The following is a 55,811-nucleotide window of genomic DNA, read 5'->3' on the forward strand; positions in this document are numbered from 1 at the left end:
CCGCTGGCAGCGGGCACGCTCCCGACGGGACCCGCAGGACGCCCCGCGGACGACGCCCCGGAACCCGCAGAACACACCGGGGAATCCCGCATAGCCCCGGCAGGGCGGGCAGGAATTGAATGCTTGTTCGAAATTGATCGCACAGCGACCGTCTCAGGGCATTAAATTCGCGGCTTCGGCAGGCTGCTGATCGCATCGGTCACAAAAAAAGTTCGAAATATCAGCCAGATCGTGCGACACACCGGCCCAATTGGCAGATGGCCTCACGCAAACCCCTCTACCGTGTGAGGCGTGAGCAGCAGCGGCCTCATCTACGCAGTCATTGTCGGGGCCTGGGCCGCCTACTTGGTGCCGATGTGGCTCCGTAGGCAGGACGAGCTGAACGAGGCCCGTCCGACGGAACGCTTCAGCACCGCCATCCGGCTGCTGTCCGGACGGGCGGGCATGGAGCGCCGATACGCCAAGGACCTGCGCGCGCGCTCCACCGAAGAGGGGGAGCCCGCCGCCGACGCCCCGGGCGCGATCACCGACTCGGTGGACGTCCGGGCCTTCGCCATGCCTCCGGCCCGCCCGCAGGCACGCGCGGAGGTGCAGTCCCCGGGCCGGGCGCAAGCGGCGCGCGCATCCGCACCCGCCCGCAAGGGCGCGCCCGCAGCGCGACGCACCCCCTCGGAGGAAGCCGCCGCGGCACGCGCCCGGCGTACGAAGGTGCTCGCGCGCCGCCGGCGCACCACCGTGATGCTCTTCCTCGCCTTCACGCTCGGCGCGGTCGTCGCCGCCGTCGGAGGGCTCGCGCTCCTGTGGGCGCCGGGCGTGCCCGCCGTCCTGCTCAGCGCGTACATCGCCTACCTGCGCAGCCAGGAACGGCGCCGCTTCGCCTACCAGATGGACCGGCGCCGGGCCGAGGCCGCCGCGCAGCACCTGCGCGAGCGCGCCCGCCAGCCACGCCGCCGCCCCACCGCCGAGACCGAGGCCGACGAGCCCGACGAGGGTTCGGAGCCGGAGGCCGACCCCGGCCTGTCCGCACTGGCCGCCGACCGGCGCGCCCTCGTCGAGCAGACCGACCACGCCGAGTGGGTCGACCAGCAGCGCGAGCGGCAGCGGCGGCCGGGGCACGGCGACAGCTGGGACCCGGTCCCGGTGCCCTTGCCGACGTACGTCACCGCGCCGGTCGCTCCCCGGGCGACGGCGGACGTGGACCTCGGGGCGCCGGACGCGTGGAGCTCGGCCCGGTCGAGTTCCGTGGAGGCGCCGGCCGCCTCCGAGGCGGAGCAGAGCCCGCAGGACCCGGCGGAGGACCGGGCGGAGGACGACGGACGCAGCGACGCCCGTCGGGCGGCATCCGCGCGCCGCGCGCGGGAACGGGGACGTACGCCGCTGTTCGACCAGTACGAGGACGGCGACCGGCCCCGGGCCGCCAACGAGTAGGCGCTCCGACCGTCCCCCGTCCCACCTGTGCCGCTGCCCTCCACCCCCCCGGGAACGGATTTCCAAGCACGCGGATCGGGGTGCTAGAGTTCCACTCGTTGCAAGGGCCTGTGGCGCAGTCCGGTAGCGCACCTCGTTCGCATCGAGGGGGCCAGGGGTTCAAATCCCCTCAGGTCCACGCAGTTCAAAGCCCCTACTGGTGATCACCGGTAGGGGCTTTGGCATGCCGTACGGCAGCGAGTACGGCAACTACTTTGGATCTTGCTTCCCGAGGTGCTTGGCGAAGCACAGGCTTGCCTCGTGGAAGCGGTAGTAGCCGAACTTCGCGCAGGGCTCGTAGCCGCTGGACGTGTACAGGGCGATGGCCTCCGGCTGCTTCGTGCCGGTCTCCAGGACCATCCGGGCCCGGCCCGCCGCTCGTGCGTCCTCCTCCAGGGCCGCCAGGATGCGCCGGGCGAGACCGCGGCCGCGCGCCGACGTCACCACGAACATGCGCTTGAGCTCGGCGTCGCCGTCGAGGTTGCCCTCCTCGTTGGTGTCCCGGGCGCGCCAGCCGCCGGTGGCGACGGGGCTGTCGGACTCGTCGTACGCGATCAGGTAGACGCCGTTCGGGGGCTCGAAGTCGGCCGGGTCGAGCGATGTGGCGTCCCCGCCGTCGCCGTAGCGGACGTGGTACTCGGCCTGGACCTCGTCGTTGAGCTTGACGGCGTCCGGGTGGTCGAAGGAGACGCGGCGTATATTCATTCTGAGAACCGTACATCTATGCGGGATGGGTAGTTGGACCCGTCCAGTGTGCCGGTATCGTTCCGGCGTGCTCACCGTGACCTCCGTCAATGTCAATGGACTGCGTGCCGCCGCCAAGAAGGGCTTCTTGGAGTGGCTCGCCGGGACGTCCGCCGATGTGCTGTGTCTGCAGGAGGTGCGGGCCGAGCCGCAACAGCTGCCCGAGGATGTGCGGGCGCCTGACGGCTGGCACGTGGTGCACGCTCCTGCCGCCGCCAAGGGCCGGGCCGGCGTCTCCCTCTACACCCGCCGCGAGCCCGACCGCGTCCGGGTCGGCTTCGGCTCGGCCGAGTTCGACACCAGCGGACGTTACGCCGAGGCGGACCTGCCCGGCGTCACCGTCGCCTCCCTCTACCTCCCCTCCGGCGAGGTCGGCACCGAGCGGCAGGACGAGAAGGTCCGCTTCATGGCCGAGTTCCTCGCCCATCTGAAGGAGCTGCGCGAGCGGTCCGCCGCCGACGGGCGCGAGGTCGTCGTCTGCGGCGACTGGAACATCGCCCACCAGCCGGCCGACCTGAAGAGCTGGCGCGCCAACCAGAAGAACTCCGGGTTCCTGCCAGAGGAGCGCGCGTGGCTGGGGCGGGTCTTCGATCCGGCGGACGGGGGGTACGTCGACGTGGTGCGCGCCCTGCATCCGGATGCCGAGGGGCCGTACTCGTGGTGGTCGTACCGGGGGCGGGCCTTCGAGAACGACAGCGGCTGGCGCATCGACTACCACGTCTCCACGCCCGGGCTGGCCGCCAAGGCCGTCAAGGGCTACGTCGAGCGTGCGGCCAGCTATGACGAGCGGTGGTCGGACCACGCGCCGGTGACCGTCGTCTACGACCGGTAACCCCCGCGGCCGGACCCGCTCTTCCCCACGCTGCCTGCCCGAACTCTTGTCGCAGACCGTTTCCGGCCAATTACGCGAGTACGTCAAATGGCGTGGACCGGCTCTCTCCGGATGCCGTCTACTGGTGGAGCCGAGCAGTCGGCAGCACCTACGCGGCGAGCACGGGGGAGGTCCGCCATGGCGGAAGAGGCTGCGCATCACTGGATCGTGGTGCTGGACATCGAGAACTTCAGTTCACGCCGTGATCCTGTGCAGCGACGCATTCGGGCCGCGATGTACCACGTTCTGCGCGACGCGATGGAGCGGGTCGGCCTCGCGGCGGCGGACGTCGTGTCCGAGGACCGCGGTGACGGTGTGCTCATGCTGGTCAAGTCGACCGTCTCGCCCGTGCTGATCGCCGGGCCCTTCCTGCGCGAGCTGGACGCGGGACTGGGCGAGTACGCGGAGGGCGCGAAGGAGGACCACGCGGTGCGGTTGCGCCTGGCGCTGCACCAGGGCCTGGCGGAGCGGGATGACGATGGCTGGTCGGGCGACGCGGTCAACACGGCCTGCCGGATCGTGGACGCTCAGCCCCTGAGGGACGTCCTGGTGGCCGCCCCTTCGGCGCGGACGGTGTTCGCCGTGTCGGACGAGATCCACCGCGCCGTGATCAGACATGGTCACCGCGGTATCGACCCCGCGGCCTATCTGCCCTGTGACTTCGCCACCAAGCACGGCGAGACGATCAGCATCTGGATCACCGTCCCCGGATACCCGGCTCCGCCGGGACTGCCGGCCACGGCCTCCGGCGGCGTCCCGCCCGAGGAGCGGCCCGAACCGGCCACCGCCGAGCCGCGCCGCGACGGGCGGCCCCACGTCACGCAGCACGCCGACACCGTGCAGGGCGACATGGTCGCCGGTGACAAGAGCGTGACCGTCCACAACACCGGGAACGTGCGGCTGTGACGGCGGCCGCGGCGGGAGGAGCCCCGGCCGCCGGTGATCCAGGGGGGAGCCAGCCGGCGGCCGGGTCGGGGGGACCCGCGGCGGGCGGTGCGGGCGGTGCGCCCAAACCGTCCGCCCCGGGCCCCGGCCAGGAACAGGCCAAGGACAAGCAGGACGGTACGGCCCAGGTGGCATCGGCGACGGGAGGCGACGACGGCGCCGACCGGCAGGAGGCCCCGCAGTCCGGGCCGGGCGCCGAGTCGTACGAGGCGACCGGCCAGCTCGGGCAGGGTTCGCAGCGCCGCGGGCTGTTGCAGAACGCCGTCGCCAACGTCGAGGGCGACATGGTCGGCGGCGACAAGTACGTCGTCCTGCTGGGCGGGCGCAGACGCAGGCTGCGCGCGCTGTCCCCGCTCATCGCCGAACGGGTCCGGTTCGCCTACTGCCCGCCCGCCGACCTGCCCGACGCCCGTGACGCGCTCGCCCGGCAGCGACTGCTGATCCTGCGCTCGGCGGCCGGGTACGGCAAGTCCGCGATGGCGGCACGGCTGCTGCTCGGGGCCTGCCGGGGCGCGCTCTACCACCTGGACAGCGACGTCGACTTCGCCTCGCTTGCCGAACAGTTGGAGAACGACAGCGGGGTCATCGAGCGCGGCGCCGGGTTCCTGCTGGAGCGGCCCGAGGACATCGGCAACCTCGGCCGGGAGACGTACGAGAAGGTGCAGGGCGCGCTGTCCCAGGCGGATGCCTGGATGGTCGTCACCGTGGCGGCCGGCGAGCTCGCCGACGGCGAACTGCTCGCCGGTGTCAGGGATCTGACGGACGCCCCGCAGCCCCTGGAGGTCGTCCGCGCGCATCTGCGATGGCGGCTCGGGGAGCGCGACGCCGACCGGCTGCTGGCCCGCGAGGACGTGTGCGAGGTGATCACCGAGCTGGTGGGCGGCCTCCCCGCCTGCCGGCAGGCCGGGGACCTGGCCGCCGCGCTGAGCGAGCAGTACGACCTGCACGGCAGCGTCGACCTGGATCGGCTGCGCGAACACCGGGCCCGGCTGGAGGCGGAGGACTTCGAGATCTGGGCCGAGAGCCTGCCGGACGCCGGCGCCCGCAGCTTCGCGCTCGCCCTCGCCGTGCTCAACGGGCTGCCGCAGGAGGACGTCGCCGAGGCCGCCCGCTCCTTACGCGGCCGGCTCGAGGACGACGGCCCCTACCTACGGGCACCCGGAGCCGACGGACGCGTCGCCCCGGCCAAGGACCTGTTCGAGACGCCGCGGCGGCGGCAGTTGCTGCGGTTGCGCGCCCAGGAGCTGGACAAGCCGGGCGGCGAGCCCGGAAAGATCCTTGAGTACAAGGACCCCGGCTACGCCCGCCGGATCATCCTGCACGCCTGGACCCAGTACGAGATCCAGGGTGAACTCCTCGACTGGCTCGACGAGTTGGTGGTCCATCCGGCCGAGCAGGTGCGCGTCTACGCGGCCGCCTCCGGGCTTGGCGTGCTGGCCGCCGAGGCCTACCGGCACATCGAACGCCGTGTCCTGGCCCCCTGGGCGCGCAGCGAGAGCGCGCTGCGCCGCACCGCCGTCGCCTACGCGCTCTCCGTGGCCTGCCAGAACCCCTGGGTGAAGGAGCAGGCGACCACGCTCGTGAGCGGCTGGTACGCCGACGGACGACCCCAGGTGAGGGCGGCCGCGGCCCGGGTGCATGGCCTGAGTGCCGTCTCCGGCAGCCCCGTCGAGGAACTCGCCCGGCTGTTCGCGGTGGACAGTGTGACGGTGGCCGTGGCCGTCGGCCTGGGACTGGCCGACCTGGTCGCGGCCGACCCCGACGCGGCCGGTTCCGTACTGGCCATGCTGCGGAGCCGGGCCGTCGAGCACCGCTCCGGCCGGGCGGCGGTGCTCGCGTTTCTGATCGTCGCCGCGCAGGTGGTCGTGGAGACCAAGGACGTGGAGCCCGGGGCCGCCGTGCCCGAGTGGCCCACGCTGCTGTACCTGGCCCACCGGCGGCCCGAACTGCGGGACTCCTTCGTCCTGTTGTGGCGTGCCGCGCTGAACGAGCCCTTCTTCCATGACGAGGCGGAACAGGTCCTCGGCGACTGGGCGAAGCTCGCCGAAAGGGACTCCGAACTGCGCGAGATGGTACGGCTGCTGGTCGGCGCCATCGCACACGGCGACCAGCGCTCGGGCCGGATACTGCGCGGCTGCGCCGACGACTGGACCCACCGGGACCGCATCGTCGGGCTGCCCCTGACCGCGGCCATGGTGCGTACACAGCTCGACCTGGAAGGAGTGTGAGGATGCCCCTCTCCCTGATACTCAACGAACGGGTGATCGCCCGCAGCCGGGTGGGCGAACTGCCCAACCTGCCGCCCTCGGTGGCGATCGTCTACCCGGTGGAGGGCGGGCCCTTCGAGGTCGAGAAAGTCCGCACGTTCGGGCAGCGCTGGTTCGGCAAGAACCGGGCCTGCTACGTCGTCGACCTCAGCGACCACCGTCGCCAGGCATCGGTCACCAAAACCCCGCTGACCTGCAAGGACGGCGGACACCGATTCCAGGCGACGATCGACATCGGCTTCCGGGTGCACGACCCGGCGCTGGTCGTGGCCAGGAACGTACGCGATGCGCTGACGGTCGTCTACGGCTACCTGACCGACCGGATCCGGCTGCAGGCCGCGCAGTTCGCCATCACCGAGGCCATGAGGGCGCAACTGGCCGTCAACCAGGAGTTGGGCCGGGAGATCCGGCTCCCCGAGGGCGTCACCATCTACTACTGCAAGGTCCAGATGGAGCCCGACGCGGCCGCCGCCCGGCACATCCAGGAACTGGCGGAGGCGCGGCGGCGCGCCGCACTCGGGGTGCACGTCCACGAGGCGCGGCGCAGCGTGACGTACTCCGACGAGGACATCGAGGACATCAGGGCGGCCGGCCGCAGACGCCGGCAGGCGGAGGAGCGTGCCGTGCTGGCGGGCACACAGCTCGACTTCGAGAGCCTGATCCGGGAGCACCTGGTCCGGCACCCCGAAGAGACCGTGCCCGCCCTGGAGATCCTGGCGAAGGTCCGGGAGGCCGAGGCCACCCAGCACGAGATCCGGGACCAGCGGCACGCCGAGATGGTCAGGTACCTCATCGACCAGGGCGTCGTGCGCGAGGTCGACCTGCCCGGGCTGCGGCAGGGCGTGCTCGGGCCGAGTGCGCCGGGCACGGGGGTCGCGGGTGTGCTGGAGCGGCCCGACGCCGGGCAGCCCGCCTCCTTCACCTCCGGTGCGGCGCCCCGCGGGCCGGACTACTCGGCGTCGGCGCCCGCGTCGGCCCAGATCGGCGGGCCCGTGCAGTGGGGCGGGAGCACCCCGGCGCCCGCCGCCGCGCCGCCGAGCGGACTGATCCCGGTGTACATCGTGCTGGACACCTCGCCGGCCGCGGCGGTCTGCGTCACCGACCTGGGTAACGCGCTGCGTTCGGTGCAGACGCTGCTGGCCAACAGCCCCGACGTGGCCGCCGCCGTCCGGCTCTCGGTGATCACCTACGCCGACGGCGCCGATGTGGTGCTGCCACTCACCGAGGTCTCCTGGCGTACCGGCGTACCGGGGCTGAGCACCGCGCCCGGCTGCCGCTACCGGCCCGTGCTGCGGCGGCTCCTGGACCTGGTGCAGCTGGAGACGGAGCGGCTGAAGGAGCAGGTGCCGCGGGTGCTGCGGCCCGTCGTCTTCTTCCTCGCCGTCGGCCAGGCCGAGGACGACGCCGAATGGCCCGCCGCGCACGCCGAGCTGATGGCGCACAAGTACTTTCCGCACATCGTCGCGTGCGGTATCGGACCAGGCCGGGAGCGTGCGGTGCAGCGAATCGCCTCACGGCCCGAGCTGGGGGTCGTCGCCGTCGAGGGCGCGGATCCGGCGCAGTCGGCGGTGCAGTTCTCCGTCCTGCTGCAGGAGACGCTGCTGCATCTCGGCCGGAGCGCGATCGCCGGGCAGATGGAGCTGCGGCTCCAGTGCCCGCAGGGCCTCAGGCCCGTGGGGGAAGAGCAGTAGAGCGGCTGAACAGCAAAGGGGAGAACTGGGATGGCCGAGACGCTTGGGCAGTTGCTGCCGGTGTACATCCTCGCCGACGAGTCGGGCTCGATGTCGGGCTCCGTCGGCGACCTGAACGAAGGAATGAAGTCGCTGCATGTGGCGCTGCTGGGGGAGCCGATGGCAGCCGCCAAGGTGCGCTTCTCCGTGCTCGGTTTCTCCAACAGTGTCACGGAACGGCTGATCCTGGCCGACCTGAGAGGTGAGAACGAGCTGCCGCGGCTGTCGGCGGGCGGCGGCACCAACTACGACGCGGCGTTCGCGGCACTGCTCGAGCGCGTCCCGCAGGACGTGCGGACGCTGAAGTCCCAGGGGTACAAGGTGCTGCGCCCAGCTGTCTTCTTCCTCAGCGACGGCCAGCCGACCTGCGGCGAGGAGTGGCGGCAGACCCACGCCCGGCTCACCGACCGCTCGGTGACCGGCGCGGCGCCGAACGTCATTGCCTTCGGGATCGGCGGTGCCCGCGCCGAAACGATCCTGGCCGTGGCGACCGACCAGCGGTTCGCGTTCGTGTCGATTCCCGGCGCCCAACTGGGCGAGGCCATCGCCAAGTTCTTCACCGCGCTCACCAAGAGCGTGGTCGAGTCGGCCAATGCCCTGGCCGCGGGGCAGCCGGCCGAGCTGGCGGTGGAGAAGCCGGAGGGCTTCAAGCTCGCGATCGACGAGGTCTGACGGTGGACAAGGACAAGCGATCGCTGTTGAAGCGGTTCAGGGGCAGGGGCGACGAGCGGATGGACGCGCCGGAAGCGGAAGGTCCCGAGGCCTCCCCGGCTCCGGAACAGCCGCCCCCCGACCCGGCGCAGCGCGAGGCAAGGCTGACCGCCGTGCCGCCCGGCTCCGCGGCGCCCGCGCCCGCCGTCCCCGGATACACCGTGTCCGAGTACCAGGTTCCGCCATACGAGGTACCCGCCTACGACGGCCCGGACCTGAACGGCCCGACCGCCTCCGGCGCCTGGCCGCAGAGCGCCTGGACCGGCACCGGCCACCGTCCACCGGACGACACCGTCCAGCGACCGGGCCCGCCCCGCGGGGAGGGCGCCGGGCAGGCGTACGACGTGGGGCGGCATGGTGCGCACGATCCGTACGGTGGCGGTGCCGCTGAGCCTTCCGCGGCACGGCGGCACACGGCGCCGCCGGAACCTGCCGGCAGTGGGCCGAGGCATGCGGCGCCGCGGTCGGACCTGCCGCCGGGTTCGCAGCAGCCCGGGTCCGGTCCACCCGCGCCGGACTCCCGGCGCGTGACCAACCAGTGGCGGAGGATCGTGCTGGGCAGGGCCGCCGCGCACGTGGAGCCGAAGCCGCCGCCTGCCGACCCCTACCGGCCCGACACCGTCTTCGACGGATGGTCGAGCCCGCACCTGACCGTACGGCTGGCGTCCGTACGCGGTGACCAGCACCGTTTCGACGGGCGGCCGCGGCAGGACGACGTGGTCGCCGCCTGGCACGAACCGACCGCCACGGTCGTCTTCGCCGTGGCCGACGGCGTCTCGTCGGCCCCGCAGTCGCACGTGGGCGCCGCGCTCGTCTGCCGTACGGCGGTCAACGACCTGTTGGCCCAGCTCGGCCAGGACCGGCCCGGCCCGGACTGGACCCGGGTGCTGCAGGCGGCCAGATATCAACTGCTCATGCGGGTGGCCCGCGGCCGGGAACCCGACGAGCAGGACAAGGCCGAAGCGGTCAGGACCCTGGCGACGACTCTGGTGGCGGGCACGGTCACGCCGACCAGGGACGGCTCCATGGACGTCACGCTGGTACGGGCCGGGGACTCCACGGCGTGGTGTCTGCAGCAGGGCCAGTTCAACCAGCTGCTGAGCGACGGCGAATCCGGCGCGGAGGAGATCTCCAGCACCGCGGTGGTCGCGCTGCCGCGGCTGTCGGCGCAGGCCCGCCCGATGAAGTACACACTGCCCCCGGACGGCGTCCTGCTGGTCGGCACCGACGGTTTCGGCGTCCCGCTCGGTGACGGCACCGGCATGGTGGGCGACCTGTTCGGCTCGGAGCTGGCGGTGCCTCCGGCCGAGCCCCGCACCCTGGCTCATCTGCTGGACTTCTCCCGCGAGACGTTCGACGACGACCGGACCCTGCTCGCCGTCTGGCCCCGCCACCGGCTCCCCGGCGGCACCCGGTGACCGGCTCCGGGGCGGTGCGGATCGCCCGTTCGGATCTGGTGCTGGGCAGGTCCCTGGGCGACGGCGGCCAGGGCAAGGTGTGGGAGGTCGAGAAACGGCTGATCAACGGGACCTGGCCGGTGGCGTACAAGGAGTACAAGCCGGAAAGGCAGCGGGAGTTGCGGACCGATGCCCTGGAGCGGATGGTCGCCTTCCTGCCCGGCAGGCCGGCCGTGGTCGGGGAGCGGCTGGCCCGGAACACCGCCTGGCCCGCCGCGCTGGTAACCGAGGGCTCGCAGGTCCGTGGCTTTCTGATGCGGCAGATCCCGGACGAGTTCTTCATCCCCGTGCCCTCGGGCGAGCAGAAGGCGGCGGGGTTCGAGTTCCTGCTCAACCCGCTGAGCTATGTGAACACGATGGTCGGAACGGTGACACCCCGTCAGCTCTTCGGTCTGCTGCTCGCCCTCGCCGACCTGCTGGAGTGGCTGCACGGACTCGGCGTGGTGGCCGGCGACCTCTCCCCGAAGAACCTGCTGTTCTCGCTGTCCGGGCCGCGGCCCGGCTGCTTCCTCATCGACTGCGACGCCATGGGGCTCGGCGGCGACTGGGTCCTCAAGCCCGTGCAGACCCCCGGGTGGCAGCTGCCCGGCGGGGAGCCCGCGGAGACACCGCAGGGGGACCGCTACAAGTTCGCGCTGCTCGCGGTGCGGCTCTTCCTGCACGAGCAGCACGGTCAGGACCCGGCCGCGCTGAAACGGATGGACAGGGCCGTGGGCGAGCTGGCCCAGCGGGGCCTGAGCCGGACGCCCGCCGACCGTCCCGCCCTCGCCGACTGGCTCGATCCCCTGCGCCGCGCTTTCGACTCCGCTCCGGCGGCCTGGCCCGCCCCCGCGCAGACGGTCGGCATGCCGAGCGTCTGCGCACCGACGGCCGGTACCGGCCCGGCCGGCAGCACCCGTCCCGGGGGTGCGCACCCAGGCGGCGCGCGGCCGGCCGGCGCCCCTGCTGGAGGTCGGCGGACCGCGTACGTCCCCACGCCGTCCGCTCCTGCCCGCGGTGGGCCGCAGCGCGGGTCGTCGATCGGCCGCGCTGCCGTCGTGGGCTGGATCGTCTTCGGGCTGCTCGGCCTGGGCGCCTGGCAGCTCGCGTCCCACCTGGCCTCCGACAGCGGTGGCGGCTCCACCGGAGGCGGCAGTAGCAGCAGTAGCAGTGACACGGGCCAGCCGCGGATCGAGAACGCGGACACGCGCGAGGGGCAGGCCACGGCCCTGAACAGGCTCCTGTCGCAGAACACCGGCCGGCGCAGCGGTGTCGCCGACGCCGTGAAGTCGATGACGCAGTGCAGCGATCTGCAGCACGACCGGCAGGTGTTCGAGGACGCGGCCGACGCACGGGCCGGCCTGGTCGAGAAGCTGGGCGGGCTGGGCCTGGACCAGTTGTCCGGCGACCTCGTGTCGGACCTGCGCAGCGCCTGGCAGAACTCGGAGGAGGCCGACCGGGCCTACGCCCGGGTGGTCGACGACGTCTCGGGCAACTGCTCGTCCTCCGCCGTGTCCGGATCGAGCTCCTGGCAGGACGCGGCATCGGCGAGCGCCAGCGCCACGGCCGCGAAGCAGGACTTCGTCGCCGTGTGGAACCCCATCGCGAGCGAGTACGGCCTGAACACGCTTGCCTGGACGGACCTGTGAGCCACCCGGCCGGACCGCGGGCGCAGCCCGTGGGCCCTGGGTGCCCTCCCGTCGGGCGGATGACGGGGGTTCGTCCGGAGGGCGTCATCCGCCGGGCGGACCGCCCTCGCGCACCCGCTTCAGGGCGTCGGCGTTTTCGATGGTGACGTGGGTGCGGGCGGTGGTCACCCAGCCCTCGGCTCGCCATTGTTCGAGGACGCGGCTGACGGTTCTGCGGGAGCCGAGGACCAGGCCGGCGAAGTCGTCCTGGGACAGGGGCAGGGCGATCTCGACGGCGCCGGAGGCGTGCCGTCGGCCGTGGCCGGCGGCGAGGTCGAGCAGCAGGCCGGCGAGGCGCGCGGCGACCGGGTCGGCGCCCGCCGAGGTGCGCTGACGGTCGGCGTCCCGCAGACGCGCGGAGAGAACCTGGTGGACGGCGCCGGTGACGACGGGATGGTCGCGGGCCGCCGCGCGGAACGCCTCGCCGGGTATGGCCAGGGCTCGGACCGGGGTGAGCGCGGTGAGCGTCGCCGATCTCGGGCCGCCGTCCAGTCCCCCCTGTTCGCCGAGCAGGTCGCCGGGGCCGCGCAGCGCCAGGACCGCCTGGTAGCCGGTGGCGGAGACGGTGGTGACCTTGATGCAGCCGCTGCCGACGACGAGCAGGTGGTCGCCGAACTCGTCCTGTCGGACCAGGTGTTCGCGGGCGGTGAATGTCTTGACGCTGCCCGCTTCGCGGAGTGCCTGCCGGGCGGCGGGGGGCAGCAGGTCCCAGAAGGGAGTCCGGCCGGGCCCGTGTCCGAGTGGGCCGCCGTCCCGGAATTCCGCGGTCATCGCCGTCCCTCCGCCTCGCCCGCGGTCAGCCGGCCAGGGCCGCGATGACGATCAGCACGCAGCCACCGACGGCGGTGAGCAGGGACTGCTGCACGAGCCGCTGTTTGATCCACACGATCCGGCTCATGTCGACCAGCTGGCGGGACAGCGCGGGCAGCGGGGTGTGCCGGCCGAGCCGGTCGGCGAGCTCGTCCGGACTGCAGTGCCGTATGTGCCCGTAGAAGATGAAGTCGTCGAGGTGGGCGGGTGGCCGGCGGCCCTCGCGGTTGTGGCGGGGCAGCACCGCGAGTACGGCGAGCACGGCGGACAGGCCGAGCAGGGTCAGGCCCGTCCACAGGACCGTCTTCGGCAGGGCGCCCGAGACGCTGCCCAGCCGGTGCCCGGAGCCCGACAGAGCGGCCACGCCGGCGAGTGCCGCCGACTCCATCGCCAGGGCGAAGGAGGCCTTGGCGTCCACGGTGCGGGTCCACTCGGCGAGCACGGAGTGCACCTGCCAGGCGGTTTTCGTCGCTTCCTCGCGGCTGACCGGCTCACCGTCGGACAAGGCCGCACCCCTCCCTTTCGGCCGCGGATTCGTGCACGCCGGGTCGGCGCACGAGGACGCTACCCGCCCGTCTGCTTCCGCAACCGCCGGTCCAACGCCAGTGACAGTTCCGCCTCCACCACGCTCCGGGCCAGTGGGCGCAGGCGGTGGAGGTCGTCCTCCGTGCCGTGGCGCAGGACCAGGTCGGCGAACATCTCGGCGAGTTCGTCGACGTGTTCGCGGACGCGGGCGCCCGCTGCCAGGACTTCCGCGAGCGGGATGCCCTCGCGGACCAGGGCGGAGGAGACGTCCAGGAGGCGGCGGCTGATGTGGACGATCTCGTCGCCGTCGGTGCCCAGGTAGCCGAGATCCAGCGCGGCGGCGAGGTTCTCGGGGGTGACCTGGCCCTCGAAGCGGGCGGCGAGTTCCTCGGGGGTGAGACGGACCGGCTCCTCCTCGGTGGGCGTGACGCCGAGCACGTCGGCCATGTCGCGGCCGTGGTCCAGGGCCTCCGCCAGCTCCGCGATCCCGGCGAGGGTGTGGCCGCGTTCCAGGAGCGCCGCGATGGTGCGCAGCCGGGCCAGGTGGTGGTCGTCGTACCAGGCGATGCGGCCCTCGCGGCGGGGCGGCGGGATCAGCTTGCGCTCGCGGTAGAAGCGCAGGGTGCGCACCGTGATGCCGGCCCGGCGGGCCAGTTCCTCCATGCGGTACTCACGCTTCTCGGTCACGACGGCACCCTATGTCGTACTGCGGGTAACTTCGTGGTCCGCGCCCCCTACCCATCGGTACGGAGCTGCTCTACGCTCCCACTGCGCCAGTGTCCACTGGCATGGTTGCGGAGGGAAGGGCGACGGCATGGCGGAACACGAGCATGTGCGGGTGGCGGTGATCGGGTCCGGGTTCGGCGGGCTCGGGGCCGCCGTGCGGCTGCGGCGCGAGGGTGTCACCGACTTCGTGGTGCTGGAGCGGGCCGGGAGCGTGGGTGGCACCTGGCGCGACAACAGCTATCCCGGGTGTGCGTGCGACGTGCCGTCCCACCTGTACTCGTTCTCGTTCGCGCCTCATCCCGACTGGCCGCGCACCTTCTCCGGGCAGGAGCACATCCGCGCCTATCTGGAGCACGTGACGGACGTCTTCGGGCTGCGCCCGCACCTCCGTTTCGACTCCGAGGTGAAGATGATGACCTGGGACGCGGCGAAGCTGCGGTGGGACATCGAGACCAGCTCCGGGCCGCTCTCCGCCGATGTCGTCGTCTCCGCCACCGGGCCGCTGTCCGAGCCGAGGACCCCCGAGATCCCGGGGCTCGACTCCTTTTCCGGCATGGTCTTCCACTCCGCCCGCTGGGACCACGACCTCGACCTGCGCGGCAAGCGCGTCGCCGTGGTCGGGACGGGTGCCTCGGCCATCCAGATCGTGCCGGCCCTCCAGCCCGAGGTCGCGCACCTCACCCTCTTCCAGCGCACCCCGCCCTGGGTGATGCCCCGCGTCGACCGCGCCATCACCGGTGCCGAGCGGGCGCTGCACCGTTCGCTTCCGTTCACCGCCAAGGCCCGGCGCGGACTGCTGTGGGGCATCCGGGAGTTGCAGGTCCAGGCGTTCACCAAGCATCCCGACGTGCTCGGTTTCGTCGAGCAGTTGGCGAAGCGGAACATGGCCGGCGCGATCAAGGATCCCGCCCTGCGCGCCAAGTTGACCCCCGACTACCGCATCGGCTGCAAGCGGATCCTGCTCAGCAGCACGTACTACCCGGCGCTCGCCCGCCCCAACGTCGACGTCGTGGCGAGCGGGCTCACCGAGGTCCGCGGCTCCACCGTCGTCGCCGCCGACGGCAGCGAGGCCGAGGTCGACGTGATCATCTTCGGTACGGGGTTCCACGTGACCGACATGCCCATCGCCGAGCGGGTCGTGGGCGCCGAGGGCAGAACGCTCGCCGAGGCGTGGAAGGGCGGCATGGAGGCCCTGCGCGGGGCGTCCGTGGCCGGGTTCCCCAACTGGCTGAGCATCATCGGGCCCAACACCGGGCTGGGGAACTCCTCGATGATCCTGATCATCGAGTCCCAGCTGAACTACCTGGCCGACTTCGTGAGGCAGCTCGGCGTCCTCGGCGGCCGCGCGGCCCTCGACGCCAGGCCGGGAGCCGTCGACGCCTGGAACCGCCGGGTGCAGGAGCGGATGGAGCGCACGGTGTGGAGCACGGGCGGCTGCACCAGCTGGTACCTCGACCCGAGCGGCCGCAACACCACCATCTGGCCTGGTACGACGACCGAGTTCCGGCGGGCGACCCGGCGGGTGGACCTCGCCGAGTACGAACTCCTGCGCGTCCCGGCGACGGCGGAGGTGACCGCGTGAGCCGCCTCACGGCCGTGGTCGTCGGCCCCTACGCGCCGCCCGCCCCGGCCCGCGAACTCACCGCCGTCTCCGCCGACGGCGCCCGCCTGCACGTGGAGGTCCACGGACCGGCCGGCGCCCCGGCCGTCGTCCTCGTCCACGGCTGGACCTGCTCCACCGCCTTCTGGGCGGCCCAGATCCGGGACCTGGCGGTCGACCACCGTGTCATCGCCTACGACCAGCGCGGCCACGGACGCAGCCCCGTGAACCCGGTCTGCAGCACGCAGGCGCTCGCGGACGACCTCGAAGCCGTCCTGGAGGCGACCCTGGAGCCCGGGGAGAAGGCGGTGATCGCCGGGCACTCCATGGGCGGTATGACGGTGATGGCCGCAGCCGAGCGGCCGGGCTTCCGCGAGCATGCCGCCGCCGTGCTGCTGTGCAGCACGGGTTCCTCGCGGCTGGTCGCCGAGTCGACCCTCGTCCCCATCGGGGCCGGGCGTCTGCGGACCTGGCTCACCCAACACATCCTCGGCTCGCGCGCTCCCCTCGGGCCGGTCACGCCCCTCGCGCGCCGGATCCTCAAGTACGGGACGATGGGCCCGGGTTCGGGCCCGCACATGGTGGAGGCGTGCGCGCGGATCGTGCACGCGTGTCCGCGCGGGGTGCGTCACGCCTGGTCGCAGGTCCTCGACCTGCTCGATCTCGACCACGGGGTACGGGAGTTGCGGGTGCCGACGGCGGTCGTCGTCGGGACCGCCGACCGGCTCACCCCGCCCGTGCAGGCGCGGGCGCTGGTCGCCGCGCTGCCGAACTGCGTGGGCGCCACCGAGCTGCCGGGGCTCGGCCACATGACCCCGATCGAGGCGCCGGAGCTGGTCACCGGCCGGATCCGGGAACTCGTGACGACGTACGTGACGATCAAGGAGGGTGCATGAGCAGGGTGAGCCTTCAGGGGCAGGTCGCCGTCGTCACCGGGGCGGCGCGCGGAGTGGGCGAACTGCTCGCGCGCAAGCTGTCGGCGCGCGGGGCGAAGGTGGCGCTGGTCGGGCTCGAGCCGGACGCCCTCAAGCGGGTCGGCGAGCGGCTGCACGGCGACAACGACCACTGGTACGCCGACGTGACGGACCACGAGGCGATGAGCCGGGTGGCCGCGGAGGTCAACGAACGGTTCGGCAAGGTCGACATCGTGGTCGCCAACGCCGGTGTGGCGACCGGCGGTCCCTTCGTGGACTCCGATCCCGAGGCCTGGCGGCGGGTGATCGAGGTCAACCTCGTCGGATCGGCGGTGACCGCGCGGGCGTTCCTGCCGGCGCTGATGGAGAGCCGGGGCTATCTGCTGCAGATCGCGTCCCTCGCGGCGATCACCCCGGCGCCGATGATGACCGCGTACTGCGCCTCCAAGTCCGGCGTGGAGGCCTACGCTCACAGTCTGCGCGCCGAGGTGGGCCACAAGGGCGTGCGAGTCGGCGTCGGGTATCTGTCCTGGACCGACACGGACATGGTGCGCGGGGCCGACCAGGACGCGGTGATGCGGGAACTCAGGCAGCGGCTGCCGTGGCCGTCCAACAAGACCTATCCGCTGGGGCCGGCCGTCGACCGGCTGGTGGCCGGGATCGAGCGGCGGTCGAGCCATGTGTACGGGCAGTGGTGGCTGCGCGGGATGCAGGGCGTGCGCGGGTATCTGCCGGGCGTCATCGGGACCGTCGGGCAGCGGGAGATGCGGCGGTTCGGGTCACGCCTGGAGGGGATGCGGCAGGGGCTCGTCGGCGCAGGTGGGGCGGCCGACGAGGCGGCCCGCGCTACGCACCGTGACTGATCGAAATGCGCACTGTGTCCGGTCGTGTGAATCTGGTCGAGGCCCGATGAAGGGCCTTCCCCTCACCCTCTACGGGAGTGAACCCACATGGGTATGAAGGACCAGTTCCAGGACAAGGCCGAGCAGGCCAGGCAGAAGGCGCAGCAGGCCAAGGAGCAGGCGCAGCAGCGCGGTCGCCAGGGCCAGGGCCCGGGCCGGGACCGCATGCGCGACGAGGAGTCGGACCGCCTCCAGCAGGAGGAGTCCGACCGCTTCGACCAGGACTACGACGTCTGACCGTCCGTCCCGGTGAGCGATGAGAGCGGGGTGCCCTGCGTCGCGGGGCACCCCGCTTCTTCATCTCCCGGACCTGGGCGGCAGTTTGGGACGCGACCGGTCCGGCACGTCCCGGTAGTCGGGCGGCGCTGCCACCGGGTTCGTCTCCAGCAGCTCCACGGCGAGCTGTACGGCGTCGTCCAGTTGGGCGTGGCGGCCCTCCGCCCAGTCCAGGGGGGTGCGCAGGATCTCCAGGTCGGGGGTCACGCCCCGGTTCTCGACGCCCCAGCCGTACGCGTCGAACCAGGCCGCGTTCATCGGTACGGTGATCACCGTGCCGTCGCCCAGGCAGTGGCGGCCGGTCATGCCGACGACGCCGCCCCAGGTGCGCTGGCCCACCACCGGGCCCAGTTTCAGGAGTTTGAAGGCGGCCGTGATCATGTCGCCGTCCGAGGAGGTCGCCTCGTCCGCGAGAGCCACCACCGGCCCCCGCGGGGCGTTCGAGGCGTACGACACCGGCTGTGCGTTCCTCGTCAGGTCCCAGCCCAGAATGGTGCGGGTCAGCTTCTCCACGACCAGTTCGCTGATGTGGCCGCCCGCGTTGCCGCGCACGTCGACGATCAGGGCCGGACGCGAGACCTCCATGCGCAGGTCGCGGTTGAACTGGGCCCAGCCCGAGCCGCCCATGTCCGGGATGTGCAGGTAACCGCACCGGCCGCCGCTCAACTCCCGTACGACCGCCCGGCGTTTGGCCACCCAGTCCTGGTAGCGCAGGGGGCGTTCGTCGGTCAGGGGGACGACGGCGACCCGGCGGGCGCGGCCCGCCTCGCCCTCGGCGGGGGTGAAGGTGAGTTCCACGGTCGTGCCGCCAGCGCCCGCCAGCAGGGGGGAGGGGCCGGTCAGCGGGTCCACCGGGCGGCCGTCCACGTGGGTGAGGACCGCGCCCTCGCGGATGCCGGTGCCGGCCAGCGGGGAGCGGGCCTTGGAGTCGGAGGAGTCGCCGGGGAGGATGCGCTTGACGACCCAACCCTCCTCCCGGTGCACGAAGTTGGCACCCAGCAGGCCCTGCCGGCGCTGGTAGTGCGGCGGGCCCTCGTTGCGGCGGGCGGCGGTGACGTAGGCGTGGGAGGTGCCGAGTTCGCCCAGCACCTCCCTGAGGAGGTCGGCGAAGTCGTCGGGGGAGGCGACCCGTTCGACCAGGGGACGGTACTGGTCGAGCACCGCGTCCCAGTCGATGCCGCACATCCCCGGGTCCCAGAAGTACGCCGGGATCAGCCGGCCCGCCTCCTCGTAGGCCTGGCGCCACTCGGCGGCCGGGTCGACCTCGTGCAGGATGCGGCGCAGGTCGATCCAGACCGTCGTGTCGCTGTCCCCGGACTCGGCGGACGGGACCGCGCGCAGGTCGCCCTCGTCGACCACGACGAGCCGGGTGCCGTCGCCGCTGACCGCGAACCAGTCGAGATCCGCGACCAGTTCGGACTTCTTGGCCTTGCTGATGGTGAAGTGCTCGAGGGTCGGGCGGCCGCTGGTGTCGTCCGGGTTGGCGAAGGTCTCGCCGAGCGCGCCGGAGATCGGCCAGCGCAGCCAGACCAGGCCGCCGCCCGCGACCGGACACAGCGCCGAGTACTTGGAGGCGGCGACCGGGAAGGGCGTGACCCGGCTCTCCAGGCCCTCGACCTCCACGGTGACCGCCCCGTCGCCCTCTTCCTCCTCCACCGGGTCCAGGCCCCCGGCGGCCGGCCGGCCCTCCGGGTTCAGTGCGAAGGGGGAGGGGGTGGCCGAGGACAGCGGCACCAGGTAGGGGCGGCAGCCGAGCGGGAAGGACAGGTCCCCGGTGTGCACGTCGTACACCGGGTCGAAGCCGCGCCAGGACAGGAACGCCAGATAGCGGCCGTCCCGGGTGAAGACCGGGTTCTCGTCCTCGAAGCGGCCGTTGGTGACGTCGATGACGAACCGGTCCTTTATGCGGGCCATCTTGATCTGGCGCAGCGAGCGGCCGATCCCCGGGTGGGACCAGGTCAGCCACGCCCCGTCCGGGGAGAACGCCAGGTCCCGCACGGGCCCGTTGGTCGCGTGGATCAGCTCGGTGACCTCGCCGTTGGAGTCCTCGGTGCCCGCGGCGTCAGCCGCATCATCGGACACAGTGAGGAGCAGGAGCCGGCCGTCGTGCGAGGCGATGGCGAGGCGTTCGCCGGCCGGGTCGGAGAACAGCTCGAGGACGCGCCCCAGTTCGCCGGAGGCGAGCCGGCGCGGCGGCCGGTCGCCGGTCGCCCTCGGCAGGTAGGCGATCTCGATCGCGTCCTCGCCCTCGGCGTCGGTCACGTACGCGACCTGGCCGGTCGAGCCGAGCATCTCCGGCAGGCGCACCCGCACGCCCGGGGTGTCGGTGAGGGTGCGGGCCGGGCCGTCCCGGTGGGTGAGCCAGTACAGGCTGCCGCGCACGACGACCGCGCTCGCCCGGCCCGTCTCGTCGACCGAGATGCCGTCCACGTGCTGGCCGGCGGGCACCTGGTACGGACGGCGTCCCGCGCGCGGCCCGCTCAGCCGGACGTCGAGCTTGCGCGGCTCGCTCGCGAGGTCGTCGACGATCCACAGGTCCCCGGCGCACTGGTACACCACCCGCGTCCCGTCGCTGGAGGCGTGCCGGGCGTAGAAGGCGTCGTGGTCGGTGTGCCGGCGCAAGTCGGAGCCGTCGTACGCGCAGGAGTAGAGGTTGCCGACACCTTCGTGGTCGGAGAGGAAGGCGATCCGGCCGCCGACGAACATGGGGGAGTGCAGGTGCCCTTCGAGGCCTTCGAGCAGGCGTTCGCCGTGCAGCCACAGGCGGCCGGTGGCGCCGCCCCGGTAGCGCTTCCAGGCGGCCGGTTCGTGCGGCGGGGTGCCCGTGAGCAGCAGGCTCTTGCGCTCGCCGTCGAGGTCGGCGACCTGGATGTCGGAGACCGGGCCCCAGGGGAGCTTGCGGCCGGGGGAGCCGTCGGGGGTGACCTTGTAGGCCCAGGTGAAGTAGGAGAAGGGCTCGCCGTGGGAGGCGACGGCGAGGATGGTGCCGCCCGGGTCCCAGCCGCAGACCTGGGTGTCGGGCGAGCCCCAGTAGGTGAGCCGGCGTCCCGGGCCGCCGTCCACCGGGACGACGTGGATCTCGGGGACCAGGCTCCGCCAGCTCGTGTACGCGATGGTGGTGCCGTCCGGCGAGAAGCGGGGGTGGCCCGTCTTCGTACGGTCGACGGTCAGGCGCCAGGCGCGGCCCGGGCCGTCGAGGGGAGCCAGCCAGAGGTCGTCCTCGGCCACGAAGGTCAGCAGGTCGCCGCTCAGGTGTGGTAGGCGTAGATAGCTCACCTCCCCATGCTTTTCCCCTGGATGGGGCAGGGCAACTCGTGGATACTTACGAATCCTTCACAGACGTGAGCCACGGCACGTACGAAACGGTTTCGTTTCGTTGGTTGGCAGGGTATGTTCATGGAGGAGAAGGAAGGCAGACCCGAGCGGGAGAGGCGAGTGGCATGACTGAGGTCGCGACGGCGCGTCGCAGTCGGATCACACCCGAGCGCGAGGCCGAGTTGTACGGGGCCGTGCTCGACCTGCTCAGGGAGGTCGGCTACGACGCCCTCACCATGGACGCCGTGGCCGCGCGCACCAAGTCCAGCAAGGCCACGCTCTACCGTCAGTGGGGCGGCAAGGCCGAGCTGGTGGCGAAGGCGGTGCGGCACAACAAGCCGGGGCTCATGGGGCCCGGCGAGGTCGACACCGGATCGCTCAGGAGCGACCTGCACGCCCTCACCCTGCGCTCGGACGACTGCGAGATGGAGCAGAACTCCGCGCTGATGCGGGGTCTGTCCATGGCCATCCACGGCAACCCGGACCTCCTGAGGGCGTTCAAGGAGTACCTGATCGAGCCGGAGATGGCGGAGTTCCGGCGTGTGCTGCAGCGTGCGATCGACCGGGGCGAGGTCCGTGCGGACAACCCCGCGATCGACTACGTGATGCACATGATGATCGGCGGGTTCGCCGCCCGCACGCTGATCGACGAACAGCCGCCGACGCAGGCCTTCCTCCTGTCGTACATCGACGCCGTGGTGCTCCCCGCCCTCGGCGCCTGACCCTCCCCACCCCCTTCTTTTTCACCGCCTGACGTCACCGCTCAAGTCGTCGGGACGATCACCCCTGCCTCCCCGCCGGGTGGTCACCCCTGCCCTGCAAGACCCACGACCTGACCGGGAGTACGCCTCCGTGGCCACGTTCCTCTATCGACTCGGCCGGTTCGCCTTCAGGCGACGGCACTTCGTCGCCCTGTTCTGGGTGGCCCTGCTGACCCTCGCCGGGGTGGCTGCGGCCAGCGCCCCCTCGGCCGGCTCCACCTCCTTCTCCATCCCCGGCACGGAAGCGCAGAAGGCTTTCGACCTGCTGGACCAGCGCTTCCCCGGCACCAGCTCCAACGGCGCGACCGCGCGGGTCGTCTTCAAGGCGCCGGCCGGACAGAAGATGACCGACGCCGGCAACAAGGCGACCGTCGAGAAGACCGTGAAGGAGCTGTCCGACGGCTCCGAGGTCACCTCCGTCGACGACCCCTTCAAGGCGCACGCCGTCAGCAAGGACGGCACGGTCGCCTACGCCTCCGTGCGGTACGGCAAACCCGGCATGGAACTCAAGGACGCCTCCCGCACCGCCCTGGAGAACACCGCCCAGCAGGCCCGCGACGCCGGGCTGACCGTCGAGGTCGGCGGTGACGCGCTGCAGTCCGGCGCCCAGGCGGGCGGGGCCGGTGAGGTCGTCGGCCTCGTCATCGCCGCGATCGTCCTCGTCATCACCCTGGGCTCGCTCGTCGCGGCCGGACTGCCACTGCTGACCGCGATCATCGGCGTCGGCATCGGCGTCTCCACCATCACCGCGCTCGCCAAGGCACTCGACCTCGGCGACACCACCTCCACGCTGGCCCTGATGATCGGCCTCGCGGTCGGCATCGACTACGCGCTGTTCATCGTCTCCCGCTACCGCGGCGAACTCGCCGAGGGCCGCGACCGCGAGGAGGCGGTCGGCCGCGCCGTGGGCACCTCCGGCTCGGCGGTGGTCTTCGCGGGCCTCACCGTCGTGATCGCGCTGGCGGGCCTGTCGGTCGTCGGCGTGCCGATGCTGACCAAGATGGGCCTCGCCGCCGCGGGCACGGTCGTGGTGGCGGTCCTCATCGCCCTGACCATGATCCCGGCGCTGCTCGGATACGCGGGCCGGCGGGTCCGGGCGACGGGCGAGAAGCGGCGCGCGAAGGCCACGGACACCCCCGAGAAGCCGGGCCTCGGCGAGCGCTGGGCGAGCTTCGTCGTCCGCCGCCCCGCCGCCGTCCTGCTGCTCGGCGTCGTCGGGCTCGGGGCGGTCGCCGTACCGGCCACGCAGCTGCAGCTGGGCCTGCCCGACGACGGCTCCCAGCCGACGTCCACCACCCAGCGCCGCGCCTACGACCTGCTCTCCGAGGGCTTCGGGCCCGGCTTCAACGGCCCGCTGATGATCGTCGTCGACGCCAAGGCCAGCAACACGCCCAAGGCGGCGGCCACCAGGGTGACCGACGAGATCAAGGGCATGAAGGACGTCGCCGCGGTGACCCCGGCGATGTTCAACAAGGCCGGCGACACCGCGATGATCACCGTCATCCCGTCGTCCAAGCCGTCCTCGACGCAGACCGAGGACCTGGTGCACGGCATCCGCGGCAAGGGCGCCGCCATCAAGGCCGACACGGACGCGAAGGTGCTGGTCACCGGCACCACCGCGATGAACATCGACTTCTCGCAGAAGCTCAACGACGCCCTGATCCCGTACCTGGGACTGGTGGTGGGCCTCGCCTTCCTCCTGCTGATCGTGGTCTTCCGCTCGATCCTGGTCCCGCTGAAGGCGGCCCTCGGCTTCCTGCTCAGTGTGCTCGGCGCGCTCGGCGCCGTGGTCGCGGTCTTCCAGTGGGGCTGGCTCGGCGGGCTCCTCGGGGTCGAGCAGACCGGCCCGATCATGTCGATGATGCCGATCTTCATGGTGGGCGTTGTCTTCGGCCTCGCGATGGACTACGAGGTCTTCCTCGTGACCCGGATGCGGGAGGCGTACGTCCACGGTGAGACGCCCGGCCAGGCCGTGGTCACCGGCTTCCGGCACAGCGCCCGGGTGGTGGCCGCCGCCGCGGTCATCATGATGGCCGTCTTCGGCGGCTTCATCAGCTCCAGTGAGTCCATGATCAAGATGATCGGCTTCGGCCTCGCGATCGCGGTCTTCTTCGACGCGTTCGTGGTCCGCATGGCGATCGTGCCGGCGGTGCTGGCCCTGCTCGGCAAGAAGGCCTGGTGGCTGCCGAAGTGGCTGGACCGGGCGCTGCCCAACGTGGACGTCGAGGGCGAGGGCCTCAGGACCCCGGGCGACACCAAGGACAGCGACCCCGACGAGGAGCGGGAGCTGGTACGGGCCTGAGCCTTCGGGGTGCGGGCGGCCTCCTGGACCGCGGGGTGTAGTGCGCTGCACCACGGGTCCGGGAGGCCGCTCCCTCGTTGCGAGGGCCGCCGTACGGGATCCTGGAGGCGGGTCGAAGAAGTCCCCAGGACCTTGACCCCGAACCTCCACCCCGTATCCCACCCGGAAGGGCCCCGCCATGTCTGCCGTCGCCGCCGTCAAGAAGTTCGTCACCGGCCTCCTCCTGTGGACCTGTAAGGGCATCCTCGCCGCCGCGATGATGGGCCTGGTCTCCCTGGGCGCCGCGGGCGGCCTGGTGGGGGAGCGCCGCAAGCGCCGGGCGGTTGTCAGTGGCGCCGCCTAACGTGGCGGCATGACCATCCTCCCGGCACGACCCCGTACCGCCCTGCTGGTGATCGACGTCCAGCAGGGCGTCGTCGCGACCGCACACCAGAGGGACGCCGTCGTCGCGAACATCGCGTCCCTCGTCGAGCGGGCCCGGGAACAGGACGTCCCGGTCGTCTGGGTCCAGCACTCCGACGCGGAGCTCGTGAAGGGCAGCGACGACTGGCGGTACGTCCCCGAACTGCCGCGCCAGGACTCCGAGCCGCTCGTCCACAAGAACCACGGCGACTCCTTCGAGGCCACCGAGCTGGAGCGGGTCCTCGCCGAGGCGGGGGTCGGCCATCTCGTCGTCACGGGCGCGGAGACCGACGCCTGCATACGCTCCACGATCCACGGGGCCTTCGTCCGCGGCTACGACGTCACCCTCGTGGCTGACGCGCACACCACGAACGACAAGACCGCGTGGGGCGCTCCACCGCCGGACCAGGTCATCGCCCACACGAACCGGTACTGGCGCCACCAGTCGGCACCGGGGCGGACGGCGGCGGTGACGGAGACGAAGGAGGTGGCGTTCGGCGGCCGGTGAAGCTCCCTCTTCACCCGGTCGGCGTACCCCGCGAGGGCGGTGGCGGGACTCGGCGAGTGGATGAGCCCATGGAAGCCGACGTTAGGCTGTGGGATCGGTGCGGCCCAGGTGTACGGGGTGCCCGCCCTGGGCACGAGGCCCCCTACAGCTTGTAGTAGTTTCGTACCGCAGCAGAGCAAGACGCCCGCAGTCGGCCCGGAGGTGTCCATGGAGCCGTCCCAGCTGCTGATCAGTCTCGTCCTCCCGGTGTACGGGGTGGAGGAGTACCTACGGCCCTGTCTGGACTCGATCCTCGGGCAGTCGTTCTCCTCCTTCGAGGTGATCGCCGTGGACGACGCCTCCCCCGACGGGTGCGGGGCGATCCTCGACGAGTACGCGAGCAGGGATCCACGGGTCCGGGTCGTGCACCTGGAGGCCAACGGCGGGCTAGGCGAGGCCCGTAACACCGGGCTTGAACTGGCTCGCGGGGAGTACGTCTGGTTCGTCGACAGCGACGACCTGCTGGCCGACGAAGCGCTGGCCGCGATCGCCGGCAGACTGACCGCGACCCGCCCCGACGTGCTCTTCTTCGACTACGCAAGGATGCTCCCCGACGGCCGCGTCGACCCCTCTCCCCGCGCGCACCTGCTGCGTGATCCGCCGCCGGAGCCGTTCGATCTGCGGAGCCGGCCCAGCGTGCTCGAACTGATGATGACCGCCTGGAACAAGGCGATCCGCCGTGACTTCCTGACCGGTCTCGGCGTGCGCTTCGGGCAGGGACTGTACGAGGACCTGCCGGTCACCTACCCGATCCTGGTGGCCGCCGAGCGGATATCCCTGCTGGACCGCGTCTGCTACCTCTACCGTGAACGCCGCGCGGGCGCGATCACCGCCACCGTCAGCGACCGGCACTTCGACGTGTTCGGCCAGTACGAGAAGGTCTTCGCCTTCCTCGACGAACGGGGCCCGGCAGCCGAGGAGTTCCGCGCCCAGCTGTTCGACCGGGCGATCTGGCACTACACGACCATCATCGACGATCCCGGCCGGGTCCCGGCGTCCCGGCGGCGGGAGTTCTTCCGTCGCATGGCCGCCCACTTCGCCCGCTTCCGGCCGGCCGGCCACCCCTACCCGCCCGGCGCCCGGGGCGTGAAGTTCCGCCTGGTCGAGCGCGGCGACTACCGGCTGTTCGCCGCACTGCGCCCGGTCAACCGACTGCGCCTGACCGCCCGGCGGGGCGCGCGCGGTGCGACCGTCTCCGCACGCACGGCGGCACGACGGGCCCGCGCCCTGCCGGCCCTGCTCTACTACGAGGCGAACAAACGCCTCCCCGTGGACGACCGGCTCGCCGTCTACGCCGCCTACTGGTACCGCGGCTACTCCTGCAACCCCCGCGCCATCTACGAGGCCGCCCGCGAACTGGCCCCGGACATCCACGGGGTGTGGGTCGTCCGCAAGGACGCGGTCGCCTCGCTGCCCGCCGGGGTGGACTACGCCGTGGAAGGCTCGCTGCGCTCCCTGCGCGTCCTGGCGCGGGCGAAATACCTGGTCAACAACGTCAACTTCCCGCACACGGTGTCCAAGCGCCCCGGCTCGGTGCATGTGCAGACGCTGCACGGCACCCCGCTGAAGGCCATGGGCCTCGACCAGCAGCGCTATCCGGTCGGCGCACAGGGCATGAACTTCACGCGGCTGCGCGAGCACGCGGCCCGCTGGGACTTCCTGCTGTCGGCCAACCCGCACTCCTCCGAGGTGTGGCCACGCGTCTACCCCGGCACCTACGAACTGCTCGAGACCGGCTACCCGCGCAACGACCGCTACTTCCGCACCGGCCCGGAGGAGATCGCCGCCATCCGCGCCCGCCTGGGCATCGAGCCCGGCCAGACCGCCGTGCTGTACGCGCCGACGTTCCGGGAGTACGCGGCCGACGCCGATCCGCTGCCCGACCCCTCCCGCCTGGCGGCAGCCCTCGGACCGGGGTACGTGCTGATGCTGCGCTCCCACTACTACGACGCCGACGGCGCCCGGTCCGACGCCGAGAGACGGGCCGAGGGCGCCGCGCGCGTGGTCGACCTGTCGTCGTACCCGGTCGTCGAGGACCTGTGCCTGGCCGCGGATGTGCTGGTCACGGACTACTCGTCGATCATGTTCGACTACGCCTGCCTCGACCGGCCGATCGTCGTCCACGCCCCCGACTGGGAGACGTACCGAAGCACCCGGGGCGTCACCTTCGACCTGCTGGCCGAGCCGCCGGGCGCTGTCGCGGAGAGCGAGGAGCAGCTCGTCGAGGTGTTCCGCTCCGGGGCGTTCGCCTCCGGCGGGGCGGAGGAGGCGCGGGCGGCGTTTCGGCGGCGGTTCTGTGCGTTCGATGACGGGGGGGCGGCTGAGCGGGTGGTGCGGCGGGTGTTTCTCGGGGAGAAATGACGGGGGGTGATGGGTGGTTGTCTGCGGGTTCGTTGTGGCTGGTCGCGCAGTTCCCCGCGCCCCTAGGCAGGCGGCGGGACCGTGTCTGAGTTCGTCGAGTGAGCCACAAGGCTGTCCAGGGCCCTTTCGAAGGCAGCCAGCGGGTCAGGTGTGGCCGGGCCCAGCAGGTAGGTGCGCAGGCGCTGTCGTTCCTCCGCCAGGGGATCGGTCTTGGCGTCCAGGAGGGCGTCGAGGCCTGTCAGGTCCGGGGTGATGAGGTGGGCGGCGCGGGCGGCCGGGTAGCGGGTGCGGAACGTGTCGGGGGCGAGGTCCGCGGGGTTGGTGACGGCGTACGGCCTGCCGGTCGCCAGGTAGTCGGTGACGACACCGGACACGTCGGCGATGAGCAGGTCGGCGTGGTCGAAGCAGTCGTACAGACCGGGACGCGAACCGCCCGTGACGCGGTGGCGCCACCAGCCCTCGGCCGCCCAGTACGCCTCGTTCCACTCCGCCAGCGCCGCCTCCCAGGCGGCCGACGGCGGGCCCTCGGTGACCCCGGCGTCGCGGGCGGCCTGCGCCTCGTCCCCGCGCGGGGGCCGGCGCAGCTCCTCGAGGCGGCGGGCGAGCGCCGGGAGCCGGGCCGCCTGCGCGGCCTGTTCCCGCGTGTCCCGCCGGAACTCCTCGCGGGCGTCCCGGGCGGTGTTCGCCTCGTCGATCAGCGTCAGGATCTCGGCGTGCGCCGCGCGCGCCCGGGGGTCCAGGGTGCCGGTCAAGGGGTGCGGCCGGTAGAGGAGGCGGACCGGCGGCTCCCGCTCCAGCAGGGTCCGCACGATCCGCGGTCCCATGTCGATCAGTGACGTCGCCGCGCCCGGGTCGCCGTGGAAGCCCTCCCAGGTGGGCGCATAGAGCACGGTCGGCATCGGCGACGCGGAAGGGGCTCCCGCGGCCTCCAGCCGCCCCAGCGACGGGCGGCCGACCTCGACGACGTCCGCGTCGGCCACGCCCGAACCCGAGCGCGCGTACCGCTCGCGCCCGGCGGGGCCCGCCACCCACACCTCGTCGTACACCTTGGTGAACGGGTTGGAGCTGGTCGGCTTGTCGCTGTCCCCGTGACCGAGGTAGACGCTGCGAAACTCCGGCAGCCTCAGCAGGTGGGTGTTGTTGGCGGCGTTGGCCACGAACAGCGCCACACGCGCCTCGGGCAGCCGGAAGGCGGTCAGGTCCTTGCCCAGCGGCAGGCACACCACGGGCCGGGACGTCGGATCGATCCGGGTGAGCATCTCGCGCTCGCGCAGCACGACGACGACCCGCCGCCGCAGCCGGTCGAGAACCGGGAGCCAGCCGTTGAGCTGGTACGCCGACTCCAGGGCGCCGGAGAAGTACACGACGGCCTCGGGCCGGTACGCCTCCACCTGCTCGTTCACCGTACGCAGCACCTTGCCCTTCGCGGCCAGGTGGCGTACCCGCCAGGCGTGCAGGGCCAGCCACCCGGCCGTGACCAGCGCGGCGAGCACCGCGGCCGCCGCGCCGAAGGCAGCCCACTTCGCCCCGGCCGCCGCCGCGACGGCCGCCCCGGCCACCAACGGCAGATCGACGAACGCGAGCGGCCCCCGATGGAGGTCCATCAGCAGCCGCGGCGGCGCGTCGGGGATCCGCAGCGCCGACAGATCCACGTTCCGGGTCACCACCGGCAGCCGACGGCACCACCAGACGAACAGCAGCAGTCCCGCGTAACCGCCGCGCAGCACCTGCAGCGCCAGGAAGCCGAGGGCGGTCAGGACGAACGCGCCCGCCTGGGCGTCCCCCAGCCGCGCCAGCAGCACGAGCGCCGCCGCGCCCCGCAGCAGCGACCCCGTGGTGACGCTCAGGCACACCTGGCCGAGGGGCTGCATCGAACCGGCGATCCGGCGCAGCGCGGCGGGCTCGGCGAGGTAGTCCGCCGCCGCGAACACGGCGAACGCCCAGCCGTTCGGCACCAACGCGGCCACGAACAGCCCGAGCAGCGCCACCGGCGACCCGGCCACACCCGTGACCGCCCTCACCGGCACCCTGCCCAGCCGTCCCCTCGTGCCCACCCTGCTCACCGCCATCCGACACTTCTACCAGAGCGCCGTATGCGGCCCCTGGGCAGGCCCGACGCCGACGATCACCGCCACGTCCGGCTCCGCCCGGACGGTTTTGCGCGGACCGTGCGGAACTCGCTCGCATGCCACCTACACGCACCGCTAGCGTGCCGTGCATGACGACCCCCGATGCCGCCGACAGCTCCGGAGCCAGCCCCCGTTTCGCCGCCGCCCTGCGCGAACTCGGGCTCGACGACCTGAACAGCCGTGTCCGCCGTTTCCCGGACGCGACCCGCACCGCCGCCGAGGCCGCCGCCGCGATCGGGTGCGAGCTCAGCCAGATCTGCAAGTCGCTGATCTTCGCGGCGGACGGTGTCCCGGTGCTGGTGCTGATGGACGGGGCGTCCCGGGTCGACGTCGAGCGGGTGCGGCACGAACTCGGCGCCGCCAGGGTGACGCGGGCCAAGGCGGACGTCGTACGCGAGACGACCGGGTACGCGATCGGCGGCGTACCGCCCTTCGGGCACCGCACGCGGACGCGGGTCCTCGCGGACCGTTCGCTGCTCGCGCACGAGGTGGTGTGGGCGGCGGCGGGGACGCCGTACACCGTCTTCCCGATGGAGCCCAAGGAACTCGTCGCCCACGCGGGCGCGACCGTGGTGGACGTGCGCGAGCCGGCCGCGTGACCCCGCTGGTCGCCGCGGCCGTCCTGTTCGCCGCGGTGACGCACGCCAGTTGGAACGCCATCGCCCACAAGATCACCGACAAGCTGGTCGGGTTCACGCTGATCGCGGGCGGCGGGATGCTGATCGGGCTCGCCATGACGCCGTTCGCGGCAGTCCCGGCGGCGGGCGCGTGGCCGTACCTGGCCGTCTCGGCCGTCATACACGTCGCCTACTACGCCCTCCTGATGAAGTCCTTCCGGCTCGGCGACTTCGGGCAGGCGTACCCGATCGCACGCGGCACCGCGCCCCTGGTCGTCACCGTGCTGGCCGCCGTCTTCGCGCACGAGGTGCCCGACGGGCGGGCGGCCGCCGGAATCGCCCTGTCCTGCGCGGGTCTGACAGGCGTCGCCCTGTGGGGGCTGCGCGGGCACCGGCCCAACTGGCCGGCGATCGGCGCCGCCCTCGCCACGGGCCTGACCATCGCCGCGTACACGGTCGTCGACGGACTGGGCGTGCGCGCCTCGGGCTCCTCCCTCGGGTACATCGCCTGGCTGATGGCGGTTCAGGGGGGCGTGATCCCGGCGTACGCCCTCCATCGCCGACGGGGCCGATTCACCACCGGCGTACGGCCGTTCGCCGCCCTGGGCCTGCTCGGCGCCGCGCTGTCCTTCGCCGCGTACGGGCTGGTCCTGTGGGCCCAGACGAGGGCGGAGCTGGCGCCGATCGCGGCGTTGCGCGAATCGTCGATCATCGCCGGTGCGGCCATCGGCGCCGTGTTCTTCAAGGAGCGGTTCGGCGTTCCCCGGATCATGGCAGCGGGGCTCCTGGTCGCCGGCATCGGGCTGATGCTGCACGCCGGTTGAGGGGGAAGCAACCCCTGGCGGGGTGCGTCGGTCTTACCGGGCGTCGTGTTCAGGTCGTCAGCCTCTGTCGACTCGTACCAGCAGCTGTCTGGAAAGGACGCAGTCCATGAACCTCGATCCCAACCTCTGCCTGGACGTTCCGAAGGGCTTCGACGACTCCGACGCGGAGACTCAGGTGCATCCCGTCGCCAGGAAGCTGTTCCCCGCCATGACCGCCGCGGAAGCCTTCGGAAAGGCACAGGAGTGGGTGCGGGAGCACAACGTCTTCCTGACGGATGTCTCCTGGGACTTCATGCACGACGAAGATCTGCCTTACCTGCTGAGCATCTACTTCTCTTTCGAGCTGGAACCCGAAGACAGCTGACAACGGCTGGTTGTACTGCCCAGGGACGTTGGTGACGGCGCATAGTGGTGGGCGAGATCGGTGGCGAGGTCGCGGAGGTGAGCCCTGGCTTCGGTGGGGCCGTGCACGGTGACGGCGCTCCCGAACGGCAGTAGGGCTCGCACGTCCTCCAGACGCAGGAAGCGGATCGTCACCTTGTGGCCGGTGACGGATTCGTCGTGGCCGTCCCGGACGAGCCGTAGGCCGAAGATCCGTTGCGCTCGCTCGATCTGGGTCTGGTCGATGGTGGCGCTGACCTCTATCGCGTGCTCGTGTTCCCAGTGGTCGATGAGCGCTGCGGCGACGGTGGCCAGGGCCTGGTTCTCGCGGATCCGTCGTGGCTGGTCGACCTCTTCCCACGTCGTGATGCGTTCGAGTCGGTACATCCGTGGCACTCGGGCGCAGTCGGCGACGAGGTACCAGATGCCGGCCTTGGCGAACAGCCCGTAGGGATCTACGACGAGGTCGCGTGGGCCTGACTGGCGTGGGCTGTCGTACTCGATCCGTAGCCGGCGGCCTCGCCGTACCGCCCCGATCAGCGAAGCCGGAGCCGTGCCGAAGGCTCGTGCCTGACGCCAGGGACGGCTGTCCACGTGCACTACGTCGGTGAGCGGCAGGAGTTCATGAACTCGACGTGGCTGTGCGGCGGCGATCTTGGAGAGCGCGCGCCGGCTTTCGACCGACGCGTCGAGCTCCGCACGTTGCTTGTCATCCAGCCCGGTGAGCGACAGATGATCACGTTCGTCCGGTGTGAGTCGCGTGAGGTCGAACCCGGATCCGGGCAGCATGGTCACGCCTCCCAGGCGGCCCCGATGGGCGGTCACCGGCAGACCGGCGTCGCGGAGCCAGTTCAGGTCCCGGTTGACGGTGCGAAGGGACACCCCGAGCGCTTGGGCGAGTTCCTGTGTGGTCACGGCATCCCGCGACGCGAGGACCAGCATCAGGGTGAAGAAGCGGTCTGGGGTCACCCGCTAAATGTTTTCAGGTAATTGCGACATGATGCGGCGCACATCCCGGTCAGGCTGGCGGATGCGTACCTACGACCTGCCAGAAGGAATCTCAACCATGCCCGCATCCGTCGTGCCCATCGTCTACGTGAACGACGCTCCCGCCGCAGCTCGCTTCTACGGCGACATCCTCGGCATGAGTCCCTCGTTCGAGACTCCGGGATACATCACCTTCGACCTCGGACCGGGCGCTGACCTCGGCCTGTGGTCCGGCCAGTTCGAGGATCTGTCACCGGACGTCCCGCGCACCGGTGAGGTGTGCCTGGCCGTCGCCGGTGGACCCGACGAGGTCGACGCGACCTTTGAGCAGTGGCAGTCCAAGGGGGTCACGATCCTGCGCGAACCTCATGATGCGGGGTTCGGGCTGACCTTCCTCGCGGCCGATCCGGACGGGAACCGTATCCGCGTCGCGCAGCGGGACTGAAAAGCCGCACCTGTACAGGGCGCGGATCTGGTGTTTGGGTTCTGCCACGGTGACCATGGCGGTGCGGAGGGGGAACGTGATGAGCAGCGCTACCGGGACGAGGAGGCCGCTCGCCCAGAGCGGGCCGAGAGGCCGGCTTCGGTGCTGATGGTGGCCGCAGCGATGACGGGGCCGACGGTGGCCGCCACGCCGGGCGCCGGTGTTGCATATGAGCCGGCCATCGTGGAGGCTCCCGCGGCCTCGTGGAGGACCCGCGTGATCAGCGTGCTGCCCAGCGCGAATGACGCCATGTCATCCACGTCATGTCCCCCAACACCGCGTCGCTCCACGCGCTGTCGCGTATTCGGCATTCGGTTTCGGTAAGAGAAACCTATTCAATCCTTGCCTTCAGTATTGAGCCGGGACCTCCTCCGCCCCCGTATTCACCGGTGCCACACAGACACAAGTCTCCAGCGATCAAGGGCTGTTGACGACTGATCAGATTGGAGGGCCATCATGTCCTTCGCAAAGATCACGCTGGCCAAGAAGGCCAAGAAGAAGCAGGACAACGCCGCAAAGGGCAAGAACAACCACGGCAAGAAGAAGCACCACCGCAAGCACAAGAAGCACGCCGGCTAGAAACTCGGCGTCGTAATAACACGACCGCATGACAACGCCGTGCCGGGGTTTATGCGCACCACGTGCGTAAAGGCCCTGGCACGGCGTCGGTTCGCGCCAAACCAGGGAGCGTTCCGCTGTGAGCAGCGCAACCCCGATCATCATGTCCGTGCCCGCGTCCGGAGAACCCACCCGGCACGCACGGCTCTCGCCGCTGGCCGCGTTCCGGACGTTCTGGCCGCTCGTCCGGGTCAATCGTGTCGCGGTGCTGGTGTCCGCCGTCCTGCTGGTGGTGTCGGCCGGGTGCGACGCGGCCGCGATCGGCATCGTCGGCGTCCTCACCGACGACGTGCTCGCGCCGGGCGACCTCGGTGCCTTCTGGCAGCCCGCGACCCTGTGGCTGGGCCTCGCCGCGGTCGGCGCGGTGACCTCAGCGGCGGGCGCCTATCTCGCCGGCTGGACCAGCGAACACTTCCTGCTCGGCCTGCGCGACCAGCTCTTCCAGCACCTCCAACGGGTGCCTCCGGACTCCGTCGACCGCTACGGCACCGGTGACCTGGTCACCCGGCTCACCGGAGACGTCGAGTCCGTGGAGTCGCTGGTCGCCTCCGCGCCCGTCGAACTGATCACCGCCGTCGTCGGAGCCGTCGTCTTCGCCGCGGCGAGCTTCTGGACCAGCTGGCAACTGGCCCTGGTCACCCTGGGCGCCGCACCCCTGATCTGGCTCGGCGCCCGGCTGTTCGGCGGCCTGATGCGCTCCGCCACCCGCGACGAACGCGACAGCAACGGACGGCTCGCCTCCCTCCTGGAGGAGAGCCTCGCCAACATGCCCCTGGTGCAGGCGTACGGCCGTCAGCAGGCCGAACGCCGGAAGGTGCACCGCGAGGGACGCGACTGGATGCGCGCCGGGCTCCGGCAGATCCGGCTCTCCTCCGTGTACGGGCCGGCGGGTGAGCTCCTCGAGACGCTGATGGTGCTGGCCGTGATCGGAGCCGGCGCCTGGCAGATCTCCGAGCACCACCTCACCGTCGGCGGCCTGCTCTCCTTCGCCGCCTACCTCGGCTACCTCCACCCCAAGCTGCAGGAACTCGGCGAACTCATGATCAGCGCGTCCTCGGCGACGGCCGCCTGCGAACGACTCATCGAGGTACTGCGCACCGGCATCGTCCCCGAGACCGACCCGCGACCGGACGTCCCGCCGCTCGCCGAGCCGGTCCGCGGCGCCGTCGCCTTCCAGGGCGTCGGCTTCTCCTATCCCGGAGCCGACGGGCCCGTGGTCGACCGCTTCGACCTGGACATCGCCCCCGGCATGCTGGTCGCCGTCACCGGACCCAGCGGCACCGGCAAGTCCACCCTCGGCAAGCTGCTCCTGCGCTTCCACGAGCCCTCGCGGGGCCGCATCCTGCTCGACGGCCGGGACATCGCCGAACTCCCCGTGGACGAGGTGCGCCGGCACATCACCCTGCTGCCCCAGGACAGCATGCTGTTCGACGGCACGGTCCGCGAGAACATCGTCTACAGCCGCCCCGACGCCAGCGACGAGGAGGTCCTCGCGGCCGCGGTCGCCGCCGACGCGCACGGGTTCGTCAGCACCCTGCCCGAGGGCTACGACACCTCCGTCGGCAAACGCGGCAGCCACCTCTCCGGCGGCCAGCGGCGCAGGGTCGCGCTGGCCCGGGCCATGTTGCGTACGGCGCCGGTCCTGATCCTCGACGAGCCGACGGCCGGCCTCGACGACGCGTCCACGGCCCGCATCATGGCACCGTTGCGCCGCCTGACGGTGGGCCGCACCACGTTCCTCATCACGCACGACCTGCGCCTGACCGCCCAGGCCGACCTCGTCCTCCACCTCGCCGACGGCACGGTCACGTTCACCGGCCCGACGGCGCCGGCGCCGGCATCGCGGACGGGGGCCGAGGCCGCGAACGACGCGGCCTGACGGGGCCCGAAGTCCGGGCGAAATCCGGCGAAACCGTGCGGGCGCCGTCCCGCGGGAGCACTCTGGAATCAGGTGTTCCGGAGGTGATCGTCATGATGCACACCACTGTGGGATGGCATGTCGAGCTGGAGTTCCGGGAGGACGAACAGCACACCGAGGCAGCCGCGCTGGTCCGGCTGCCCGACGGGAGCGAGGTACGCGCCCACGGCCACGCCACCCGCCACCACACCGACCCCCATCAGCCGAGGGTCGGAGAGGAGATCGCGGGCGCCAGGGCGCTGAACGAGCTCGCGATGCAGTTGCTGACCAAGGCGCACGGGGAGATCGACTCGGCTTCGGGGCGGACGTCGCACTCGATCAACGTGTGAGAAGCGTGCCCAGCGCACTGCCCCCTACGCCACGATGACGCCCCGTACCGCCCCCACCAGCGCCTGCGCCCGTGCGTCCGCCGTCACGCTCTTGCGGAAACCGTTGGTGACGTAACCGAAGGCGATGCCGGTCTCCGGGTCGGCGAAGCCGAGGGCGCCGCCTCGGCCGGGGTGGCCGAAGGAGGCAGGAGTCAGCAGCGGGGAGGCGGCGCCGTGCAGCATGTAGCCGAGGCCGAAGCGGGTCGCCACGACCAGCACGCGGTCCGGCCCGGCGCTGCGTTCGGCGCGGGCCAGTTCGACCGTGTCCGGCGTGAACAGGCGGGTGCCGCCGTCCACTTCGCCGATGAGGGAGGCGTAGAAGCGGGCCAATCCGTCCGCCGTGGCGATGCCGTTGGAGGCGGGGAGGGCGGCGGCGCGGTAGGCCGGGTCGTTCTCGTCGGGGAGCGGGGTGATGGCGGCGAAGGCGCGGCGGGTGAGGGAGGCGGGGTCGGCGTAGGCCTCGGCGACGGCCCGCTTGGGGCGGGTCCGCAGGACGCCTGCGGCGTCGGCCGGGGGACCGACCTCGCCCACGCGGCCCACCCGGGCCTGCTCACCGGCCGGCAGCCCGAGCCACAGGTCCGCGCCGACCGGGCCCGCGATCTCGGCGGTGATCCACTCGCCGATGTCCCGGCCGGTGACCCGGCGCACCAGCTCGCCCGTGAGCCAGCTGTACGTCTGCGCGTGGTACCCGTGGTCCGAGCCCGGCTCCCACACCGGCGCCTGCGCCGCGACCGCCTCGGCGGCCGGCACGGGGTCGAGGGCCTGGGCAGGCGTCAGCGCGGTGTCCAGGACGGGGACGCCGGCGCGGTGCGCGAGGAGGTGCCACACGCGCGTGCGTTCCTTGCCGGCCGTCTTGAACTCGGGCCAGTACTCACCGACCGGCGCGTCCAGGTCCAGCTCGCCGCGCTGGTGCAGCAGCAGGAGTACGGCGGCGGCGACGCCCTTGGTCGCCGAGCGCACGATCTGCGCGGTGCCGCGCTCCCACGGCGCACCGCCGTCGACGTCCTTCGTGCCGCCCCACAGGTCGACGACCCGCCGCCCGTCCCGGTACACGGCGAGCGCCGCGCCCTTGTCCCCGAGGACCGCGAAGTTGCGCGCGAACGCCTCCCTGACCGGCTCGAAGCCCTCGGCGACCGCACCGTTCACGTCCACGTCCGTACTCCCGTCGTGCCGACCCGCTCTCCTCATCAACCAAGCAGGATCGTCACGTCGATGTTCCCGCGCGTCGCGTTCGAGTACGGGCACACCTCGTGGGCCGCCTCGACCAGCTTCGCGGCGACGCCCTGGTCCAGGACCGGCAGGGACACGCTGAGGGCGACCGCCAGGCCGTAGCCGCGGGTCTTGTTGGGGCCGATGCCGACCTTGGCGGCGACGGTGGAACCGGTCAGGTCGTAGCCCTCGCGGTTGCCGACGAGGATCAGGGCGTTGTGGAAGCAGGAGCTGTAGCCCGCCGCGAACAGCTGTTCCGGGTTGGTGCCGTTGCCGTCGCCGCCCAGCTCCGGCGGCATGGCGACCCTCAGCTCGATCTGGCCGTCCTGACTGGTGACGTAGCCGTCCCGGCCGCCGTGGGCGGTCGCCTCGGCGACGTACATGATCTTCGTCGGACGGGTGTCGACGGCCGGACCGGTGTCGGCGGTGGTGCTGTCGACGGTGGTGCTGTCACTCATGGCTGGCCCCCCAAATCGAGTGCGCGCAAGTACATCGTGCACAAGGTACTGGTGGGTAGGTCGTGAAGGCGTTACCGGGGGGTAGCGACCGCGGGTAACCCGAGGTCGGAGAGGTCAGAGGGCTTCTGGTGTGACCGCGTGGGCGAGGCGCCACAGCTCCTCGCGCAGGCTCGCCACCTCGGCCGTGTCGAGCCCCGTCGCCGCGAGCAGGGCGCCCGGCACCCGTGCCGCGCGCTCCCTGAGTTCCTCTCCGCGCCCGGTACAGGCGACGAGCACCGAGCGTTCGTCGTGGGGCGCGCGCTCCCGGCGTACCACCCCGGCGCTCTCCAGCCGTTTGAGCAGGGGCGACACCGTGCCGTAGTCGAGGCGCAGGGCCGCGCCGAGTTCCTTCACGGTCGTCTCGCCGCGCTCCCACAGGACGAGCAGGACGAGGTACTGCGGGTAGGTGAGCCCTAGTTCCTCCAGTACCGGACGGTACGCGGCCGTCACGGCGCGCTGGGCGGCGTAGAGCGCGAAGCACAGTTGCTGGTCCAGTAGCAGCGACCCGGCGGCGACCTCGTCCTGGTTCGTCACGTGCCCATTGTCGCGGACCGGGGAGCGAAGCCGAAGGGCGGGAGGCTTCCCGCGTCAAGGGGCGCGATCCGGAAAATATGGGACATTGGAGTGGGGGTGGGCACACAGCTTCCGCACAGGTCACGCAGCGTGAGAGGCCGTCACGATGTCCGTAGTCGAACAGTACGCACGAGCACACATCGTCTCGGACGCCGAGATACCCGAGGACGAGTCCATCCCCGTCGTCCTGCGCTACGACCCCGAGACGGACCCGCGGTCGGTACGGGTCGGACTGCCCGGCACCCACGAGTGGACCTTCTCGCGCTCCCTGCTCGAACAGGGACTGCGCGCCCCGGCCGGCAGCGGAGCGGTCCGCGTGTGGCCCTGCGGGCGGGTGCAGGCCGTCGTGGAACTGCACTCCGAGCAGGGCGTCTCGGTCGTCCAGTTCGAGACCAAGACGCTCATGAGGTTCCTGCGCCGCACCTACCTGGCGGCCGCGCCGGTGACCGGTTGACGGCCGTGCCGGGGCGTCCGGTCAGCCGCCCATCTTCAGCAGCGCCGCCACCATCGGCCCGGCCGTGTCACCGCCGTGGCCGCCCGCCTGGACCACGCCCGCCGCGACGAGGTCGCCGCGGTACGCGGTGAACCAGCCGTTCGGCTTCTTCTGGCCGTCGACCTCCGCCGAGCCCGTCTTGGCGCCGTAGTCCGGGCCCAGACCCGCCATCGCCTTGGCCGCCGTGCCGTACGCCGCCGTGTACTGCATGACCTCCTTCAGCTCCGCCTGCGTCGTCGCCGACATGGTGCGCGCGGCCTTCGCCAGCGTGCGGTTGTCCACGCTCGGGGCGACGAGGTACGGCTGGCGGAAGACGCCCGACTGGACCGTGGACGCCACCGACGCCATGTTCAGCGGGTTCATGCGGACCCCGCCCTGCCCGATCAGCGAGGCGCCCATCTGTGCGCCGCTCTGCACCGGGACGGCGCCGTCGAAGCTCGGCACGCCGATGGCCCAGTTGTTCAGGCCGAGGCCGTAGACCTGCTGGGCCTCCTGCGTCAGGTCGCTGTCGGACAGCTTCGGCGCGAAGTTGATGAAGGCGTTGTTGCACGAGGCGCCGAAGGCCAGCTTGAAGGTGCCCTGCTTGATCTCGGAGCCCGCGTCGTTGTGGAAGGTCCACCCGGCGAGCTTGTACGTCTTGGGGCAGGGGTGCGAGGCGTCCGGGGTGATGAGGTTCTTCTCGAACAGCATCGTCGAGGTCACGATCTTCATCGTGGAGCCGGGGGCCAGGGAGCCCTGGAAGGCCACGTTGAAGCCGTGGGTGGCGTTCGCCACGGCGAGGATCTCGCCGGTCGACGGGCGCATGACCACCACCGACGACTGCGCCTGCTTGGTCACCTGCTGCTCGGCGGCCGCCTGGAAGGTCGGGCTGATCGTCGTCTTCACCGAGCCCGGCGTGCCCTTGGTCAGTGTCAGCAGGGCCTTGTCGGACAGCTTGGCCTTCTGCGACGCCGCGCCCCGCACCACGTCCAGCTCGATGCCCGCCTTGCCGCCGGCGGTCTTGCCGTACTTCTCGCGCAGGCCGTCCAGGACCGGGCCCAGCGACGGGTACTTCGCGGTCGTCAGCTCGCCGCCGTTTCGGTCGTACGCCTTGACCGGCGGGGTGCCGGCCTCGCCGGTGACCAGCTTGTCGCCGTACTGGAGGTCCGGGTGGACGACCGTGGCGTGCCAGTCGACCAGCGGCTTGCCGTCCGCCTTGTTGCGCACGACGGTCAGCGCGCTCTGGTACGCGAGCGGCTTGCTGATGCCCTTGTACGTCACCGTGCCCTTGACGGAGAAGGGCACCTTGTCGCCGGTGCGGGTGCCGGGGGTGAGGGTGACGCCGGTGATGTGCGCGTCCTTGGTGTAGCCGGTCAGCAGTGCGCCGGCCGCCGTCGCGTCGTTCGTGACGGCGGCGGCCTGCGCGGCCTTGCCCTGCTGCCAGGCGGTGAGGAACGTCGTGGCGGTCGTCTGGACCTCGGTCGCCGACAGCGGCCCGGTCTTGACGGCCTTGTGGTCGGCGCTCCCGGAGCCCGAGCCCGCGCGGTCGTCGGCCGCGGCTCCGCCGCCCCAGAGGGCGTAGACGCCGAAGGCGGCGCCGCCGACGACCACGGCGATCATCCCGCCGATGACGGCGGGCCTGGTCGCCGGCCTGGCCTTCTGTGGTTCGCCGACGCGCCTTCTGTTGCCCACGGTTTCGTTCCTCCGAGATTCCCAGGGTCCCCTCAGGGCCCTGGCGGCCCAGCCCCTTATCCAACCCAACGACGGCAACAGCCTAGAGTCCCTTCCTTCACGGGTGACTTCAGCCGCCACTCCGTAGCACAGCTGCGACAATCGGGCCGGCCGCCGTGCCGCCGTGGCCGCCCTCCTCGGTCATGGCCGCCGCGGTGACGTCGTCACGGAACCCGGTGAACCAGCTGTTGGACACCGCCTGCCCGTCGACCTCGGCGGAACCGGTCTTCGCGCCGACGTCCCCGCCGAGCCCGGCCATCGCCTGTGCCGCCGTGCCCTGCGTGGCGGTGAGCCGCATCATCTGCCTGAGCTGGGCGGACGTGTTCGCGGACAGGCCCTTGGCGGTGGCCAGTTGCCGGCCGTCGAGCTTCGGGGGGACCAGGTACGGCTGGCGGAAGGCGCCCGTGATCGCGGTCGCCGTGACCGAGGCCATGTTCAGCGGGCTCATCTGCACCTGCCCCTGGCCGATCGCGTTCGCCGCCCGGTCGGGGCCGCTGACGGTCGGCACCTTGCCGTCGAAGGAGACGATGCCCGTCTTCCAGTCGTCCTGCCCGAGCCCGAACCGCTCCTGGGCCTCCTGGGTGAGCGAGGCGTCGGTGAGCGGCTTCTCGTCGATGAGCTTGACGAAGGCGGTGTTGCAGGACCGCAGGAAGCTGTCCGCGAGCGTGGCGTGCTCGTTCGGCTGCATGCCCTTGAGGTTGGTGAAGGTCTGGCTCTGCCAGGTGGCGGACGGCGGGCAGGGTGCCGGGCCGTTCATCGAGGTCACGCCGTTGTCGATGAGCATCGCGGCGGTGATGATCTTCATGGTGGAGCCCGGTGCGACCTCGCCCTCGAAGGCCGCGTTGAACTGGTCCTTGCGGTTGTTGGCCACCGCCAGCACCTCACCGGTGCTCGCCTTGACCGCGACCACCGACGACTGGGCGAACTTCCTCACCGCCTTCTCGGCAGCCGCCTGCGCGCTCGCGCTGATCGTCGTCCGCAGGGTGCCGGCCCTGCCCTTGGCGAGCGTCAGCAGCGAGGTGTCGGCCACGCCCTGGGCCTGGTGGTGGATCGACAGCTCGATGCCGGGCGTCCCGCCCACCTTGTCGCCGTAGCGCTGGCGCAGGGTGTCGAGGATCACTCCGAGCGACGGGTACTTCTCCTTGGTCAGCACGGCGCCGTCGCGGTCCACCGCCTGGATCTCGGGGCTCGCCGACTCGCCGGTGACCAGGGTGTCGCCGGTCCTCAGCTGCGGATGAAGAACGGACGGGTTCCAGTCCACCAGCGCCCGCCCGGTGGTCCTCCCACGCACCACGGTCAGCTCACTGCTGTACGTGAGCGGCTTGGACGTGTTCTGGTACGACACCGTCGCCTTCACCGTGAAGCGCACCGTCGCGCCGCTCGCCGCACCGGGCGTGATCCGCACGTCCGTGATGTGCGCGCTCTGGCCATAGGCCGTCAGCAGGGGTTCGGCCCCCGCCTGGTCGTTCGTCAACGTCGCCGCCTGTGCCGCCTGTCCCTTCTCCCAGGCCGATAAGAACTTCGCCGACGCCTGCTCGACCTCGGCGGCGCTCGGCGGCCCGGTCCTCACGGCGGCCGCCCCGGAACCCCCGCCGCCGTTCATCGCCGAGACCAGGTTGTACGCGCCGTACCCCGCCCCGCCGACCATCACCGCGAACACGCCGCCTATGACGGCGACCCTGACCCCCTTGGGCATGAAAGGCCCCTCCCCGTTTCCCCGTTGCGGTCCCCCGCACTGTAGGGGGCCTGAGGGGAGGCAGTGAGGGCTGTTTCCCCATGTTGCCCGGCCACCGGGGCGGAACGTCCGCTATACCCAGGTATCCAGCCACATCCGTGAACGCCAGTCGTCGACCGGGATCGCCGTGCCGGTGTACAGAGGCCAGAAGTAGATGAAGTCGTACGCGGTCGGGCCCGATGTGGGCCCGACCAGGGTGTTTCCCTCGGGGCGGGGCCGGATCAGGCGGCTTGGGCCGTCCCTGGGCCGTGATCTTGAGGATCCGATGCCAGATAGAGGCTGTCGACTGCCTTCCGGGTGCGTCCCTCACTGCTCGGCATGAGGTGGGTGTAGGTCCGGAGTGTGAACCCCGGATCGCTGTGACCGAGGTACTGACTCAGAGCCCGGATGTTCTCGCCAGCGTCCAGCAGTACTGACGCGTAGAAGTGCCTGAGCGCGTGCATCCCGTGCTCGGGGGCCGAGGTGTACCGCTCGCCCTCCTTCCTCGCTGGGATGATGCCTGCGACGGCAAGAGCACGCTTCCAGTGGTACTCGTTGTAGTTGCTCACGCGGACGTGGTTGCCCTCGGGACCGCTGAACAGAAGTCGCTTGGTCACGAGCGGGCCGTCCGGCGTACGCCAGGGAAGTGTGACGTCGACCGGACTGAACTCCTGGGAGTGGTTCCGCAGCGCGATGCCCACGGCCCTTGGTAGAGGCACGTCGCGGACCTTGCCACCCTTCGGCAGTGCGAAGACGTACTTGCCGCGGATGCGCTTGAGTTGATGGCTCACGGTCAGCCACCCGCCCTCGTAATCGAGTTCGTCCTCCGACAGACCGAAGATCTCACCTTGCCTCAGACCGCACCCCGCGCCGGGGTCCACGGTCGCCTGGAAGCGTCGTTGGAGGGCTGCCCGTACCCCGAAGACCTGCTCTGCAGTCCACGGGTTGACACGTGGTTTCCCCGGCTTGGGCAACTGCACTGTTCGAGCGCGGCAGGGGTTCTTGCTGAGGAGCCCGTCATCGACCGCCGCGCTCAGGGCTGCGGAGACGGTCCCCACGATGATGCGGCGGTGGGACTCCGCCGGCACGGTGGCTTCCAAACCGGCGATCCAGGAGCGGATGTGTTCAGGCTTGAATGAACCGAGCGGGCGAGAGCCGATGTGTGGGTAGGCGTGCAGCCGCAGCCGACGCTCCGCCGCCTCACGGCTATTGATCTCGCCGGTGTGCGTCTTGACCCAGCGTTCCGCGTACTGGCGGAACGTCGTCCGCGTCGAGCGCGGGTCGATGTATTGGCCGCGCGACATGTCCGCCTCGATCTGCGCGAGCCACTGCTTGGCCAGGCGCAATTCCTTGTCGCGAAATGACTTGCTCTTTTCGGTTCCGTCGGGCCCGACGTACCGGGCGCGGTACCGCATGCCGGTGCCATAGCGATCGGTCTTGACCTTGATGGGTTTGCCGTCAGGGCCGGTGATGGTCTTGTACCAGCGGTCTTGGATGTGGCCAGCCATATCGGGTGTGGTCCCTTCTGGACATGGGACGGGGAGGGGCACGGTGTGCCCCTCCCCTGGGAGTTGGGTGCTGCTGTGGTGCTGCCGTCAGGCGGCGTCGATGTCTGCGCTTTTGCGGCCGGCGACGTATGCGCGCACGTCGGCGGGGTCGTAGCGGATGTACTTGCCGATGCGGAATCCGGGCGGTCCGATGCGCTTCTTGCGCCACTGGTAGACGGTTTCCTTGGGCACCTCGAAGATCACGGCGATGTCGTCGGGGGTGAGGTACCGGTCTGGGATGCCGCACCGGAGGATGGCGCGGGGGTCCGTCTCCGCCACGGCTCGGGCAGGGGGTGTCACTGCGTCCTCCAAGTTGGAATCACATTGCGCTGAGTCGCGACTCATCGGCACTCAAAGGCGCTCGGAGGGGTCTTGAGACGCGATGAGTCGCGACTCAGGCGAATGTCAGTTGGACTGATTCACCGTGATCCCGTTGTAGGTGATCACCTGTCGGCCGTAGGCGTCGCGGGGTCGGGTGCGGTTGAGTTGGGGGACGACGGAGAGCAGGTTGCGGCCGAACATCTGCTTCGTTCCTGGCTTGACGTTGTTGTCCTCGGCCCACTCCCGCCAGACCGCCCACAGGGTGTCCACGGGCACGCTGCACGTCGGTCCGGTCGTACAGCACTCCCGGAGGAACGCGGACGTGGGTGAGGCGGTGTCCTGCATGGAGGTGACCGCTTCCCGGCTGCATGCCGGTTCGGTGATCCGTCCGTTGGCTTCCAGGCGGGCGAGCCCGTCCAGAGCCCAGTTGAGGATCCCGGGCATCTCGGCGCAGAGCCGGCCGAAGAGAGTGGGATCTTCCTTGCCCAGCCAGGACACGGTCATGTTGAGCACCACGAAGCGGCGGGCGATGACCCCGGACGAGTCGCCGAAGTGCGGCAGTTCGTTGGACAGGATGACCAGCCGGGTGGGGAGCTTGCCGGTCCACACCGCCCGGTACTTGCGGTCGATGTCGATGGTGTCCTCACCCGAGATGGTCAGCAGCCGCTCGACGACCTGGCTGTTGTCGTTGCCGGACAACCGGGCGTCCGAGATGACCGCGAGCGGCTTACCGATCAGCGTCGATAGCCCGAAGTTCGTGCCCATGCCGGCGAGGGTGGGCCCGGCAAGGTTCTCCTTGCCCACCAGCTCTTTCAGCACCCGGGCGATGGTGCCCTTGCCTGAGCGGGACGGGCCGACCATGAGCACGATCTTCTGCTGGTCGGTGCGGCCCGACAGGACGTAGCCGAACCACTCCTGTAGGGACTGGATCGCGTCCGGGTCGTCAGGCCAGATCTTGTTCAGGAAGTCTTCCCAGGTCGGCGCGGTGGCGCCGGGGTTGTAGGCGAAGGGGACGGAGACCAGGTTGAAGAACCCGGGCCCGTGCGGCAGCAGTGCCCGGTCACGGATGCGCAGTAGCCCGTTCTCGCACGCCACGATCGGCCCGTCGTCGCGCTCGCTCGCGTCGCCGTCGGCGTCGAGCCACGCGGGTGCGTCCAGGTCCGTGGGCAGCAGGGTGACGGAGCTGAGCGCGTCGAGCAGGTTGCTGATCTTCGGTTTGGTGGGTGCCCAGGCGCGTTCCTCGGGCTTTCCGTCCTTGCCGGGGGCGTAGTAGACGGCGTGTTCGAGACGCTCGTACATGGCCTTGCGTACCTGCGCTTCGTCCAGCTCCCGCCAGCACGTTCCGGTCCAGTGCATCCATGAGCCGCGCCAGCGGCGGCACATGAGCTGTCCGTCCTCGGTCTGCCAGTCGGGCAGGATGCGGCGGGCGACGGCCAGGGGGTTGGACGGGGGCGGTAGTTGCTCGGTTTCGGTGGTGGGGTCGGTCATGCCGCGTTCCTCCCTTCCTGGGGGTTGCGGAGGGGGCAGGTGTCGCGGTGGGCGGTGTGGTCGGCGATCAGGGCGCGCACTCGGCGTTCCCCGAACGCGCGGCGGTGCCAGCCGCACAGGCACGTCGACGTCGCGCTCGGAGTGGCGCCGTACGGTGCGGAGATGCGCAGCATCGCGACGATGTACCGGCCGTCACCCTGTTGCGGGTCAGAGCCAACAGCAGTGCGGACGCCCTGACGGGCGACGCCTGTCGGCTCGCCCACGGCCCCACGGGGTGCGGCCGGTTCGGCGGCCAGCGGACCGCCCGGGGCGGCGGTGAGGCTCTTAGAGGCGGGAGGAAGGGTGGTCATGCCGCCCTCCCGCGCGGGGAGTTGCGGGCGATGGACCAGTCCAGTCCGCGCCGGATCACGTCGTCGTAGTAGCGCTGGGACTGGGTGGCGTTGGCCCCCGCCGCCTCACTAAGAGCCTGCTCGACCACGGTTCGGGTGAGGTCGCCGGATGCGATCAGCCGTCCCAGGGCGCGCGCGGCCCGCAGCAGCGTGGCGTTGCGTGTCCCGTCGGCGGCCGTGGCCACGTTCCGGGTCTCGTTGGCGAGTGCTACATCCGCATATCGGCTGGATTGCCCCGCTACGGCCCCTGAGGGTGCCCGTGCGGGCCTGGGGGCCGGTTGGAGGATGCTTTGCAGCCATCCGGGCACCGGGACCGCCACGGGGCCGCACAGGGCTTCGTAGGTTCCGGTGGGGGTGATGCTTCCGGCCGCGACGACGTAGCCGCCCTGTGCGCGGGTGTCGACCAACTTGCCGATGGTTCCTGCAGTGTTGGTCAGCCGCACCCCGTCGGGGGTGGTGAAGTACAGGTGCCGTCCGTCGTTCGCGGTCCGCACCCGGTAGGTGTCGGGGACGGCGTGCCCGGCGCGCTCGCAGAGCGCACGAAAGGTTGCCGCGCCGTCAGGCGCGTCCGAACTGCCCTTGCCGCCTTTGGTCTTGGGTACGTCGAGGTCGACGACCAGCAGCCCCGAGGGGCCGGTGGCGATGCCGACGTTGAACGGGGCCTGGGACCAGGCCGCGCGGATGCGGTCGGGGTCGGTGGTGGCGCGTTGCTCCCACTTGCGGTGGCCTCCCGCACACTGGCCGGTGCGGGGGCATGTCTGCTCGCCGTGCAGGGCGGGCCGCTTGGTGCCGGGGCGCAGGGGGAAGACGCGCCAGCCCTGCTCGGCAGCGTCCAAGGCTGCGCGTAGCAGCGCGGCACGGGGGTCATGGGTCATGCTGGAGGTCTCCAGTTCCTTGTTGGGTGACTGGCTGGCAAGGGCGGCCCCAGGCTTTGGCGAGACGGGGGCCGTCCTTGGTCATCAAGGCTTCGGGCGGTTGGCTTTGCCTTGCGGGCCCTGGCGTGGCTTTCTGACCGGTCGCGATGCGCGGCGTTGCTGTCCCGCGTCCGTCTAGATGCATGGCAACGAACCTCGTACCCTGCGCACATGGAGTGGGGGACTCTCGGCGTTGCGACAGTGGGTGCGTTGTTCGGGATTGGGGCGACGGTCATCACTGACGCCCTTCGCGCGCGGCGCGAGAATGAGCACCGTTGGGCCGATACGAAGCGGCTTGTATATTCGCGTTTTCTGATCGCGCTGGCCCAGGCACACAGCCGTATGACCATCGCGGCTTCGCGGGTGGAGGGCGGTGCCTTACGTGAGCGCGCGGTTCACGATGCGTTTCACATGGATCCGCAGCATTCCGAAGCGAAGTCCGTACTCAGGGAGTTGGGGTTGGCCGCACCCGATCACGTCTATCAGGCGGCGCTTCCGCTCTACGAGCAGTTACGAATGATCCGCGACATGCTCGCCTCGGAAGAAGTGCTGAGCTTCGAGATGCCCGAATACAGACGACTCGTGGAGCCATTCTTCCAGCAGATGGAGGCTCTTCAGCGGCTCATGCGAGATGACCTGCGGCCGCCGATTAGCCGTCGTGGGCGGTCAGGTGCTGATTCGGGCAGCGCCATTTAGCGCGGCTAGCCGTGGAAGTGGTTGCGCTTGAAGATCGCTTTGCGGATGTGGAAGGTGTTGCCGCTCTTGCCGTGGCCGGTGGGCTTGAAGAGCTGCACGGCGATGAACCCTCCGAAGAGCACGGCGGCGAGGGTGATGAGCTGGGTGATGAGTGCCGTGAGGGCGGTGATGAACGTAGTGAGCAGCAGCAGTCCGCCGCACACGGCGAGGAACCCGACGCCCCCGAGGGCGACGTTCACCGCCGCGCGCGAAACGGGGGCCTTCACCGCGACGACCGGGTCGGGCTGTACGGGGCTGAGCGAGTAGCCGGTGACCACGCGGCCGTCGGGCAGGACGATGCTCGCCACGGTCGGAAGAGTGCCGGGCTGGACGGGGGCGAGTGGTGCCGGCGCGTGGACGACGGGCGGTATTGGGGTGGGCTGGTGGACTTCCACGGCCCCCTCGCGGGGCGTGTGGCGGGCAGGCTCGGGGTACATGCGGAATCCCTTCCGGACAGGGTTCAGGGAGGCGGACACACCCCCTTGCGGGGGCGTTGTGGAGGGGGTTTTCGGGGTCTGACCTGGGGTGCCTCCCTGCCTCCCTGAGTGATCATTGGTGCAGGTCAGGGGCAGGGAGGCGGGGCAGGGAGGGATTGAGGGAGTTCTCCCTGCCTCCCTGCCCCGGCGGGGTTGGCCTCCCTGCTACTGGGAGGCGGAAGCGGAACCGTCGCTGTCGCGGTTGGTGAGGGCGCGGGCGAGCCGGTCACGGCCGACGACCATGACCCCGTCGGACTTGTAGGGCTCGGCCCCGGTGCCGTCGAGGACGCGCTTGAGGTCGAGGAAGGACCACTTGCCGTAGGCGTCCTGGTTGAGGACCGCGAGCCGCTTGAGAACGTCCTGCGTGCGCACCCGCGTTGCGTCGCCGACCACGGCGGCGATGTCGGCGAGCGGGTCACGCTCCTCGCCCCGGTCGATCACGGTGAGGGTGGTCACGCCGTCGCGCATCGCCTTGGCCCGCTCAGCGATCACGGTCGCCTCGTCGGTGCTGATGTAGTGCGTGCGCACCGTGATGGACGACTGCCCCTTGGGGATCTCGATCCCGTCGGACGCGACCACGAGCGTGCCCTTGTCCAGACCCGGGCGCAGCAGGTTGGGAGCGGCGCCACCGTCGACGGCCTTGTCCCCCAGCGCCATCCGCGCCTGCGACTCGGTACCCAGCGCGAGCGAGGCACGCGTGTGGGCCCCTTCCCGCACGAGCTTGGGAAGGTTCTGATCGGTGGGATCCTGGGTGCCCTGCCACAGCAGCACGTTCACCGCCCGCCCCTGGTTGTGGATCTTCCGAGCGGCCATGAAGTACCGCGACGTGGACGACGACCCGCCATACGGCCGCTTGTCCTCGTCCTTGAGCGGGCACATGAACGCGACCTGCGCCTCGTCCACGATCACCACGAGCAGCGGAAACTCGGTCCCGGGCGGCGCCTGCAGTCGGCGGTTCATCTCCTCGACCGCGTCCTCGACCATCTCGGTCACCTGAATGACATGGTCATCGGTCGGTCCCTGAATGAGGCGGGTAGCCAGGCCGTCGAACATAGCCCAGTCACCGACGCCCTTGAGGTCGCCCATCCAGAACTCCACCGACCGGTCCAACGCGAGCCACAGGGCCAGCGCGCGCAGGGCGGCGGTCTTGCCCTGGTTGGACAGACCGGTGATGAGCAGGTGGCGCTGATACACGCTCAAACCGGCAGCGTCCCCGCGCAAGTCCTGACCCCACGGGGCCTTGCCGGTCTTGTAGTTCGCGGTCAGCGTCTCGTCGGTGACCAGCGGCGACGGCCCGATCGGCTCGTCCAGCGCCCCCGAATCGGCGATCCACAGCCGCACCGTGCGGGCGGCTTCGGGGATGGTGATGAACACTTCGTGCTCGTGCCGGGTCAGGTTCTCGGCCAGCTTGCGCCGCTTGCCCTGCACCTCGTTCGTAGACACACCCGACGGCAGGGTGACATCGACCTCGACCCCGCACCCGGCGATCCGGATCGGACCCAGCATGGAGGCGCCGGCATCGCCCATCTCCGTGATGGCCTTGCGCAGGGCCGAGATGCCGAGGTCGCGCAGGGCCTTGACGACGATGGACGGGGTGATCGGCTCCCCCTCGCCCGAGCGGACGTTGTCCGGCAGGGCCCATGCGGGGGCGGCTTGCTGCTTGCTGCCGACGGTCCACAGGGCGAGTAGGGCGAATAGCGGTCCCAGGATGGTGGCGTAGGGCCAGACGACCTGAACGATCGTGATCAGGGTGGCGATGAACTCGACCGTGGCCTGAAGCGGGGTGATGACGTCGCCGATGTCGTGGTTGTGGATGGCCATCACGATGCCGAGGGCGACCAGGACGCCGATACTCATCCCGACGCCGACCCCGACCCCCTTCGCGGCGTCAAGCGGCGAGTGGAGCAGGTCCATGCGGCGGCGGTGGCGTGCCTCGCGGAAGCGCTGAAGGCGGTCCTCCCACTCCTCGGCGACCTCGTAGTTGCCCGCGGCTTCCGCCGCGCGCAGCATGCGCTCGTAGCGGGCCCCGGTCTTGCCGTCCCAGGCGCGGCGGGCCACGATCCGCCCGCCGTTGACGGTGTACAGGCCGTGCCGGGCCACAGCGCGGGCAGTGGACTTGGTCGTCTCGTGGGTGACGGCCGTGCGAACGGCGCGGCCGGAGCGCACCCACAGCGGAACGGGCTTGACCGGGGCCGGTTCGGGGACCACGGTCAGCCGGGTCACGGACGCCTCAGCGGCGGGCGGGTCGGTGTTCTTGTGCAGGTGAACGACGTTCTCGGACATGCGGGGATGACTCCTGACTGCCCCGAACGGGGCGGGAGTTGAGAGGAAGAGAAAGTGCGGGGGTGCCGGGGCGGCCGGACGGAAGGCGGCGGCCACCCCGGCGGGGATGGGTCAGTGCTCGTCGCGGGCGCGGTTCTCCGCGTGGCTGAGCTGAGAGGGTCGCGTGCGGGGGCCGTCGACCCAGCAGAACGGCCGGGTGCTGTCGGCGGCCAGGAACACCCGCAGGGCAGCCCGGGGCGGGGCGGCGGGCAGGGCGTAGACCCATCCCGCCTCCAGACTGGCCAGCAGGCGGGCGGCGTGGTGCTCGCACCCCTCAGCGCCCGCGCGGGTGGCGTCCAGCACGGTCACCACGACCGGGCCCCCGCACGGAGTGGGGTCTTCCGGGTGCGCGGCCGGGCAACGACCGTCCATGCTCACCACCAGCCCGAGGACTTCTTCGCGGCCTTCTCCCGCGCGGCCTCGGTCACGATGCGCTGCCGCTCCATCTGCAGCGCGGTCAGCTCAGCGGTCAGCCGCACGGTCACCGCGTTCATGGCCTGCTCAAGGGCCCGTTCGGCGCGGCCGGTGCTCTGGCCCCGCAGCACCCGCACGGAACCTCCCGCCAGGGCACCCAGGACCTTGCGCCGCTCGGCACTGGTCAGCGGCCACATCTCCTCGTTCTGTACCGCCTCGATCATGCGCTGCGTCAGCGCGATCTCCCGGTCCAGGCGGCGGGTGTTGGGCTTGCCCATGGTCAGTCCTTCCGGGGGTAGGTGTGGCCGGCGGGCGGGTAGACGGGGACGGCCTGATCGGTGAGGAGTCCTTCCATCACGACGGCCTCGAAGTCGGCGGCGAGGTCGGTGACCGGTTCGAACGTGAACGCGATGTCGGCGGCGTCCAGCAGCCGACCCGTACGTTCGGCGTCGTCACGGCGGGACTCGCTGAGGAACCGCTTCACTGCTGACCTCCCTGGTCAGGCTCACTGGGCGAGGGGACGGGGAAGGCGCACAGCACGCACATGCCGAGCGAGCGCGGCATGCAGTAGCTGTAGGTGACCTGGCACTTCGGGCAGGTGCGGCGGGCGAGCATCGCCAGAGCGAGGGCGCCCCACTTGCGCGAGGTCATCGGCCGCACGGGCAGCGCGAGGTCTTCGCGGTAGAGGTAGGCGACGCGCGGCGTACTCGTGCGGCGGTTGATCCGCATGACCTGCGCCTGTATCGGCTGACCGCCCGGACGCAGGCCCCTCGCCCGTAACTGCCGACGCGTGGCGAACCCGTCCGGCGCGAGCCGCCACGGGTAGGTGGGCACCCCGTAGTGGGCGCCGGTCGGGTCGTAGCACTTGCCCCACGCGGCGGACATCAGGCCGCCCCCACGACGCGGTTCCAGGCGGCGCGGAGTCGGGTTTCAGCGGCGGAGTGGCCGGCCGCGCGGAACCGCTTGGCCATCTCCCGGTACGACAGCGCCGGGGTCTGGCTGGTGCGGATCGTGTCCACGAGCGCGTCGAGTTCGTCGTCGCTGAGCGCGGGACCGGCCTCCAGCGCGGGAGCTGCGACCGGCTCGACCGGGCCCCACACGGGAAGCTCCCAGCGCGGCGTGACCTCGGCCGTGACCGGGGCCGTCACGCTGGTCAGTGCCCTGCCCGTGCCCTCACCCTGCCGGGCGGTCTCCAGCGTCGACCACGCGCCGGCCAGGGTCTTGGCGGTGCGTGCCTGCACGCGGGCGACGCGCGCCCCCGCCGCCGTCACGGCAGCAAGCCGGGTCTCCTCCGTGGCCGCTTCCGCGTGGAGCCGGGCGCGGGCGACGGCCGCCTCGTCGCGGGCCTCTTGCTGGATGCCCCGGATCGCGTCCAGGGCGAGCGGGGTGAGCGCGGTGCGCTCCCACAGTCCGTGGACCAGCCAGAGGGCTTTGGCGGCGATGGGGAGCCAGGCCACGGCCAGCCACGCGGCGGCGGACGTGCCGGCGGTGAGCGCGTGCGCGACCAGGACCCCGGCGGCGACCAGGCCGAAGCACCAGCCGACAGCGGTCACGATGCGGTTGTGGTCGCCCTGCGCGGCCAGGCGGCGTTCGTAGGCGAGGGTGGCCAGCCACCCCCCGTCGATGCCCAACCCCACGACCAGCGCGACCGGCCACGGCACCGAGGTGCCCAGCCACATCACGACCACTGCCAGGGTCAGCACCATGGACACCGCCGTCATTGCCACGGCGGGCAGCACGGTCTTGCTGTTGCGGGCGGTCACGCGGCACCGCCCGCCGCACCGGAAGTGCGGTTGGCCAGCGCCCGCCGCTCGCTCAGTACGCGGCGGTGGGCCCGGCGGATCCTCCGCGCGTCCAGCTCCGTGGGCGTGCGGTCAAGTGTGATGATCAGCGCATCGAGAAGGTCGACATCCGCCAGAATCAGCGGCATCTCCCGCTCGATCGCATCCAGCTCCGCGTCCGTCGGCTCCATGAAGTCGGCGAACGCGGTAACAGCGTCCTGAACAGTGACGATGTGGTCCATTGGGTCGTGTTCCTCTCGAAGGGTGAGCGGCCCGAACAGCACCCACCGGAGTTGGCCCTCCGGTGGGTGCGCGCCGTTGAAGTCGGAACATCCGGCTCCCCTCAGCGCTGCTCGTACGAGACGAGCAGCGGAGGCAGCCGGCCGCAGCGGGTGAGCTGCGGAAAGGTCGTGTTGCGCTGTACCGCGTACGGGCCAGAACCCGTACGCGCCCGCCCACTTGCAGAGGCGAGGCGGGATTTCCTCAGGACCCATCGACCACCCGTGTGCAGGTGGCTGGGTCCGCACGCTGTTGAGTTCTCAAGTAACTGGCGCTGCCTTCGTACTCACCCCTGCGGGCTTTCCTCCGGACGCTGTCAGTGCAAGCGAGCACACTCAATGGTGTTGCACCGCTTGCTCAGCTTGTTGGTACAAGCTGATGTGGCGATGCTGCACCCACGGACAGCGAGTCGTCAAGAGGATTGGGCCCGCATGTACCAACAAGTTGCGCGAGTGCGTCATGATGAGGGCATGAGCAAGCAGCCGAAGTACCGACAAGTCGCGGACGTCCTACGTCGCGAGATCGCCAACGGCACCTACGCGCCCGGCGCCCGGCTGCCCTCTGAGAACGACCTACAGCAGCGGTTCGACGCGTCGCGGAACACCGTCCGGAACGGCCTAAGCCTGCTGGTCAGCGAGGGTCTCATCTCGTCCAGTCAGGGACTCGGCTACGAGGTCAAGTCGCACGAGGTGTTCGAACTCAACGCGTCCCGCTTCGAGAACCTGACCTTCCCGCAGAACGGCGATGCCTACAACACCGATGTGACCAACGCGGGGCGACGGCCGCACCAGACGTTCCGCGTCGAGATGCTGCCCGCGCCGCAGGAGATCGCTGAGCGCCTGAGGGTCGACCCCGGTACGAAGAGCGTATTGCGGTTTTGTCATCGCTATGTGGACGACGTTCCGTGGTCCACGCAAGCGACCTACTATCCGTCGTGGCTGGTCGACGCGTCACCGCGACTGGCTGAGCCAGGAGACATCGAAGAGGGCACGACTCGGTACCTAGCAGCGCAAGGCATTGAGCAGATCGGGTACTTCGACGAGATCGCCGCGCGGATGCCGACCCCGGAGGAGGCGCGGTTGCTGGAGATCGGAGCAGGCGTACCGGTGATGCTATGGACGCGGACGGGCTACTCGGTAGACCGTCCGATCAGGTGCACCATCACTACCTTCCGGGGCGACTTGAACCGGATGAACTACGAGATCGGCGATCTTGCCGCCCGAAGCGAGAACACGTGATCATCAGTCTTGCTGAGCCCCATGACGTAGCCAAGCTGCTGGAATTCCGTGAGGAGGCCGCAGCCTGGCTACGCGATCTCGGCTCGGACCAGTGGAGTCGGCCGTACCCGGCTGACAAGCTCCTCGCCACGATCGAAGCCGGCACCGTGTTCATGCTTCGCGACGGGCACACAACTGCCGGCACCATCACGCTCACCCCGGATGCCGAAGACGGCCTCTGGACTGATGAGGAGCTGACCGAACCGTCGATGTTCGTCAACAAGCTCACTGTCGCTCGCGAGTACGCCGGGCAGAACCTTGGCGGCCGACTGCTCGATTGGGCGGGTGACAGGGCACGGCGTGCAGGGGCTCGGTGGGTACGGCTGGATGCGTGGACAACCAATGACGCGCTCCAGCGCTACTACCTCCAGCAGGGTTTCACGCATGTTCGTACAGTCCGGGAAGGTACGGCGGTCAACGGTGGGCCACGGGTTTCCGGGTGGCTCGCACAACGACAGGCACGGCTGGCAGACCACGGATTCGCAGACCGAACGCCGGAACCGGCCAGGCTCGCGTCTGCCGCCTAAAGGGTGTTGCACAAGGCTCTGAGCTGGGCATTTTCTTGGTATGGATGGGGCCTTAGTACCAGGTCGGGTGGGTTTCGACCTACCATCTGCGGCGAGAAACGTGCACGCGCGTTTCGCTACTAAGCCCCTCGGTTCGCACATCAACGTCGCCATAAGTGGTGACGTTGATTTTAAGGCCGACATGGCTATGGAAGCAGGACAGGTCGACGGATATATTGTTTCGGTTATTCGAGTATGCGATGATCCTCAGGAACTTGATTTGACGCGCTCCAGCCGCTAGATCCTCCAGAGGAGTGTTCCTCACTAGGATAACCGAGAGGAATTCTAGACTCTCAAGAGCTTCCAACTCGTCAGCGTTCTCGACTGATCCAAATAGATTCAGAGTGAGAGCTTTCAGGCTCTTGAATTTGCTGATTCCCTTTAGGTCCAATAGACCGCTGGAGTGAAGCGTCAACTCCATCAGTGAAGGGAAGCGGCTTGGATCGGCGTCGACCGGCTGCTCATTGCAGCGTAGGAGCGCCATATCCTTCAGGTTCGGCAAAGGAGGTAGGAGGCTCATGCGGGGACGTGCATCCCGCCAACGACCCTGAACGGTTAGGTATTGCAGAGAATCCAGCCGGTGCAGCTTGGCCAGACAGAGTTCCATATTCTGATCTTCGTGGAACCCGAGATTTAGCGAGGAGACTCTTGCTAGTCCTGCAATCTCACCGTCGGAGAACTCTCCGAGATAATGCCACACTACCAGATTACGCAGATTGGGAAGTTTACTCACCCAGGAAAGATCGCCTGTCGGGAACCTTAGATACAGATGAACTAGCTGATTGAAGTGTTCAATTACGTCTATTACCTCCGAGTTGTCGAGTTCCAGACTGCGCTGAAAAGCGGGCGACTTCGAAAGTACGCGAACTGCGTATTCGCGAGCGTCGAATTGGTTCCAGCTGCGCGCTAGTTCTTTTTGTACGGCCATTCGCGAATCCGGACCGTAAGAAGAAATTACTTCCAATGCCGCGTCGCCGCCGATCAAGGCTGCTGCCCGAACCGTGGAGGCCGCCTGATTGACTCGGAGGCGCCTGTTGGAGCGAGGCAACAGGGCCAACACCGTTTCTCCAGCGGCGGCCAATTCTTTAGCTTCTGAGAACTTCGTGGGGGGGATAAGGTATTCTGCGCTTTGACGAACTTCGCGATAGGTTTCGGGGTCAAGCTCGTCAGCGTTCTCAAGGCTCGCTGCTGCGAGTAGATGCAGACGCGTTGTGTACTTAGGCTCACTGTTCCCGCGGGATAGGAGCCGTGAGAGTATCTCCCGTCGCTCGCTCAGTCGCGCATGCCCGACAGCCATGGTTACTGCTTCATGCCACTGATCCAGATGGGCGTGGTCAATCAAAACGCCAATATCGTTGAGCGCGATCAGACTTTCCGCTGCTAGATACTCCTGGAAAGTCCGATGGACGAAATCAACCCTCCCTTCCACAGGCATTCGGAGCACGCCGCTGCGCACCATTAGATACTTATACACGCTAAT

Annotated in this window: 55 protein-coding genes, 1 tRNA gene and 1 pseudogene (2 of these 57 running past the window's edge); 30 read left to right on the forward strand and 27 right to left on the reverse strand. The window is 70.6% G+C overall.

Annotation, left to right across the window (positions count from 1 at the left end):
• From ACIRVK_RS19215 to ACIRVK_RS19225, 3 genes are all read left to right on the forward strand, one after another.
• Positions 1-94: the 3' portion of a GNAT family N-acetyltransferase gene (locus ACIRVK_RS19215; protein ID WP_404248736.1), read on the forward strand. Its footprint begins 587 nt before the window's first position; the window shows 94 of its 681 coding nt (coding positions 588-681); its start codon lies off the left edge, out of view; the stop codon is at positions 92-94.
• A 197-nt stretch (positions 95-291) separates the two neighbouring features.
• On the forward strand, positions 292-1,428 hold the full coding sequence (gene glpR / locus ACIRVK_RS19220; RefSeq protein WP_404248476.1) for a gephyrin-like molybdotransferase receptor GlpR: 1,137 nt from the start codon (positions 292-294) through the stop codon (positions 1,426-1,428).
• A gap of 104 nt (positions 1,429-1,532) precedes the next feature.
• Positions 1,533-1,606 (forward strand) — tRNA-Ala (locus tag ACIRVK_RS19225).
• 71 nt (positions 1,607-1,677) lie between these two features.
• Here the strand turns inward: ACIRVK_RS19225 and ACIRVK_RS19230 are convergent.
• Complete coding sequence (locus ACIRVK_RS19230) at positions 1,678-2,172, reverse strand: GNAT family N-acetyltransferase (RefSeq protein WP_404248478.1); 495 nt, start codon at positions 2,170-2,172, stop codon at positions 1,678-1,680.
• Between the two features lie 67 nt (positions 2,173-2,239).
• Between ACIRVK_RS19230 and ACIRVK_RS19235 the strand changes: the two genes are divergently transcribed.
• The 7 genes from ACIRVK_RS19235 to ACIRVK_RS19265 all read left to right on the forward strand — a co-directional run bounded on the left by ACIRVK_RS19235 (position 2,240) and on the right by ACIRVK_RS19265 (position 11,820).
• Positions 2,240-3,043: an exodeoxyribonuclease III gene (locus ACIRVK_RS19235; RefSeq protein ID WP_404248480.1), complete on the forward strand. Its 804-nt coding sequence runs from the start codon at positions 2,240-2,242 to the stop codon at positions 3,041-3,043.
• A 177-nt stretch (positions 3,044-3,220) separates the two neighbouring features.
• The gene (locus tag ACIRVK_RS19240; protein ID WP_404248482.1) at positions 3,221-3,988 is read left to right on the forward strand and encodes a hypothetical protein; all 768 of its coding nucleotides are present in this window, start codon (positions 3,221-3,223) and stop codon (positions 3,986-3,988) included.
• Positions 3,985-6,255: a hypothetical protein gene (locus tag ACIRVK_RS19245; RefSeq protein WP_404248484.1), complete on the forward strand. Its 2,271-nt coding sequence runs from the start codon at positions 3,985-3,987 to the stop codon at positions 6,253-6,255. Before ACIRVK_RS19240 ends, ACIRVK_RS19245 begins: the two co-directional genes overlap by 4 nt.
• A 2-nt stretch (positions 6,256-6,257) precedes the next feature.
• A complete protein-coding gene (locus ACIRVK_RS19250) occupies positions 6,258-7,985 on the forward strand; it encodes a hypothetical protein (RefSeq protein ID WP_404248486.1) in 1,728 nt (575 codons plus the stop codon).
• 30 nt (positions 7,986-8,015) lie between these two features.
• Complete coding sequence (locus ACIRVK_RS19255) at positions 8,016-8,696, forward strand: hypothetical protein (RefSeq protein WP_404248488.1); 681 nt, start codon at positions 8,016-8,018, stop codon at positions 8,694-8,696.
• 26 nt (positions 8,697-8,722) lie between these two features.
• Positions 8,723-10,153, forward strand: a complete 1,431-nt coding sequence (locus ACIRVK_RS19260) for a protein phosphatase 2C domain-containing protein (protein WP_404248490.1) — start codon at positions 8,723-8,725, stop codon at positions 10,151-10,153.
• Positions 10,150-11,820 (forward strand): hypothetical protein, encoded by a 1,671-nt coding sequence (locus ACIRVK_RS19265; RefSeq protein ID WP_404248492.1) that lies wholly within the window; start codon positions 10,150-10,152, stop codon positions 11,818-11,820. Before ACIRVK_RS19260 ends, ACIRVK_RS19265 begins: the two co-directional genes overlap by 4 nt.
• Before the next feature lie 84 nt (positions 11,821-11,904).
• Here ACIRVK_RS19265 and ACIRVK_RS19270 read toward each other — a convergent pair whose 3' ends face one another.
• The 3 genes from ACIRVK_RS19270 to ACIRVK_RS19280 are packed head-to-tail and all read right to left on the reverse strand — an operon-like array spanning position 11,905 to position 13,881.
• Positions 11,905-12,630, reverse strand: coding sequence for a Crp/Fnr family transcriptional regulator (locus tag ACIRVK_RS19270; RefSeq protein ID WP_404248494.1), 726 nt, complete (start codon positions 12,628-12,630; stop codon positions 11,905-11,907).
• Positions 12,631-12,655: 25 nt separating this feature from the next.
• Entirely contained in the window at positions 12,656-13,174 is a 519-nt protein-coding gene (locus tag ACIRVK_RS19275) for a Pycsar system effector family protein (RefSeq protein WP_404248496.1), read from the reverse strand.
• 59 nt (positions 13,175-13,233) lie between these two features.
• Positions 13,234-13,881: a MerR family transcriptional regulator gene (locus tag ACIRVK_RS19280; RefSeq protein WP_404248498.1), complete on the reverse strand. Its 648-nt coding sequence runs from the start codon at positions 13,879-13,881 to the stop codon at positions 13,234-13,236.
• Positions 13,882-14,008: 127 nt separating this feature from the next.
• Between ACIRVK_RS19280 and ACIRVK_RS19285 the strand changes: the two genes are divergently transcribed.
• The 4 genes from ACIRVK_RS19285 (at position 14,009) to ACIRVK_RS19300 (ending at position 17,573) form a co-directional block, all read left to right on the forward strand.
• On the forward strand, positions 14,009-15,502 hold the full coding sequence (locus ACIRVK_RS19285; protein ID WP_404248500.1) for a flavin-containing monooxygenase: 1,494 nt from the start codon (positions 14,009-14,011) through the stop codon (positions 15,500-15,502).
• Positions 15,499-16,416 carry an alpha/beta fold hydrolase gene (locus tag ACIRVK_RS19290; protein WP_404248502.1) on the forward strand — a complete coding sequence of 306 codons (918 nt, stop codon included), beginning with the start codon at positions 15,499-15,501 and terminating at the stop codon, positions 16,414-16,416. The genes ACIRVK_RS19285 and ACIRVK_RS19290 overlap by 4 nt, the downstream gene beginning before the upstream one ends.
• Positions 16,413-17,297, forward strand: coding sequence for an SDR family oxidoreductase (locus tag ACIRVK_RS19295; protein ID WP_404248504.1), 885 nt, complete (start codon positions 16,413-16,415; stop codon positions 17,295-17,297). Before ACIRVK_RS19290 ends, ACIRVK_RS19295 begins: the two co-directional genes overlap by 4 nt.
• An 87-nt stretch (positions 17,298-17,384) precedes the next feature.
• Positions 17,385-17,573, forward strand: coding sequence for a hypothetical protein (locus ACIRVK_RS19300; RefSeq protein ID WP_404248506.1), 189 nt, complete (start codon positions 17,385-17,387; stop codon positions 17,571-17,573).
• A 60-nt stretch (positions 17,574-17,633) separates the two neighbouring features.
• Here ACIRVK_RS19300 and ACIRVK_RS19305 read toward each other — a convergent pair whose 3' ends face one another.
• The gene (locus ACIRVK_RS19305) at positions 17,634-20,888 is read right to left on the reverse strand and encodes a S41 family peptidase (RefSeq protein WP_404248508.1); all 3,255 of its coding nucleotides are present in this window, start codon (positions 20,886-20,888) and stop codon (positions 17,634-17,636) included.
• A gap of 164 nt (positions 20,889-21,052) precedes the next feature.
• Here ACIRVK_RS19305 and ACIRVK_RS19310 point away from each other — a divergent pair, with 164 nt between their 5' ends.
• The 5 genes from ACIRVK_RS19310 to ACIRVK_RS19330 all read left to right on the forward strand — a co-directional run bounded on the left by ACIRVK_RS19310 (position 21,053) and on the right by ACIRVK_RS19330 (position 27,300).
• Positions 21,053-21,649, forward strand: a complete 597-nt coding sequence (locus ACIRVK_RS19310) for a TetR/AcrR family transcriptional regulator (protein WP_404248510.1) — start codon at positions 21,053-21,055, stop codon at positions 21,647-21,649.
• 130 nt (positions 21,650-21,779) lie between these two features.
• Entirely contained in the window at positions 21,780-23,990 is a 2,211-nt protein-coding gene (locus ACIRVK_RS19315) for an MMPL family transporter (protein WP_404248512.1), read from the forward strand.
• A gap of 178 nt (positions 23,991-24,168) precedes the next feature.
• Entirely contained in the window at positions 24,169-24,333 is a 165-nt protein-coding gene (locus ACIRVK_RS19320; protein ID WP_404248514.1) for a hypothetical protein, read from the forward strand.
• A gap of 9 nt (positions 24,334-24,342) precedes the next feature.
• A complete protein-coding gene (locus ACIRVK_RS19325; protein WP_404248516.1) occupies positions 24,343-24,900 on the forward strand; it encodes an isochorismatase family protein in 558 nt (185 codons plus the stop codon).
• Positions 24,901-25,107: 207 nt separating this feature from the next.
• Entirely contained in the window at positions 25,108-27,300 is a 2,193-nt protein-coding gene (locus tag ACIRVK_RS19330; RefSeq protein WP_404248518.1) for a CDP-glycerol glycerophosphotransferase family protein, read from the forward strand.
• 62 nt (positions 27,301-27,362) lie between these two features.
• Here the strand turns inward: ACIRVK_RS19330 and ACIRVK_RS19335 are convergent, their stop codons facing one another.
• Positions 27,363-29,369 carry a hypothetical protein gene (locus tag ACIRVK_RS19335; RefSeq protein ID WP_404248520.1) on the reverse strand — a complete coding sequence of 669 codons (2,007 nt, stop codon included), beginning with the start codon at positions 29,367-29,369 and terminating at the stop codon, positions 27,363-27,365.
• A 116-nt stretch (positions 29,370-29,485) separates the two neighbouring features.
• Between ACIRVK_RS19335 and ACIRVK_RS19340 the strand changes: the two genes are divergently transcribed.
• The 3 genes from ACIRVK_RS19340 (at position 29,486) to ACIRVK_RS19350 (ending at position 31,234) form a co-directional block, all read left to right on the forward strand.
• Positions 29,486-30,028 carry a YbaK/EbsC family protein gene (locus ACIRVK_RS19340; RefSeq protein ID WP_404248522.1) on the forward strand — a complete coding sequence of 181 codons (543 nt, stop codon included), beginning with the start codon at positions 29,486-29,488 and terminating at the stop codon, positions 30,026-30,028.
• A complete protein-coding gene (locus ACIRVK_RS19345; protein WP_404248524.1) occupies positions 30,025-30,870 on the forward strand; it encodes an EamA family transporter in 846 nt (281 codons plus the stop codon). The genes ACIRVK_RS19340 and ACIRVK_RS19345 overlap by 4 nt, the downstream gene beginning before the upstream one ends.
• 106 nt (positions 30,871-30,976) lie before the next feature.
• Positions 30,977-31,234: a hypothetical protein gene (locus ACIRVK_RS19350; RefSeq protein WP_404248526.1), complete on the forward strand. Its 258-nt coding sequence runs from the start codon at positions 30,977-30,979 to the stop codon at positions 31,232-31,234.
• Here ACIRVK_RS19350 and ACIRVK_RS19355 read toward each other — a convergent pair.
• Positions 31,198-32,220: a helix-turn-helix transcriptional regulator gene (locus ACIRVK_RS19355; protein WP_404248528.1), complete on the reverse strand. Its 1,023-nt coding sequence runs from the start codon at positions 32,218-32,220 to the stop codon at positions 31,198-31,200. The two genes, ACIRVK_RS19350 and ACIRVK_RS19355, sit on opposite strands and share 37 nt — an antisense overlap.
• A gap of 97 nt (positions 32,221-32,317) precedes the next feature.
• Between ACIRVK_RS19355 and ACIRVK_RS19360 the strand changes: the two genes are divergently transcribed.
• Positions 32,318-32,683: a VOC family protein gene (locus ACIRVK_RS19360; RefSeq protein WP_404248530.1), complete on the forward strand. Its 366-nt coding sequence runs from the start codon at positions 32,318-32,320 to the stop codon at positions 32,681-32,683.
• Between the two features lie 42 nt (positions 32,684-32,725).
• Here ACIRVK_RS19360 and ACIRVK_RS19365 read toward each other — a convergent pair.
• Positions 32,726-32,982: pseudogene (locus ACIRVK_RS19365) on the reverse strand (chloramphenicol efflux MFS transporter); the annotation flags it as partial.
• A 196-nt stretch (positions 32,983-33,178) separates the two neighbouring features.
• Between ACIRVK_RS19365 and ACIRVK_RS19370 the strand changes: the two are divergent.
• From ACIRVK_RS19370 to ACIRVK_RS19380, 3 genes are all read left to right on the forward strand, one after another.
• On the forward strand, positions 33,179-33,301 hold the full coding sequence (locus ACIRVK_RS19370) for a hypothetical protein (protein WP_404248532.1): 123 nt from the start codon (positions 33,179-33,181) through the stop codon (positions 33,299-33,301).
• A 118-nt stretch (positions 33,302-33,419) separates the two neighbouring features.
• Positions 33,420-35,219: an ABC transporter ATP-binding protein gene (locus tag ACIRVK_RS19375; protein ID WP_404248534.1), complete on the forward strand. Its 1,800-nt coding sequence runs from the start codon at positions 33,420-33,422 to the stop codon at positions 35,217-35,219.
• Positions 35,220-35,311: 92 nt separating this feature from the next.
• Positions 35,312-35,587 carry a DUF1876 domain-containing protein gene (locus ACIRVK_RS19380; RefSeq protein WP_404248536.1) on the forward strand — a complete coding sequence of 92 codons (276 nt, stop codon included), beginning with the start codon at positions 35,312-35,314 and terminating at the stop codon, positions 35,585-35,587.
• 24 nt (positions 35,588-35,611) lie between these two features.
• Here ACIRVK_RS19380 and ACIRVK_RS19385 read toward each other — a convergent pair whose 3' ends face one another.
• The 3 genes from ACIRVK_RS19385 to ACIRVK_RS19395 all read right to left on the reverse strand — a co-directional run bounded on the left by ACIRVK_RS19385 (position 35,612) and on the right by ACIRVK_RS19395 (position 37,866).
• Positions 35,612-36,778 carry a serine hydrolase domain-containing protein gene (locus tag ACIRVK_RS19385; RefSeq protein WP_404248538.1) on the reverse strand — a complete coding sequence of 389 codons (1,167 nt, stop codon included), beginning with the start codon at positions 36,776-36,778 and terminating at the stop codon, positions 35,612-35,614.
• Between the two features lie 35 nt (positions 36,779-36,813).
• The gene (locus tag ACIRVK_RS19390; RefSeq protein WP_404248540.1) at positions 36,814-37,293 is read right to left on the reverse strand and encodes an organic hydroperoxide resistance protein; all 480 of its coding nucleotides are present in this window, start codon (positions 37,291-37,293) and stop codon (positions 36,814-36,816) included.
• 114 nt (positions 37,294-37,407) lie between these two features.
• Positions 37,408-37,866: a MarR family winged helix-turn-helix transcriptional regulator gene (locus ACIRVK_RS19395; RefSeq protein WP_404248542.1), complete on the reverse strand. Its 459-nt coding sequence runs from the start codon at positions 37,864-37,866 to the stop codon at positions 37,408-37,410.
• Between the two features lie 145 nt (positions 37,867-38,011).
• Here ACIRVK_RS19395 and ACIRVK_RS19400 point away from each other — a divergent pair, with 145 nt between their 5' ends.
• On the forward strand, positions 38,012-38,359 hold the full coding sequence (locus tag ACIRVK_RS19400; protein WP_404248544.1) for an SsgA family sporulation/cell division regulator: 348 nt from the start codon (positions 38,012-38,014) through the stop codon (positions 38,357-38,359).
• A 21-nt stretch (positions 38,360-38,380) separates the two neighbouring features.
• On the opposite strand, the gene ACIRVK_RS19405 is transcribed toward ACIRVK_RS19400, so the two are convergent.
• The 7 genes from ACIRVK_RS19405 to ACIRVK_RS19435 all read right to left on the reverse strand — a co-directional run bounded on the left by ACIRVK_RS19405 (position 38,381) and on the right by ACIRVK_RS19435 (position 46,442).
• Entirely contained in the window at positions 38,381-40,069 is a 1,689-nt protein-coding gene (locus ACIRVK_RS19405; RefSeq protein WP_404248546.1) for a penicillin-binding transpeptidase domain-containing protein, read from the reverse strand.
• 109 nt (positions 40,070-40,178) lie between these two features.
• Positions 40,179-41,804: a penicillin-binding transpeptidase domain-containing protein gene (locus ACIRVK_RS19410; protein ID WP_404248548.1), complete on the reverse strand. Its 1,626-nt coding sequence runs from the start codon at positions 41,802-41,804 to the stop codon at positions 40,179-40,181.
• Between the two features lie 260 nt (positions 41,805-42,064).
• Positions 42,065-43,330 carry a tyrosine-type recombinase/integrase gene (locus tag ACIRVK_RS19415; RefSeq protein WP_404248550.1) on the reverse strand — a complete coding sequence of 422 codons (1,266 nt, stop codon included), beginning with the start codon at positions 43,328-43,330 and terminating at the stop codon, positions 42,065-42,067.
• A gap of 87 nt (positions 43,331-43,417) precedes the next feature.
• Entirely contained in the window at positions 43,418-43,669 is a 252-nt protein-coding gene (locus ACIRVK_RS19420; protein ID WP_404248552.1) for a helix-turn-helix domain-containing protein, read from the reverse strand.
• A gap of 105 nt (positions 43,670-43,774) precedes the next feature.
• The gene (locus ACIRVK_RS19425) at positions 43,775-45,178 is read right to left on the reverse strand and encodes a phage/plasmid primase, P4 family (RefSeq protein ID WP_404248554.1); all 1,404 of its coding nucleotides are present in this window, start codon (positions 45,176-45,178) and stop codon (positions 43,775-43,777) included.
• The gene (locus tag ACIRVK_RS19430; protein WP_404248556.1) at positions 45,175-45,528 is read right to left on the reverse strand and encodes a hypothetical protein; all 354 of its coding nucleotides are present in this window, start codon (positions 45,526-45,528) and stop codon (positions 45,175-45,177) included. The genes ACIRVK_RS19425 and ACIRVK_RS19430 overlap by 4 nt, the downstream gene beginning before the upstream one ends.
• Positions 45,525-46,442 (reverse strand): bifunctional DNA primase/polymerase, encoded by a 918-nt coding sequence (locus ACIRVK_RS19435; protein WP_404248557.1) that lies wholly within the window; start codon positions 46,440-46,442, stop codon positions 45,525-45,527. The genes ACIRVK_RS19430 and ACIRVK_RS19435 overlap by 4 nt, the downstream gene beginning before the upstream one ends.
• Positions 46,443-46,652: 210 nt before the next feature.
• On the opposite strand from ACIRVK_RS19435, the gene ACIRVK_RS19440 reads away from it, so the two are divergent.
• Positions 46,653-47,177, forward strand: a complete 525-nt coding sequence (locus tag ACIRVK_RS19440) for a hypothetical protein (RefSeq protein ID WP_404248559.1) — start codon at positions 46,653-46,655, stop codon at positions 47,175-47,177.
• 5 nt (positions 47,178-47,182) lie between these two features.
• Here ACIRVK_RS19440 and ACIRVK_RS19445 read toward each other — a convergent pair whose 3' ends face one another.
• The 8 genes from ACIRVK_RS19445 to ACIRVK_RS19480 form a co-directional block, all read right to left on the reverse strand.
• On the reverse strand, positions 47,183-47,653 hold the full coding sequence (locus tag ACIRVK_RS19445) for a hypothetical protein (RefSeq protein ID WP_404248561.1): 471 nt from the start codon (positions 47,651-47,653) through the stop codon (positions 47,183-47,185).
• A 204-nt stretch (positions 47,654-47,857) separates the two neighbouring features.
• Positions 47,858-49,975, reverse strand: a complete 2,118-nt coding sequence (locus ACIRVK_RS19450; protein WP_404248563.1) for an ATP-binding protein — start codon at positions 49,973-49,975, stop codon at positions 47,858-47,860.
• Positions 49,976-50,086: 111 nt separating this feature from the next.
• Complete coding sequence (locus tag ACIRVK_RS19455; protein ID WP_404248565.1) at positions 50,087-50,386, reverse strand: hypothetical protein; 300 nt, start codon at positions 50,384-50,386, stop codon at positions 50,087-50,089.
• Between the two features lie 2 nt (positions 50,387-50,388).
• Positions 50,389-50,706 (reverse strand): hypothetical protein, encoded by a 318-nt coding sequence (locus ACIRVK_RS19460; RefSeq protein WP_404248567.1) that lies wholly within the window; start codon positions 50,704-50,706, stop codon positions 50,389-50,391.
• Positions 50,707-50,708: 2 nt separating this feature from the next.
• The gene (locus ACIRVK_RS19465) at positions 50,709-50,912 is read right to left on the reverse strand and encodes a hypothetical protein (protein ID WP_404248569.1); all 204 of its coding nucleotides are present in this window, start codon (positions 50,910-50,912) and stop codon (positions 50,709-50,711) included.
• Entirely contained in the window at positions 50,909-51,313 is a 405-nt protein-coding gene (locus ACIRVK_RS19470; RefSeq protein WP_404248571.1) for an RRQRL motif-containing zinc-binding protein, read from the reverse strand. Before ACIRVK_RS19470 ends, ACIRVK_RS19465 begins: the two co-directional genes overlap by 4 nt.
• Positions 51,313-52,149 carry a protein spdB gene (locus ACIRVK_RS19475; RefSeq protein ID WP_404248738.1) on the reverse strand — a complete coding sequence of 279 codons (837 nt, stop codon included), beginning with the start codon at positions 52,147-52,149 and terminating at the stop codon, positions 51,313-51,315. Before ACIRVK_RS19475 ends, ACIRVK_RS19470 begins: the two co-directional genes overlap by 1 nt.
• A 38-nt stretch (positions 52,150-52,187) precedes the next feature.
• Positions 52,188-52,451 (reverse strand): DUF6284 family protein, encoded by a 264-nt coding sequence (locus ACIRVK_RS19480; protein ID WP_404248573.1) that lies wholly within the window; start codon positions 52,449-52,451, stop codon positions 52,188-52,190.
• 507 nt (positions 52,452-52,958) lie between these two features.
• On the opposite strand from ACIRVK_RS19480, the gene ACIRVK_RS19485 reads away from it, so the two are divergent.
• Positions 52,959-53,726 (forward strand): GntR family transcriptional regulator, encoded by a 768-nt coding sequence (locus ACIRVK_RS19485; protein ID WP_404248575.1) that lies wholly within the window; start codon positions 52,959-52,961, stop codon positions 53,724-53,726.
• Entirely contained in the window at positions 53,723-54,292 is a 570-nt protein-coding gene (locus ACIRVK_RS19490; RefSeq protein ID WP_404248577.1) for a GNAT family N-acetyltransferase, read from the forward strand. Before ACIRVK_RS19485 ends, ACIRVK_RS19490 begins: the two co-directional genes overlap by 4 nt.
• A gap of 79 nt (positions 54,293-54,371) precedes the next feature.
• Here ACIRVK_RS19490 and ACIRVK_RS19495 read toward each other — a convergent pair whose 3' ends face one another.
• A protein-coding gene (locus ACIRVK_RS19495) for an NACHT domain-containing protein (protein ID WP_404248579.1) crosses the window boundary here: on the reverse strand, positions 54,372-55,811 show its 3' portion. It continues 1,905 nt past the right edge of the window; only the last 1,440 of its 3,345 coding nucleotides appear in the window; its start codon lies beyond the right edge, outside the window; its stop codon occupies positions 54,372-54,374.

This window comes from Streptomyces sp. NPDC101152 (assembly GCF_044768275.1).
In the GTDB taxonomy this organism is placed as follows: domain Bacteria; phylum Actinomycetota; class Actinomycetes; order Streptomycetales; family Streptomycetaceae; genus Streptomyces.

Coding starts and splice junctions, on each gene's coding strand:
- ACIRVK_RS19230 (WP_404248478.1), bottom strand. CDS start 2,172: ATGAATATACGCCGCGTCTCCTTCGACCACCCGGACGCCGTCAAGCTC.
- ACIRVK_RS19445 (WP_404248561.1), bottom strand. CDS start 47,653: ATGTACCCCGAGCCTGCCCGCCACACGCCCCGCGAGGGGGCCGTGGAA.
- ACIRVK_RS19310 (WP_404248510.1), top strand. CDS start 21,053: ATGACTGAGGTCGCGACGGCGCGTCGCAGTCGGATCACACCCGAGCGC.
- ACIRVK_RS19480 (WP_404248573.1), bottom strand. CDS start 52,451: ATGGACCACATCGTCACTGTTCAGGACGCTGTTACCGCGTTCGCCGAC.
- ACIRVK_RS19255 (WP_404248488.1), top strand. CDS start 8,016: ATGGCCGAGACGCTTGGGCAGTTGCTGCCGGTGTACATCCTCGCCGAC.
- ACIRVK_RS19430 (WP_404248556.1), bottom strand. CDS start 45,528: ATGACCACCCTTCCTCCCGCCTCTAAGAGCCTCACCGCCGCCCCGGGC.
- ACIRVK_RS19320 (WP_404248514.1), top strand. CDS start 24,169: ATGTCTGCCGTCGCCGCCGTCAAGAAGTTCGTCACCGGCCTCCTCCTG.
- ACIRVK_RS19485 (WP_404248575.1), top strand. CDS start 52,959: ATGAGCAAGCAGCCGAAGTACCGACAAGTCGCGGACGTCCTACGTCGC.
- ACIRVK_RS19380 (WP_404248536.1), top strand. CDS start 35,312: ATGATGCACACCACTGTGGGATGGCATGTCGAGCTGGAGTTCCGGGAG.
- ACIRVK_RS19425 (WP_404248554.1), bottom strand. CDS start 45,178: ATGACCGACCCCACCACCGAAACCGAGCAACTACCGCCCCCGTCCAAC.
- ACIRVK_RS19295 (WP_404248504.1), top strand. CDS start 16,413: ATGAGCAGGGTGAGCCTTCAGGGGCAGGTCGCCGTCGTCACCGGGGCG.
- ACIRVK_RS19440 (WP_404248559.1), top strand. CDS start 46,653: ATGGAGTGGGGGACTCTCGGCGTTGCGACAGTGGGTGCGTTGTTCGGG.
- ACIRVK_RS19360 (WP_404248530.1), top strand. CDS start 32,318: ATGCCCGCATCCGTCGTGCCCATCGTCTACGTGAACGACGCTCCCGCC.
- ACIRVK_RS19450 (WP_404248563.1), bottom strand. CDS start 49,975: ATGTCCGAGAACGTCGTTCACCTGCACAAGAACACCGACCCGCCCGCC.
- ACIRVK_RS19270 (WP_404248494.1), bottom strand. CDS start 12,630: ATGACCGCGGAATTCCGGGACGGCGGCCCACTCGGACACGGGCCCGGC.
- ACIRVK_RS19250 (WP_404248486.1), top strand. CDS start 6,258: ATGCCCCTCTCCCTGATACTCAACGAACGGGTGATCGCCCGCAGCCGG.
- ACIRVK_RS19470 (WP_404248571.1), bottom strand. CDS start 51,313: ATGTCCGCCGCGTGGGGCAAGTGCTACGACCCGACCGGCGCCCACTAC.
- ACIRVK_RS19415 (WP_404248550.1), bottom strand. CDS start 43,330: ATGGCTGGCCACATCCAAGACCGCTGGTACAAGACCATCACCGGCCCT.
- ACIRVK_RS19325 (WP_404248516.1), top strand. CDS start 24,343: ATGACCATCCTCCCGGCACGACCCCGTACCGCCCTGCTGGTGATCGAC.
- ACIRVK_RS19350 (WP_404248526.1), top strand. CDS start 30,977: ATGAACCTCGATCCCAACCTCTGCCTGGACGTTCCGAAGGGCTTCGAC.
- ACIRVK_RS19370 (WP_404248532.1), top strand. CDS start 33,179: ATGTCCTTCGCAAAGATCACGCTGGCCAAGAAGGCCAAGAAGAAGCAG.
- ACIRVK_RS19475 (WP_404248738.1), bottom strand. CDS start 52,149: ATGACGGCGGTGTCCATGGTGCTGACCCTGGCAGTGGTCGTGATGTGG.
- ACIRVK_RS19455 (WP_404248565.1), bottom strand. CDS start 50,386: ATGGACGGTCGTTGCCCGGCCGCGCACCCGGAAGACCCCACTCCGTGC.
- ACIRVK_RS19410 (WP_404248548.1), bottom strand. CDS start 41,804: ATGCCCAAGGGGGTCAGGGTCGCCGTCATAGGCGGCGTGTTCGCGGTG.
- ACIRVK_RS19435 (WP_404248557.1), bottom strand. CDS start 46,442: ATGACCCATGACCCCCGTGCCGCGCTGCTACGCGCAGCCTTGGACGCT.
- ACIRVK_RS19390 (WP_404248540.1), bottom strand. CDS start 37,293: ATGAGTGACAGCACCACCGTCGACAGCACCACCGCCGACACCGGTCCG.
- ACIRVK_RS19240 (WP_404248482.1), top strand. CDS start 3,221: ATGGCGGAAGAGGCTGCGCATCACTGGATCGTGGTGCTGGACATCGAG.
- ACIRVK_RS19400 (WP_404248544.1), top strand. CDS start 38,012: ATGTCCGTAGTCGAACAGTACGCACGAGCACACATCGTCTCGGACGCC.
- ACIRVK_RS19460 (WP_404248567.1), bottom strand. CDS start 50,706: ATGGGCAAGCCCAACACCCGCCGCCTGGACCGGGAGATCGCGCTGACG.
- ACIRVK_RS19330 (WP_404248518.1), top strand. CDS start 25,108: ATGGAGCCGTCCCAGCTGCTGATCAGTCTCGTCCTCCCGGTGTACGGG.
- ACIRVK_RS19340 (WP_404248522.1), top strand. CDS start 29,486: ATGCCACCTACACGCACCGCTAGCGTGCCGTGCATGACGACCCCCGAT.
- ACIRVK_RS19300 (WP_404248506.1), top strand. CDS start 17,385: ATGGGTATGAAGGACCAGTTCCAGGACAAGGCCGAGCAGGCCAGGCAG.
- ACIRVK_RS19335 (WP_404248520.1), bottom strand. CDS start 29,369: ATGGCGGTGAGCAGGGTGGGCACGAGGGGACGGCTGGGCAGGGTGCCG.
- ACIRVK_RS19285 (WP_404248500.1), top strand. CDS start 14,009: ATGGCGGAACACGAGCATGTGCGGGTGGCGGTGATCGGGTCCGGGTTC.